This is a genomic window from Microbacterium elymi, from assembly GCF_021582895.2.
In the GTDB taxonomy this organism is placed as follows: Bacteria; Actinomycetota; Actinomycetes; order Actinomycetales; family Microbacteriaceae; genus Microbacterium; species Microbacterium humicola.
This window is the reverse complement of sequence record NZ_CP091139.2, coordinates 398875-456106: the sequence shown is the minus strand read 5'-3', so window position 1 is coordinate 456106 and position 57232 is coordinate 398875. Positions and strand designations below refer to the sequence as shown.

Sequence of the window (57232 nt, the reverse complement as noted above, 5' to 3'; positions counted from 1 at the left end):
TCTCGTCCAAGGCCGGCTGGGACATGTGGCCCGGCCCGTACGGGGATCTCGGCAGCCGCAAGTACATCCTCGCCAGCGCGGATCAGTCGTTGACCCGCATGGGACTGGAGTACGTCGACATCTTCTACTCGCACCGCGCCGACCCCGACACTCCGGTGGAGGAGACGATCGGGGCCCTGGACACGCTCGTGCGGCAGGGCAAGGCGCTGCACGTGGGCATCTCGTCGTACAGCGCGCAGCGCACGGCCGAGGCCAAGGCGGTCGCGCGGAGCCTGGGCACCCCGCTGGTGATCCACCAGCCGGCCTACTCGATCCTGAACCGCTGGGTCGAGGACGGGCTGACCGGCGTGCTGCGCCAGGAGGGGATGGGGGCGATCGCGTTCACCCCGCTCGCCCAGGGCCTGCTCACCGCGAAGTACCTCGCCGACGGCACGGCCGAACGCGCCCAGCAGCGCTCGTCGCTGCCGAACCGACGGCTCTCGGACGCGGCGCTGTCGGCGCTGCGGAGCCTGGACACCATCGCCTCCGAGCGGGGCCAGACACTGGCCCAGCTCGCCCTGCAGTGGGTGCTGCGCGAGGATGTCGTGGCTTCGGCGCTGATCGGGGCGTCCCGTCCCGCGCAAGCTGGACGAGAACCTGGCCGCGCTGAACGGTCCGGCGTTCGACACCGAGGAGCTGGAGCGGATCGACGCGGTCAGCGACGCGATCGACGTCGACCTCTGGGCGGAGTCGACCGCACTGTGAGCGAAGCCGTCGTCCTGGACCGCGTGCATGTGCGCGCCCCGGGGAAGATCAACGTCTTCTTCGAGGTGGGCGGCCCGGGTGCGGACGGCTATCACGAGGTCGCGTCGGCCTATCAGGCCGTCTCGGCGTACGAGGACGTCTGGGCCGAGGCATCCGACGAATTCACCGTCGAGGTCGACGGGAGCGTGGACGTGGACGCCGTTCCGCTCGACGAGAGCAACCTCGCGGTGCGGGCCGCCCGCCTGCTGGCCGCCGAGATCGGCTGGCCCGACGGCGTCCACCTGCGCATCCACAAGGGCGTCCCGGTCGCCGGCGGCATGGGCGGCGGGTCGGCGGATGCCGCAGCCGCCCTGCTCGCCTGCGACGCGCTGTGGGGGGCCGGCCTGCCCACCGGCGATCTGCTGGCGGTGGCATCCCGCCTCGGCGCGGACGTGCCGTTCGCGCTAATGGGCGGGACGGCGGTGGGCACCGGTCGCGGCGACCAGCTCAGCCCGGCCCTGGCGCGTGGTCGATTCGACTGGGTGCTGGTGACCAGCAGGCAGGGGATGTCGACCCCCGAGGTGTATGCCGAGCTGGACGAGTACCGCGCCAACCCCGCGCCGTACGTCCCGGCCGCGCCGGAACGGCCGGCGGTGTTCCCCCGGTGCTGCACGCGCTGCGGCAGGGGGATGCCCGGATGCTGGCGGCCACCTCGCACAACGACCTCACCCCGGCCGCGCTCCGCCTGCGACCCGAGCTGGACGACCTGATCAACCTGGGCCTGGCCGAGGGCGCGCTGACCGGTCTGGTGTCGGGTTCGGGACCCACCGTCGCGTTCCTCGCCGACGACGAGAAGTCCGCGATCGCTCTGCGTGTGGTCCTCAGCGCGGCCGGACACGAGACCCTGCACGTGCACGGCCCGGTTCCCGGCGCGCGCATCATGCCCTCCTGAGCCGCCGTCGAAGGGATCCGAATGGACGACGACCTGCGCACACGACACCACGACGGACCCGTCGACGACGCCGCCGCGGCGTCGCTGGAGCGGATCGGGCTCGAGCTGCGCCTCGTGCCGAATGCCCGGCCTGCGGTGGACGGCTGGCTGCACGCGGTCTCGCGCGGCTTCCTGGATCCCGAACCGGCCGACGAGCAGATCGCGGCGTCGATGGCGGCGGGCGGCTATCGCCGCCGGATCGGCGTCTTCGACCCGGGCAGCCCGCAGAGCGAGGTGCCGGTGGGCACGTTCGCATCCTGGGCGGCCGAGGTCTCGGTCCCCGGCGGCGTCGCAGTGCCGATGGCGGCGATCAGCGCGGTGACGGTCGCGCCCACGCATCAGCGGCGGGGGATCGCCCGCGCGATGATGGAGGGGAAGCTGCGTCATGCGGCATCCCTCGGCATCCCGCTGGCGGGCCTGACGGTCAGCGAGTCGACGATCTACGGACGCTACGGCTTCGCGCCCGCCGTCCCGGCCACCGAGTGGGTCATCGACACGAAGCGCGCCACCTGGGCGGGACCGGTCGCGCCCGGGCGGGTCGACGCCATCCCGCGCGATCTCGCGCGGCGCCTCGCACCCGTGGTCCACGAGCGCATCCGCGTGCATCGACCGGGCGAGATCGCCATCCCGCCGGGGCACTGGGACCGCTTCACCGGGACGAATCCGGACGCCGACAAGCCCGGCCGCATCCGCGCCGTGCAGTACGCGGACCCATCCGGCACCGTGCGCGGGGTGGCGCTGTACACCGCGACCGAGAACCACGACGACTTCACGAAGTCGCGCGTGCGGATCACCTCGCTGGTGGCCGAGGACGCCCAGGCGTATGCCGGGCTGTGGCGCTACTTCATCGAGCTTGCCCTGATCGCCACCGTGACGGCGAGCGAGCTGTCCACGGACGAGCCGCTGTGGTGGATGATCTCGGACCAGCGCGCCGCGACGATCACGCTCAACGACCATCACTACCTTCGCGTGCTCGACATTCCGGCCGCGCTGCAGGGTCGCCGCTACCACGCCGCCGGGGCGGTCGTGCTGGATGTGGCCGATCCGGTGGGAATCAGCGGCGGTCGGTGGCTGTTGGAGACCGATGCGGCCGGGATCGGTCGGGTCCGGCCGGACGATGGGCCGGACGCGAGCGACATCCCGGTGGTCCGGCTGGGGACGACCGAACTGTCGGCGGCCTACCTGGGTGCGGTCTCGCTGGCGACCCTGGCGGCCGCCGGCCGGGTGGAGACGACGGATGCCGCGGCGGCGGCGCGGGTGCTGTCCTGGCCCGAGGCGCCGCAGCTGAGCTTCTGGTACTGATCGGGGTAACGCTCGGGCCGGATGTCGGAGGGCTGGACTACCCTCGTAGGGCACCTGGATCCATGAGCGGCAAGAACGAGCGGCAGGAGAGCACCGTGAGAGCACGAGTCGGAGAGACCACCATCGCCGAAGCGGACGAGGCCGACCTGGTCCGGATCGAGGGGAACTGGTATTTCCCGCCGGCCGCCGTCGACAAGGCGCTGCTGCAGACCAGCGACACGCCGTACACCTGCCCGTGGAAGGGCGAGTGCCAGTACTACTCGGTGAAGATCGGCAACGAGATCCTCGCGGACCGGGCCTGGGCCTACCCCGAGCCGTACCCCGGCGCGATCGAGCGGGTCGGCCGGGACTTCGCCGGCTACATCGCGTTCGCGCCGGACGTCGAGGTCGGCGACTGAGCGTCGCGGACGGCGGACGGACCCGACCATGATCGAGTTCCGCGACGTCTCGAAACAGTTCCCGGACGGCACCCGTGCCGTGCGGGACTTCAGCCTGGTCATCCCCGCGCGCAAGACGACGGTGTTCGTCGGCTCCAGCGGCTGCGGCAAGACCACCCTGCTGCGCATGATCAACCGGATGGTCGACACCACCGCGGGCGCGATCGAGATCGACGGCGTCGACATCGCCACACGATCGGCGGTGGCGCTGCGCCGCAGCATCGGCTACGTCATGCAGAACTCCGGCCTGCTGCCGCATCTGAGCGTCGAGGACAACATCGCCACGGTCCCGGTGCTGCAGGGCATCAGGAAGAAGGATGCCCGCGCCCGCGCGCGCGCGCTGATGAGCACCGTGGGGCTGGACGAGCAGATGGCCCACCGTTACCCGAGCCAGCTCTCCGGCGGCCAGCAGCAGCGGGTGGGCGTCGCCCGGGGCCTGGCGGCCGACCCGAACATCCTCCTGATGGACGAGCCGTTCGGCGCCGTCGACCCGATCGTGCGCGCCGACCTGCAGGCAGGAGCTGATCCGGCTGCAGAGCGAGATCGGCAAGACCATCGTGTTCGTCACGCACGACATCGACGAGGCCTTCCTGCTCGGCGACCAGGTGGTGATCCTTCAGGTCGGAGCGCAGATCGCCCAGGTCGGCAGTCCGAGCGAGATCATCGAGAACCCGGCATCCGAGTTCGTCGCCAGCTTCATCGGCGCCGAACGCGGGACCCGTGCGCTGCACCTGAAGGAGACGACCCGCGGCACGGTCGTGGTCGACGCGCAGGGGCGCACCCAGGGGGCGCTGGTCGAGGGAGGTGCCGCCGGGTGAGCTGGATCGCCGACAACATCGGACTGATCCTCGAGCTGACCCTCGTGCACGTGCGGCAGAGCGTCATCCCGATCCTCCTCGGCTTCGTGGTCTCGGTGCCGCTGGGCTGGGTCGCCTGGCGGTACCGGCTGCTGCACGGACCGATCCTGGTGATCACCGGGCTGCTGTACACGATCCCGTCACTGGCGCTGCTGGCCCTGCTGCCGGTCATCCTCGGCACCAGCTACATCAGCGACGTCAACCTCATCGTCGCGCTCACCCTCTACGGGATCGCGCTGATGGTCCGGGCGGTGGCCGACGGCCTCGCATCGGTCGACCCGGACGTGCGCCTGGCCTCCGTGGCGATGGGCTACGGCCCGCTCCGGCGGTTCTGGGCGGTCGATCTGCCGCTGGCCGGCCCGGTGATCCTCGCCGGTCTGCGCGTGATGGCCTCCAGCACCATCGGGCTGGCGACGGTCGGGATCCTGGTCGGGGTGACCAATCTCGGCTACCTGTTCACCAACGGGCTCGAGCGGCGCATCCTGATCGAGGTCTTCTCCGGCATCGTGGCCGTCGTCGTCATCGCGGTCGTCATCGATGTGATCCTCGTGGTCGGCGGGCGCCTGCTCATGCCCTGGGCGCGGCGGACCCGTCGGCGCCGTTCCGCGTCGGCCCGGGCGCAGGAGGCGGTGGCATGAACTTCCTGATCGACGCGATCCGGTGGATCTTCTCCGGCGACCTGTCCGGGACCGATCCGGTGCCGGAGGCCATCGGCATCCACCTGCTGTACACCGTGGTCTCCGTGCTGGTCGCCGTCCTCATCGCCGTGCCGCTGGGCTGGCTGATCGGCCACACCGGGCGCGGGCGGGATGTCGCGGTGGCGATCTCGGGCGCCGCGCGTGCCGTTCCCTCCTTCGGGCTTTTCATCCTGCTCGTCCTGCTGCTGGGCGTCATCCACAAGCCCGAGGCGGCGATCGTGACATTCGTGATCCTCGGCATCCCGTCGATCCTGGCCGGCGCCTACTCCGGCTTCGAGGCCATCGACCGCTCGGTCATCGACGCGGGCCGGTCGATGGGGATGACGCCGTGGCAGGTGCTGTGGCGGATCGAGGTGCCGTTGGGGATGCCGCTGCTGGTCGCCGGCATCCGGTCCGCGGTGCTGCAGGTCGTGGCCACCGTCACGATCGCCTCGTATGTCGGCATCGGGGGACTCGGCCAGTACATCATCGCCGGGATCCCGCTGGCGAGCTGGACATGGTCCTGGGCGGGGCCATCCTCGTCGCCGCGCTCGCCCTCGTGCTGGACGGGCTGTTCGCCGTGCTCCAGCGGATCAGCGTGCCGCGCGGAGTGCGGGCCCGCCCGCGCCCGCGGCGGGCGTCCGAAGAGCCCGAACCAGTGCCGTCCCCGGCCACCTGACCACCGTCCCGAACACCCCCTCCCCGAGAGAAAGAGAAGCACCATGATCACCGCGAAGAAGACCCTCGCCGTGGCTGCCGCGATCGTCGGTGCCGCGCTGGCACTGGCCGGCTGCGCGTCCAGCAATCCGCTCAGTCCGTCCGACTCCGGATCGGCCGGCGGCGACTCCTCCACGATCGTCGTGGGCTCGCAGGCCTACGCCTCGAACGAGATCATCGCCGAGACCTACGCGCAGGCGCTCGAAGGCGCCGGCCTGAAGGTCGAGCGCAAGTTCAACATCGGCCAGCGCGATGCCTACATGCCGTCGATCGAGAAGGGCGAGATCCAGGTGTTCCCCGAGTACACCGGCAACCTGCTGCAGTTCCTCGACAAGAACGCCACCGCCACCGCGCCGGACGAGGTGTACGCCGCACTGCAGAAGGCGATGCCGGAGGGGCTGACGGTGCTCGATCAGGCGACCGCGACCGACCAGGACTCGTACACCGTGACCAAGGCCTTCGCCGACAAGTATCACCTGACGAGCATCGCCGACCTGGCCAATGTGAAGGAGAAGCTCACGCTCGGGGGCAACCCCGAACTGGCCGATCGCCCGTACGGGCCGAAGGGGCTGAAGAGCATCTACGGCATCGACATCGGGTTCACCGCGACCGGCGACACCACGGTCGAGGATCTCGTGGCCGGCACGGTCAACGTCGCCGACGTGTACACCTCCGACCCGCGGATCAAGACCGACGACCTGGTCGTGCTGAAGGACCCGAAGGGCATGATCCTCGCCTCCAATGTCGTCCCGGTGATCAGCAAGGACATCCAGGGCAAGGTCGCCGACACCCTCAACGCCGTCCAGGCCAAGCTCACCCCCGAGGCGCTGGTCGACATGAACGTGCAGAACACGGTCGACAAGAAGTCCGCCGCCGACATCGCGAAGGCGTTCCTGGCCGACAACGGTCTGAAGTAGGGCGCGCCCGGCATCGTCGTCGTCGCCGCGGGGGAACACATGCGGCGACGGCGGCGATGGGCGTGCGGCCGGTCAGACCGCCAGCGACCAGCCGAGGGAGAAGTCGAACGCCACGGCGACCATCAGGTACATCAGCCACAGCCCGGTCAGGGTGTGCCAGAGCCCCAGCGCGCGCTCGCCCCACGTCATCCCGATCGCGGCGAAGAAGTCCGACAGGTAGATCAGCGCCAGCCCGACGAACAGCAGGCCGACCGGCCAGTCCCCGGCGACGAAGAACACCACCAGGCCGACGACCGAGATGATGAAGAACGCGACGCACATGCCCGCGTTCGGGCGCGGGTCGTTTCCGCGGTAGCGGTTGTAGCCGATCGCGAACCAGTGGATGCCGTACGCCGAGAAGGCCAGAGCCGCCATGTACAGCGGCGGTTCCTTGAACACCTGGAACCAGGTGAGGCCGATGAACAGGATCAGCCCGGTCACGAATTGGCAGAAGCCGGGCAACCAGATGCCCCAGACGCCGGTGGCGCGATCGACCCGCTCGTCTCTTCGCGGCCATCCGAACAGCTCCTGCGGGCCGTAGATGAGGTAGCCGGTTCCGAGGCCGAAAAAGCCGAGGGCCAAGGGTGGGAACATCGACACTGCGAACTGCATGATGAACCTTCTTAGATCTTCGTGAGGTTCCCCTTGCCCTCATCGTGTCCTCACCCGGACCGAAGTTCAAGGACCCGCGGGCAGGGGTTGCGGGTTGTCGCACTCAGGCGTAAGCCTGGGAGCAGTGACGAACCCGTGCATGGAGGAAGTGCGCCATGACCAGTGAACAGGCAGCGACCGAGCGGAAGGTCGACGACCGGGAGCACCTCCAGATCGCCCCGCCGAAGACGTGGGCCGCCGGCATCCCCGGCATCCTGTACTCGGTGGGACCGGCCGCGAGGGACATGGGCGTCTCGCGTGCGGCGAAGCTGCTCACCTCGATGAACCACAAGGACGGCTTCGACTGCATGAGCTGTGCGTGGCCGGATCCCGACCATCGCAAGGTCGCGGAGTTCTGCGAGAACGGGGCGAAGGCCGTCACCTGGGAGGCGACGCCGGTCACCGTCCCGAGCGGGTTCTGGCGCGAGCATCCGATCTCGGTGCTGAAAGAGGAGTCCGAGTACTGGCTCGGGATGCAGGGCCGGCTGGTCGAGCCCGTCTACAAGGCCGCCGACAGCGACCGCTACGAGCCGGTCGGGTGGGACGAGGCGTTCCGGATCGTGTCCGAGAAGCTGCGCGGGCTCGACTCGCCGGACCAGGCCGCGTTCTACACGAGCGGGCGCACCTCGAACGAGGCCGCGTTCGCCTATCAGCTGTTCGCGCGGGCGTTCGGCACGAACAACCTGCCCGACTGCTCGAACATGTGCCATGAATCCACCGGTGCGGCCCTCGGCGAGACGATCGGAGTGGGCAAGTGCACGATCACCTACGACGACTTCGCCAAGGCCGACCTGATCATCATCATGGGCCAGAACCCCGGCACGAACCACCCGCGCATGCTGACCGCCCTGGAAGAGGCCAAGCAGGCCGGAGCGACCATCGTCGCGGTGAACCCGATGCCCGAAGCCGGGCTGATGCGGTACAAGAACCCGCAGAAGATCGGCGGATGGATCGGCAAGGGCACGGGGCTGGCCGACGACTACCTGCAGATCCGTCTCGCCGGCGACCAGGCGCTGATGCAGGCGGTCGCCAAGCGCGTGCTCCAGGCCGAAGAGGCCGAGCCCGGCACAGTGCTGGATCACGACTTCATCGACCGGTACTGCCACGGGTTCGACGAGTTCGCGCAGAGCCTGCGCAGCCTGGACGAGGTCGAGGTGCTGCGGGCGACCGGGCTCACCGCCGGCGAGATCGGCGGCCTGGCCGACCGGTACATCCGGGCCGACCGCGTGATCATCACCTGGGCGATGGGGCTGACGCAGCACAAGCGGGCCGTTGCCACCATCAAGGACATCATGAACCTGCTGCGCTGCGCGGGAACATCGGCAAGCCCGGTGCGGGTGCCTCGCCGATCCGCGGGCACAGCAACGTGCAGGGGGACCGCACGATGGGCATCTGGGAGAAGATGCCGCCGGCGTTCCTGGACAAGCTGCAAGAGGAGTTCGGCTTCGATCCGCCGCGCGAGAACGGCGTGGACAGCGTCGACGGCATCCGCGCCCTCGCCGACGGGCGGATAAAGGTGTGGGTGGCCCTGGGCGGCAACCTCGTCTCCGCGGTCTCCGACACGCATGCGGCCGAAGAGGCGATGCAGAAGGCCGAGCTGACGGTGCAGATCTCCACGAAGCTGAACCGGTCGCACGCCGTCGTCGGTCGCGAGGCGCTCATCCTTCCGACCATGGGGCGCACCGAGATCGACCGTCAGGCGTCGGGGGAGCAGTTCGTCTCGGTCGAGGACACGGTGTGCGCGGTGCATCCCTCCTGGGGCAAGGTCGAACCGGTCGCCCCGCACCTGCTGAGCGAGATCGCGATCATCAGCCGGCTGGCCCAGGCCACGCTCGGCCACACGGTGAACGTCGACTGGGCCGGCTTCGAGCACGACTACGACAGGATCCGCGAGCACATCTCGCACGTGGTCCCCGGCTGCGAGGACTACAACGCGAAGATCCGGCACGAGGGCGGTTTCGTGCTGCCGCACGGTCCGCGCGATTCGCGCACGTTCCCCACCGCCACCGGCAAGGCCATGTTCACCGTGAACCGGTTGGATGTCGTGGACTGCCCGCCCGGTCGGCCTGCTGCAGACCGTGCGCGCGCACGACCAGTTCAACACGACGATCTACAGCCTGAACGACCGGTACCGCGGAGTGAAGAAGGGACGGGACGTCATCTTCGTGAACCCGCTCGACATCGCCGAGCTCGGCCTGCGCGACGGCCAGCGGGTCGACGTGCACGGCGAGTTCAGCGACGGGGTCGACCGGGTCGTGCGCGCGTTCCGGCTCGTGTCCTATCCGACGGCGCGCGGCTGCGCGGCGGCCTACTTCCCCGAGGCGAACCCTCTGGTGCCGCTCGGCGCGACCGCCGAGGTCAGCAACACCCCGGCCTCGAAGTCGGTGGTGATCCGGATCGAGCCGGCCGCGCAGACGGCGGTGGTGGCCTGAGCGTCGACCCGACTCAGCCCTCGAGGCGCTCGGACAGCTCGAGCCAGCGCTCCTCGAGCGTCGCGCACTCGCCGGTGAGCGCGTCGCGCTGACCCTGCAGTCGGATCAGCGCGTCGTAGTCGTCGTGGGATGCTGCGAGCTGCTGGTCGAGTGCGGCGATCTCCTGCTGGAGCCGGTCGCAGCCGCCGGTCGATCGCGGACACCTCCTTCTCGGCGGTGCGGCGGTCGGCCCCGGCAAGGGCCGGAGCGGATGCCGGAGCGGATGCCGAAGCCGCGGCATCCGGTCTCGCCGGCGCCGCGGACCGGTGCGAGCGCTTGCGCGGCGCGCTGGTCGGTCCGCAGTCGCAGGTATTCGTCCACACCTCCGGGCAGATGCCGGAACCGACCGTCGAGGATGGCGTACTGCTGGTCGGTGACGCGTTCCACGAAGTAGCGGTCGTGCGAGACGACCAGGAGCGTCCCCGGCCACGAGTCCAGCAGCTCCTCCATCGCGGCGAGCATGTCGGTGTCCAGATCGTTGGTCGGCTCGTCCAGGATGAGCACGTTCGGCTGGCTCAGCAGCGACGAGGCAGGCCGAGCCGGCGCTTCTGGCCGCCGGACAGGTCCTTCACCGGAGTGGACAGCTTGCACGCTGGAAAAGCCCATCCGCTCCAGCAGCTGTCCGGGAGTGAGCTCGGTCGCCTTCGATCCGGCGCCGAACGTGTAGGTGGTCCGCAACCCTTCCAGCACCACCCGCACGGGCTTGTGCAGGTGCGGATCCAACTCGTCCATCCGCTGCGAGAGCGCCGCGACCTGCACGGTCTTGCCGCGCTTGACCCGACCGCCGGTGGGGATGACGGTGCCCTCGACCAGGCCGAGCAGGGTGGATTTGCCCGCGCCGTTCACACCCAGGATGCCGGTGCGCTCGCCGGGGGCGATGCGCCATTCCACCTGGTGCAGCACCTCGCGCTCGGCGCCGCTGTCGGGGTCGGGGTAGGCGACCGACGCGTCCAGCAGGTCGACGACGTCCTTGCCCAGACGCGAGACGGCGAGGGCACGCAGCGCCACCTCGTCCCGCAGCGGCGGGACGTCGGCGATCAGCTCGTTGGCCGCGTCGATCCGGAATTTCGGCTTGGAAGTGCGGGCGGGAGCGCCGCGGCGCAAGCCAGGCCAGCTCGCGACGCGCGAGGTTCTGCCGCCGCTGCTCGATCGCGGCCGCCTGCCGGTCGCGCTCGACGCGCTGCAGGATGTAGGCGGCATAGCCGCCCTCGAACGGCTCGACCAGCCGGTCGTGCACCTCCCAGGTCGCGGTGCACACCTCATCCAGGAACCAGCGGTCGTGAGTGACCACCAGCAGAGCGCCCGAGCCCGACGGCCAGCGGCGCTTGACGTGCCCGGCCAGCCAGGCGATGCCCTCGACATCGAGGTGGTTGGTGGGCTCGTCCAGGGCGATGACGTCCAGGTCCTGGGCCAGCAGCGCCGCCAACGCCACCCGGCGACGCTGGCCGCCGGACAACGAGCCGATCCGGCCCTGCCAGTCCAGATCGCCGAGCAGACCGGCGATGACGTCGCGGACGCGGGCGTCTCCGGCCCAGACGTGCTCGGGGATCTCGCCGACGACCGCGTGCGACACGGTGTCGTCGTCGTCCAGCGTGTCGTACTGCTCGAGTGCGCCGATGCGCACGCCGCCGCGGGTGGTGACCTGCCCGGAGTCGGGCTCGAGCCGGCCGGTGAGCATGGCCAGCAGGCTGGACTTGCCGTCGCCGTTGCGGCCCACGATGCCGATCCGGTCGCCCTCGTCGACGCCGAGGGTGACGGAATCGAACACGATCCGGGTGGGGTACTCGAGGTGCAGGGTCTGTGCCCCGAGAAGATGCGCCATATCCGTTCCAGGCTACGGCACGGGTTCGATGCCCACCCGCACGGTGTCGCCGAGATCGACGCCCTCGCTCTGCCGGCGGAACAGCGTCGCCTCGAACTCGTAGCGGATGCCGTCCATTCAGACGTCGCCCTCGCGCCGGGTGCCGCCGCACCGCCAGCAGGCCGTCCCCGGCGGACCTTCGATCATCGCGCCGCAGTCCGCGCACAGGCTCGGCAGCCAGCACGCCGCATCGCCGCCGACCGGCTCGGTCGACGCGTCCGGCGGCGGCCGCAGCATCCCGTCGTCGTGGTCCATGGCTTCATCCTGCCACCGCGTCACACGCGGCCGGACGATCCGGCGGCGCTGATACGTTCGGATCATGACCGCCGAGCAGCCCGCCTCCGCGCCGGCCGCCACGCACGTGGTCGCCCGCCCCCATGTCCTGTACGTGGGAACGCCGGCATACCTGATCGGCTCGGTCAACGCCGACGGCTCGGCCAATCTCGCCGCCGCGTCGTCGCACTGGGCGCTGGGCGACATGCTGTGCCTGGGGATCGAGGCCGACGGGCAGACCGCGCTGAACATGGCCGAGCGTCCGGACATCACCGTGAACTTCCCGTCGCCGGCGCTGTGGCCGGCGCTCGTGCGCCTGTCGCGGCTGACCGGGCGCGACCCGGTGCCGGCGGCCAAGGCCCAGCGCTATGCGTTCGCGCGCGACAAGTTCGCGGCCGCGCACCTGACACCCCAGTCGTCGGACCGGGTGGCGGCGCCGCGGGTGCAGGAGTGCCTGCTGCAGTTCGAGGCGGTCGTGCGCCGGATGACCCCGGGCCTGGACGGCGGATACTTCATGGTCGAGGCCGAGGTGGTGCGCGTGCACGCCGACCCCGCGATCGTGGACGGCGACGAGATCGACCCGCGGCTGTGGCATCCGCTGGTCTACGCGTTCCGCCACTTCTTCGATCGCGGTGACGAGGTCGGCTGGCTGCCCTCGAGCCGGCTCGCGCCGTACCCGCCGATCATCGACTGAGCCGGCTCAGACGTCGAAGCTGAGACTGAGCTTGCGCAGCAGAGCGGCCAGCCGCTCGCGGTCGGTGCGCGAGAGCCGGGACAGGAGCACGGCCTCGGCGTCCACCAGACGCGTGATCGCGGCATCCACGCGCGTCTTGCCGTCGTCGCTGAGCACCACCAGGATGCTGCGACCGTCGGCCGGATCGCCCTCGCGCCGCACGAGTCGACGCCCGACGAGGCGGTCGATGCGGTTGGTCATCGTGCCGGACGAGACCAGGGTCTGCTCGGCAGGCCTTCGGGGTCAGCCGGAACGGCTCGCCCGCGCGGCGCAGCGCCGACAGCACATCCCACTCCCACGGCTCGAGCTCGCTGCGGCGGAAGGCGTCGCGGCGGGCGCGATCCAGGTGCCGTGAGAGCCGATCGACCCGCGAGAGCACCTCCAGCGGAGAGAAGTCCAGGTCGGGACGCTGAGAGATCCACGCCTCGACGATCCGGTCGACTTCGTCGGTCTGCGCGGTCATCCTGCCATTATCGGCCAGGCGGCGCACCCGGCGCGATCTGGCAGACTTGACCCCGGTCGCAGTGCGGCCGGTCCGCCGTGGTGTAATGGCAGCACGACAGCCTTTGGAGCTGTTAAGTCCAGGTTCGAGTCCTGGCGGCGGAGCATGTCAGAGAACGCCGATCCTCGTCTTGCCGTCGTCATCCTCGCCGCAGGGCAGGGCACCCGGATGCGCTCCGCGGTCCCGAAGGTGCTGCACCGGATCGGCGGGCGTCCGCTGGTCGGCCACGTGCTGGACACCGCCCGCGCGCTGCACCCCGCCGACGTGCTCGTCGTGGTCCGGCACGAGCGCGACCTCGTCGCGCAGGCGGTGGCGGATGCCGCCCCGGGCACGCGCATCGTCGACCAGGACGCGGTTCCGGGCACCGGGCGCGCGGTCGAGGTCGCACTCGAGGCCCTGGGCGGGTTCGACGGGGACGTGCTGGTGCTGTCCGGGGACGTGCCGCTGCTGGATGCCGCGACCCTGACCGCGTTCGTCGCCGAGCATCGCGCGATCGGCGCTTCGGCGACGCTCATGTCGGCCGTCGTGGCCGACGCGCACGGGTACGGGCGGGTCATCCGCGATGCGGACGGCGCGGTCGAGCGCATCGTGGAGCAGAAGGACGCGAGCGCCGAGGAGGCCGCCGGCCGCGAGATCAACGCCGGCGTGTACGTGTTCCGCGCGGACGCACTGCGCACGCACCTGCCGCGGGTGGGCACCGACAACGCACAGGGCGAGAAGTACCTCACCGATGTCGCGGGACTGCTGCGTCGGGCCGGCGCCGTGGTGTCGGCATCCGTCGTGGACGACGTCACCGTCACCTACGGGGTGAACGACCGTGCCCAGCTGTCCGAGGTCGGGCGGCTGCTGAACGCGCGCACCGTGCGGCGGTGGCAGGCTGGAGGGCGTGACCGTGATGGACCCGGCCACCACCTGGATCGATGTGACGGCGACGCTCGCACCGGATGTGACACTGCTGCCGGGCACCCAGGTGCTCCGCGCCACGAGCGTGGAGGCCGGCGCCGTGATCGGGCCGGACACCAGCCTCGTCGACTGCGAGGTGGGGGAGCGGGCCACCGTGCGCCGCACCGACGCCACCCTCGCGGTGATCGGGGCCGACGCCACCGTCGGCCCGTTCGCCTATCTGCGTCCGGGCACCGTCCTGGCCGCGAACGGCAAGATCGGCACGTTCGTGGAGACGAAGAACTCCACCATCGGCGCCGGCAGCAAGGTGCCGCACCTCTCGTACATCGGCGACGCCACGATCGGCACGGGCGTCAACCTGGGCGCCGGCGCCATCACCGCGAACTACGACGACGTCGCCAAGCACCGCACCGAGATCGGCGATGAGGTCCACTCCGGCTCGCACAACGTCTTCGTCGCGCCGGTTAGGATCGGAGAAGGCGCGAAGACCGGGGCCGGTGCCGTCATCCGCAAGGATGTTCCTGCCGGAGCCCTGGCACTCAGCGTGGCACCCCAGCGCAACATCGAGGGGTGGGTCGAGAAGAACCGATCGGGCACGGCTGCGGCGGATGTCGCCGCCCGCGCACGGTCCGCACAGAAGGCGGGCGATGAGCCACAAGGACAAGAAGGTTGACCTCGATCGCGTCCGGGGCATAGCGCCGGGTCTGGTCGCCAAGACCAAGAAGCGGCTGGTGGTCGCCTCCGGCCGCTCCAATCCCGCCCTCGCCGCCGAAGTGGCAGCCGCGCTGGGCACCGAGCTGGTGCCCACCGAGTACCGGACGTTCGCCTCGGGGGAGATCCTCACCCGCTTCGAGGTGTCGATCCGAGGCTTGCGACGTGTTCCTAGTCCAGTCGTTCGGTCCGCCGGTGAACGAGTGGCTGATGGAGCTGCTGATCATGCTGGATGCTGCCAAGCGGGCCTCTGCGAAGCGCATCACCGTCGTCGCGCCGTACTATCCGTATTCGCGCCAGGACAAGAAGGGGCGCGGTCGCGAGCCGATCAGCGCCCGCCTGGTCGCCGACCTGCTCAAGACGGCGGGCGCGGACCGGGTGATGAGCGTGGACCTGCATGCCGCGCAGATCCAGGGCTTCTTCGACGGGCCGGTGGACCACCTGTTCGCCAAGCCGGTGCTGCTGGATCACTTCGTGCGCACGCTCAGCGAAGAGGACCGCGCGAAGCTCACGGTGGTCTCGCCGGACACCGGCCGGGTGCGCGTTGCCGACCAGTGGTCGGACAGCCTGGACGCGCCGCTGGCGATCATCCACAAGCGCCGCGACCCGAACGTGGCCAACCAGGTCACGGTCAACGAGATCGTCGGCCGCGTCCGCGGCCGCGTCTGCCTGCTCGTGGACGACATGATCGACACCGGCGGCACCATCCTGAAGGCCGCCCAGGCGCTGAAGGAGAACGGGGCCGAGCGGGTCATCGTCGCCGCCACGCATCCCGTGTTCAGCGACCCGGCGGTCCAGCGGCTGCAGGACGACGCGATCGACGAGGTCGTCGTGACCGACACGCTCCCGCTGCCGGCCGACAAGATGTTCCCCGGTTGCCTGGTCCTGCCGATCGCCCCGCTGCTGGCGCGGGCGATCCACGAGGTGTTCGTCGACGGCTCGGTGACGAGCATGTTCGACGGGGCGGCGTGATCCGCCCGTCGTGTTCACTTCGCTGACGGCGCTCTGGAACCGCGGCTTCGCGGTCCTGGGCAAGATCTCGATGTACCGCCTGGCGCTGTACGCGCTGGGCCTGCTCGCCGTCGTGGCGCTGCTGATGTCGCTGCTGGGGCTGGCCGGTCCCGCGCCGCTGGAGCTGCTGGCGACGGCCGTGGTCCTGGTCGTGGTGTGCGCGGCGGTGGATGCCGCATCCCAGCGTTTGCTGCGTCTGCCCTGGCGGGTCGAGTCCTCGCTGATCACCGCGGCGATCCTGCTGTTCGTGCCTGCGGCCCACGGTCGATCCGGTCGGTCTGGCCGGCATCGCGATCGCCGGGGCCGTGGCATCCGCCTCGAAGTACCTCCTCGCCTGGCGCGGCCGGCACGTGTTCAATCCCGCGGCGGTGGGGGCCACCGTCCTCACCCTGATCTCGGCGATCAGCGGGGTCTACGCGCTGGGGTGGTCCTCGTGGTGGGTCGGCTCGCCGGTGTTCGGCCCGCTCGTGCTCCTGCTGGGCGTGATCCTGCTGTGGCGCACCGAGAAGCTGCGGGTGATCGCCCTGTTCTGGGTGGTGGCGCTCGTGGTCGGCGTGGTCGCGGCCGCCGTGCAGTACCGGCAGCAGGGCGTGCCGGTGGACGTGTGGACGCTGGTGTGGCGACGCCTGTGGTCCTCGCCGCTGCTGTTCCTGGGCGCGTTCATGCTGTCCGAGCCGCTGACCCTGCCCCCGCGACGCTGGCAGCAACTGGTCGTGGCCGCGGTGGTCGGGGTGCTCGTGGGCTGGGCGCCGCTGTTCGGCACGTTCCCGGTGGGCCTCGGCCAGGAGCGGGCGCTGCTGGTGGGCAACCTCATCGCCTTCCTGTTCGCCGTCCGTGCCGCCGTGCGCCTCGTCTTCGAGGGCCGCGCGGCGATCACGCCCACGGTGGAGGAGCTGGTCTTCCACGCCGGCCGCGGCTTCTCGTTCACCGCGGGCCAGTTCCTCGAACTGGACGTGCCGCATCGCCGCCCGGACGCCCGCGGCACCCGTCGCGAGTTCAGCATCGCCTCGGCCCCCGAGGACCTGCCCACCGTGCGGATCGCGTTCCGGCGCGGATCGCAGTCGACGTACAAGAAGGCGCTGGCGGCGATCACGCCGGGCACGGCGCTGGCGGTCACCGGCGTGTGGGGCGACTTCGTGCTGCCGCGGCATCCCGACAGCCGCGTCCTGATGGTGGCGGCCGGCATCGGCGTGACCCCGTTCGTGTCGCAGCTGCGCCATCTGACGCTGACCGGCCGTGCCCGCGACATCATCGTGATCTACGTGGTCTCGGATGCCGCCGAGCTGGCGTTCCGCGACGATCTGGCCGCGACCGGGGTGCGCGTCATCGTCTTCAGCCGCGACGAGCCGGATCGGCTGCCGCCGCAGTGGGAGTGGGCGCGGGGCGTGCGGCTGACCGCCGACGTCCTGCAGCGCACCGTGACCGACCTGGGTGAGCGCCACGCGTACGTGTCCGGCCCGGCGGCGCTGATCGCCGACCTGGCGCCGGCGCTGGAGCGGGCGCGCTCGATCACGACCGACGCGTTCAGCGGCTACTGATCGGCGATCGCCGACGGATCGTCGGGGCGGGCGGGGATCCGCACCTCGAACGTGGTGTCGCCGGGGACGCTGTGCGCGGTGATGGTGCCGTGGTGGGCCGCCACGATGGCCCGCACGATCGACAGGCCCAGCCCCGTTCCGCCGGTCTTCCGGGCGCGGGACCGGTCTGCACGGGCGAACCGCTCGAACAGCTCCGAGGCCACCGACGGGTCGATGCCCGGACCGTCGTCATGCACGCGCAGCACGGCGTCGGCGCCGTCGCGGAGCACGGTGGTGGTCACCTCGCTGCCGGCGGGGGTGTGCGTGCGGGCATTGGCGAGCAGATTGGCCGCGACCTGGTGCAGACGTGCGGTGTCGCCGGCGACGATCACCGGATCCTCGGTCACCTCGACCCGCCAGTGATGGTCCGGACCGGCGGGGCGCGCGTCCCCGACCGCCTCGACGGCCAGCCGGGTCAGATCGACCGTGTCGAACACCAGCTCCTGTCCCTCGTCCAGGCGTGCCAGCAGCAGGAGATCCTCGACCAGGGCCGTCATCCGCAGGGACTGCGCCTGGATGCGCTCCAGCGCCTGCGAGGTGCCGTCGGTCAGGTCGGGGTCGCGCAGCGACAGCTCGGAGTAGCCGCGGATCGACGCGAGCGGGGTGCGCAACTCGTGGCTGGCGTCGGCGACGAAGCTGCGCATCCGCTCCTCGTTGTGCTGGCGGGCCTGCAGTGAGGTGCTGACGTGGTCCAGCAGCGTGTTCAGCGCCGCCCCGACGCGCCCGATCTCGGTGCGCTCGTCCACCTGGTCGGCCGGGACGCGCTCCGCGATCGACACATCGCCCTCGGCCATGGGCACGGACGCGACCCGGGTGGCGGTGTCGGCGACCGCACGCAGCGGACGCAGACCCCGCCGGATGACGACGGCGATCGCCGCGGCCAGGCAGCAGGCCACCCAGGGTGACCAGCAGGACGGTGGTCAGGATCTGCGCGATCGTCGCGTTGACCTCGCTCAGCGGAAGGCCGCCGGCGATCGCGTAGGCATTGCCGAGGGAGGTGCCGCGCAGACGGTAGGCGCCCAGCGCGTCGATCGACACGGTCGCGGTCTGCTCGTGCTGCAGCGAGACGGCGACCTGCTCCACCTGTCGTGCCGACAGCTGCCGCACGTCGCCGTCTTCGTCGACGTAGGCCCCGTCGGGCGGGCTGCCCGCGGGCTGGGCCACGAGGAGGAAGCCGGGCTGGGGGCGGGAGTTCTGCAGTGTCTCGTACGCCACCATCGAATTGCCGGTCAGCGACGGACGGGGGAGGTTGGGCGCGACCGCCGCGACCGAGTCCCGCACCTTGGTGTCCAGGTTCTGCTCGCAGGATGCCGCCCAGGATCGCACTGGTGCCCAGCGCCACGGCCGCCAGGATCAGCGCCACGATGCCGATGACCGTCGCCATCAGGCGGGTCTGCAGACTCATGTGGGCCCGCCGGGATGCGAGCGGAGCGGTCACTGGGGCGCTTTGATCATGTACCCGACGCCGCGCACCGTGTGGATCAGCGGCTCTTCGCCCTGGTCGATCTTCTTGCGCAGATACGAGATGTACAGCTCGACGACGCTGGAGCGGCCGCCGAAGTCGTAGTTCCACACGCGGTCCAGGATCTGGGCCTTCGAGACCACCCGGCGCTGGTTGCGCATGAGATAGCGCAGCAGCTCGAACTCGGTGGCCGTCAGTTCGATCTGTCGGCCGGAGCGCTCGACCTCGTGGCTGTCCTCGTTCAGGGACAGGTCGCCCACGCGCAGGATCGGCTCGGCCTCCACGTCCTGGGCGGTCCCCGAGCGCCGCATCAGCCCGCGCAGCCGCGCCACCACCTCTTCGAGGCTGAACGGCTTGGTGACGTAGTCGTCGCCGCCGGCGGTCAGGCCCGCGACCCGATCGCCGACCGAGTCCTTCGCCGTCAGGAACAGCACCGGGACGTTGTTGCCCGAATGACGCAGCCGCTCGAGCACGCTCATCCCGTCCAGGTCGGGCATCATGATGTCCAGCACCAGGGCGTCCGGCTGGTAGTCGCGGGCGGCCTGCAGCGCTTCGAATCCGGACGCCGCGGTGTGCACGTCCCACCCTTCCATCCGCAGCGCCATGGACAGCAGATCGGTGAGCATCTGCTCGTCGTCGACGACGAGGATGCGCGGGGCGGCGCCGTCCGCGCGGTGGAGGGAGGAACCGGCAGGCAGTCATGGTCATGTCTCGATTCTCGTCATCCCGCTGTGAGGGAGCTATGGCTCAGCCTATGGCGATCCTGTGAGTCTCGGAAGGGCCGCGGTCAGGATCTTCGCGGCAGCAGCAGGAACGCCAGCAGCGCATGAACAGCATCCCCAGGGTGGCTCCGGCGGTGTTGGCGACGATATCGCGCACATCCGGCACGCGCGACGACAGCAGCAGCGCCTGCGCCGACTCGATCGCGCCGCTGACCAGCAGTCCGACCACCGGCGCGGTCCACCAGCCGCGCACGCCGAACCACAGCACGGCGAGGACGCCCAGCGGCACGAACATCACCACGTTCGAGGCGAACTCGACCCGGTCGAACGTGATCCAGGCGGTGGAGGAGTGCTGCGCGAACCACTGCAGCAGGCGATCCAGCCCGTTCGCGATGTCGGCGCCGTACGGCCGCGCGCGCAGCGTCATCCAGCCGACCGCCCACAGGTAGCCGGCCGTCAGTGCGGTCAGCACGAGGCGGGCCGCGGTGCGCTGCACACGCAGGCCGGGAGAGACCCGCAGCTCGGTCAGTGCGTGTCCTCTGCCTCGATCTCGCTGCGGTCGCCCGACCACAGCGTGTGGAACGTGCCCTCCCGGTCGGTGCGGCGGTAGGTGTGCGCACCGAAGAAGTCGCGCTGCCCCTGGATCAGTGCGGCCGGCAGGCGGTCCGCGCGCAGGCCGTCGTAGTATGCCAGCGACGACGAGAAGGCGGGAGAGGGGATGCCGGATTGCGCCGCCGTCGCCACGATCCGGCGCCAGGCCGCCTGCGCCCGCTCCAGCGCCTCGACGAAGTAGGGCGCGGTCAGCAGCACCTGCAGATCGGGGGTCTGCGCATACGCCTCGGAGATGCGGTTCAGGAACTGGGCGCGGATGATGCACCCGCCGCGCCAGATCTCGGCGACCGCGCCCAGGTCGATGCTCCAGTCGTACTGCGCGGCACCGGCGCGGATCTCGTCGAACCCCTGCGAATAGGCGACGATCTTCGAGGCGAACAGCGCCAGGCGGACGTCCTCGATGAAGCCGGAGGCGTCCGTGACCGCAAGCGGCTCGGCAGGGCCGGGCAGCTGCGCGAGCCGCGGCGCGCTGGTCCGGGTGGCTGGACAGCGACCGGGCGAAGACCGCCTCGGCGATCCCCGACACCGGCACCCCGAGGTCGATCGCGGTCTGCACGGTCCAGCCGCCGGTGCCCTTCGCACCGGCCTGGTCGACGATGACATCCACCAGCGGGGCGGCCGTCGCGGCATCCGTCTGCCGGAGCACCTCGGAGGTGATCTCGATCAGGTACGAGTTCAGCTCGCCGGCGTTCCAGTCGGTGAACACGTCGGCGATCTCGGCGGGGCTCAGGCCGGTGCCGCGCCGGATGAGGTCGTATGCCTCGGCGATCAGCTGCATGTCGGCGTACTCGATGCCGTTGTGCACCATCTTCACGAAATGCCCGGCGCCGTCGTGGCCGACGTGCGTGACGCACGGCTCGCCCTCTGCGATCGCCGCGATGCCCTTCAGGATCGGGCCGAGGGTGACCCAGGACTCGTCCGACCCGCCGGGCATCAGCGACGGGCCCCGCAACGCCCCCTCTTCGCCGCCGGAGACGCCCATGCCGACGAAGTTGATGCCGGTGGCGCGCACCGCCTGCTCGCGGCGGATGGTGTCGGTGAACAGCGCGTTCCCGCCGTCGACGATGATGTCACCCGGCTCGAACACCTGCACCAGCTCGTCGATGACGGCATCCGTGGGTCGTCCCGCCTTGACCATGATCACCGCGGTGCGGGGCACCGTCAGCGACGCGGCGAACTGTGCGTAGGACGAACCGGCGACGAATCCGGCCTCGGGGTGGTCGGCGAGCAGCTCGTCGGTCTTGGCCTGCGTGCGGTTGTACACCGCCACCGTGTTGCCCTCGCGGCTGGCGAGGTTCCGGGCGAGGTTCGAGCCCATCACCGCCAGGCCGATCACGCCGATGTTGGCCGTGGGCTGGTCGCTCGACTCGGTCACGCGCACTCCTTGAGGAAGGGATCACAGGGATGATCCCAGCCTAGATCAGTGCTTGCGGTAGTTGTTCTGCCGGCCCAGGTGCCAGAACGACGCCACCAGGCTGACCGCCCCGATGAGCACGACCAGGCCGATGAATCCCAGGAGCATGTCCGAGGCGAGCTGTGCGTCCATGTGTTCCTCCTGGGGCGGGTCGAGTGCGCAGACGTCGTCCTCATGCTATCGGTCCGCCTGATAGACTTGGGACGCAACTTCGGCGAGGGATGCCGCACGTGCACCCGATGCGCGGCGAGTGGCATCCGTGATCGACGCGGTGAAGCAGGCCCTGCGGCTTTCCTCACGCGCATGCGTTCGAGTTGAACACAGACCCCGAAACATCAGGACCTGCCCCGCAGGTCTGCGAGGAGAGACACATGTCTGACGACACCAAGGTGCACGCCGAGCTGCGTGAGAACTTCGGCAAGGGCTTCGCGCGCCGTCTGCGCGCCGCCGGCAAGATCCCCGCCGTCATCTACGGCCACGGCACCGACCCGGTGCACGTCGCACTGCCGGGCCACCAGGTCTCGCTGCTGGTGCGTCGCGCCAACACGGTGCTCGAGCTCGATGTCAACGGCGCCCACCAGCTCACCCTGGTCAAGGACGTGCAGCGCGACCCGGTGCGCCAGATCATCGAGCACATCGACCTGCTCGTCGTGAAGAAGGGCGAGAAGGTGCAGGTCGAGGTCCCCGTGATCGTCGTCGGCGAATCCGCGCCGGGCACGATGGCCAACCTCGACACGACCACCCTGCGTCTCGAGGTGGAGGCGACCCACATCCCGGAGCACGTCGAGGTCAGCATCGAGGGCCGCGAAGAGGGCGAGCACCTCACCGCCGGCGACATCGCGCTGCCCAAGGGCGCGTCGCTCGTGGACGAGAAGGACCTGCTGATCATCGCGATCTCGGTGCCGGCCGCGGCATCCGTGCCCGAGGACGAGACCACCGAGGCGGAGGCCGCCGAGGTGGCGCCCGCCGAGGAGCCCGCCGCGGAGTGATCCATGCCGCAGACGTGGCTCGTGGTGGGCCTGGGTAATCCGGGACCGCAGTACGAGACGACCCGGCACAACGTCGGCCAGATGGTCGTCGACGAGCTGGCTGCTCGGCGCGGGGAGCGCTTCAGATCCCACAAGGCCGGTGCACGCGTGGTCGAGACGTGGCTGCGCCCCGGCGCGGACAAGGTCGTGCTGGCGAAGCTGAACAGCTATATGAACGTCTCCGGCGGCCCGGTCGCGAACCTGTCCCGGTTCTACGGCGTCGACCCGGCCCACGTGATCGTGGTGCACGACGAGCTCGACATCCCCTTCGATGCGATCCGGCTCAAGGTCGGCGGCGGGCACGGCGGCCACAACGGCGTACGCGACATCGCGAAGGCGCTGGGCACACCCGACTTCCCGCGAGTCCGGGTGGGCATCGGGCGCCCCCGGGCCGGCAGGACCCGGCCGACTGGGTGCTCGACCCGTTCAGCGCGGCAGACCGCGCCGCGCTCCCGCTCGTGCTCGGCGACGCGGCCGACGCGGTGGAGCTGCTCATCGACGAGGGACTGCTGCCCGCCCAGCAGAAGCACCATGCCCCGAGGACGTGAGACGCGGAGCATGTCGGCGGGAGAACGTAGACTCCTGGAGTGACAGTTCCCGGGATCGCGCGCGCCCTCGCGCAGGCCGAGACCGTGCGAGAGGCGCTGGCCGCGGCATCCGTGGACGCCGACCTCTCCCTCGTCGAAGGACTCGATGCCCCCGTGCTCGCGTCCCTCCTGGAGCGGCGGCGGCTCGCCGACAAACCGGCCGCCCTGCTGGTGATCACCCCGACCGGGCGCCGCGCGGACGCCGTCGGCCCCGCCCTCGAGGCGCTGCTGCCCGGTGCCACCGTGCTGCACTTCCCCGCATGGGAGACTCTGCCGCACGAGCGGCTCAGCCCCAGCGCCGAGACCGTCGGCCGCAGGCTGGAGGGCTTGCATCGGATCCGGGAATGGGATGCCGCCGACCCGCAGCTGCGGGGTCCGCTGATCGTCACCGCGTCGGTGCGCGCCGCCCTCCAGCCGCTCGCCGGCGGGCTGGTCGACGGCGAACCGCTCAGACTGTCGGTGGGCGGGCGCACCCACGAGCTCGCCGAGGTCAGCGCCCTGCTCGTGGAGCGGGCCTACCACCGGGTCGACATGGTCTCGCGCCGCGGCGAGTTCGCCGTTCGCGGCGGCATCCTCGATGTCTTCCCGCCGACCGCGGACCACCCGTACCGGATCGAGTTCTTCGGCGACGAGGTGGATCAGATCCGCGCCTTCTCGGTGGCCGACCAGCGCAGCCTTCCCGGCGAGGTGCGCGATGTGCGGCTGCTGCCCAGCCGCGAGCTGCTGCTCACCGACATGGTGCGGGAGCGCGCCCGCGCGCTGGCGGACCACTCGCCCGGTCTGCGCGGCATGCTGGAGAAGCTGTCCGAGGGGATCCCCGCCGAGGGGATGGAGTCGCTCACGCCGGCGCTGGTGGACCAGCTGGTGACCCTGGTGGACTATCTGCCGGCCGCCACGGCGGTGGCGCTGCTGGACCCGGAGCGCTCCGTCACCCGGGCGCTGACCCTCTCCGACACCAACCGCGAGTTCCTCGAGGCCGCGTGGAGCGCAGCCACCGCCGGCGGCGACGCGCCGATCGAGCTGGGCGCGGGCGACTTCGTGACCCTGCCCGCGCTGCGCGAGGCCGCTCGCGCCCGCGGCGGGGTCTGGTGGGCGCTGAGTGCCTTCGATTCGGGCGCCGTCGAAGCGGCGCGCATCGACGGCCGGCCCGTGCCCTCGTTCCAGGGGAACGTGGAGGGCGCGACCGATCACATCGGGCGCCTCCTGGCGGACGGCTACCGGGTGGTGGTCGCGGCATCCGGACCGGGCCTTGCCGATCGGGCCCGCGACGTCCTCGCCGAGCGCGGCTACGCGGCCCGCCGGGTCGACGAAGTGCTCGAGGCGCCCGAACCCGGGGTGGCCCATGTCGTGGTGGCGAGCCTGGAGCGCGGGTTCGAGGTGGACGACGCCAAGCTCGCGGTCCTGACCGAGACCGAGTTCTACGGGCGGACCATCAGCGGCGACAACCGGGTGGTCAAGAAGCTGGCCTCGCGTCGGCGCAACGTCGTCGATCCGCTTCAAGCTGAAGCCGGGCGACCACGTCGTGCACTCCACCCACGGCATCGGCCGGTTCGTCGAGCTCACCCAGCGCGAGGTGTCCACCGGCGGACGCAACGCGGTCAAGAGCATGCGGGAGTACCTCGTGCTGGAGTACGCGCCCAGCAGGCGGGGCTACCCCGGCGACAAGCTGTACGTTCCCACCGACCAGCTCGACCTGCTGTCCCGGTACGTCGGGGGAGAGGCCCCGGCGCTGTCGAAGATGGGCGGCAGCGACTGGGCGCAGGCGAAGGGCCGGGCGCGCCGGGCGGTGCGCGACATCGCGGTCGAGCTGGTCAAGCTCTATTCGGCGCGAATGGCGTCCAAGGGCCACGCGTTCGGGCCGGACACGCCCTGGCAGCGCGAGCTGGAGGAGGCGTTCCCCTTCGCCGAGACCCCGGACCAGCTGCAGACCATCGACGAGGTCAAGGCCGACATGGAGAAGCCGATCCCGATGGACCGGCTGCCGTCCGGAGACGTCGGCTTCGGCAAGACCGAGGTCGCCGTCCGGGCCGCCTTCAAGGCGATCCAGGACGGCAAGCAGGTCGCGATGCTGGTGCCCACCACGCTCCTGGTCAAGCAGCACCTCGAGACGTTCACCGAGCGGTTCGCCGGCTTCCCGGTGCAGGTGCGCGCACTGTCGCGGTTCCAGACCGACAAGCAGGCGCGCGAGATCGTCGCCGGCCTGGCCGACGGCACCATCGACATGGTCATCGGCACGCACCGCATCCTCACCGAGAAGGTGGTGTTCAAGGATGTCGGACTGCTCATCATCGACGAGGAGCAGCGGTTCGGCGTGGAGCACAAGGACTCGCTGAAGAAGCTGAAGACCAACGTCGACATCCTGGCGATGAGCGCCACGCCGATTCCGCGCACGCTGGAGATGGCGGTCACCGGGATCCGCGAGATGTCGACCCTGCAGACCCCGCCCGAGGACCGGCATCCGATCCTGTCCTACGTCGGCCCGCGCAACGACAAGCAGGTCGCCGCGGCGATCCGCCGCGAGCTGCTGCGCGAGGGGCAGGTCTTCTACGTGCACAACCGGGTGCAGTCCATCCAGCGCGTGGCCGCGCAGCTGGCCGAGCTCGTCCCCGAGGCGCGCATCGCCGTCGCGCACGGGCAGATGGGCGAGAACCAGCTGGAGCACGTCGTGGACGACTTCTGGGAGCGCCGCGCCGATGTCCTGGTCTCGACCACCATCATCGAGACCGGGCTGGACATCTCCAACGCGAACACGATGATCATCGACCGCGCCGACAAGTACGGGCTCAGCCAGCTGCGACCAGCTCGCGCGGCCGGGTGGGGCGCGGGCGCGAGCGCGGCTACGCGTACTTCATGTACGACGAGAACAAGCCGCTCTCCGAGACCGCCGCCGACCGGCTCGAGACCATCGCGGTGAACAACGACCTCGGCTCGGGCATGCAGGTCGCGCTGAAGGACCTCGAGATCCGCGGAGCGGGCAACCTGCTCGGTGCCGAGCAGGCGGGTCACATCGCCGGGGTCGGATTCGACCTGTACCTGCGGATGATCGGCGAGGCCGTGGCCGCGTTCCGCGGGGAGGAGACCGAGGGGCCGACCGAGCTGCGGCTCGAGCTTGCCCGTGGCCGCGCGCATCCCGGAGACGTTCATCGACAGCGAGCGGCTGCGGCTGGAGGCCTACCAGAAGCTGTCGGCCGCCGCATCCGCCACCGCCGCGGACGATGTGATCGATCGCGTCGTCGACGAGCTTGCGCGATCGCTACGGCGAGCCGCCCGCCGAGGTCGAGGGGCTCATCGCGGTGGCGCGCCTGCGGCGCCGCGCGGCCCAGGCCGGGCTGGCCGACGTGGTCACGATGGGACCGAACCTGCGCCTGGCGCCGGCGCATCTGCCCGACTCGATGCGGGTGCGGCTGATGCGGCTTGCATCCGAAGGCGAAGGTGGTCGCCGGCGGCGAGGCGCTCGTCGTGCCGCTGCCGACCGTCGACGGCGATCGGATGCCGGACGCCGAGCTGATCGCGTGGGCGCGTCAGCTGATCGACCAGCTGTGGCCGCAGGAAGTTCCGAGCGCGCATCGGGCGAACGCATAGCCGGCGCAGAACCGCAGCCGACGCTTCGCTGACTACGCTGACCTCGCGCGCCGCCGAGACGCGGCAGGGGACGAGCCGGAAGCGGGCGAGATGGATCGATGGTTCCTGAACCTCAACGTCATGAGCGGTCCGATCCCGGCCGCCGTCTGGGTGATCACGGCGATCGTCGGAATCGTCCTCCTCGTGCGCGATCACACCCGCAACTGGATCATCACGGCGCTGCCGGCCGTGCTCGGCGGTGCGGGTCTGGGTGTGGGCATCGTCTGGTGGTGCAATGCCAGCGATGCCTTCGGCGTCCCGCTCCCGCACGGCACCGGATGGTGGATGTCGCTGGCCGGCGGCGGGATCGGACTGGGGATCGCCAGCCTGTGGCGCACCCACTGGTGGCGCAAAGCGGTCGCCGGACTGCTGATCGTGCTCGCGCCGCTGTCGGCAGGCCTCGGCATCAACGCGGGGTTCGGGCTGACGCCGACCATCGCGGACGTGCTGGGCATCAACACGCTCCCGTCGGTGGGTGCGCTGCCGGCCCTGCCCGCACACCACGACGCCCACCCGGGTAGGCCGATCGACCTGACATGGCGGCCGCCGGCCGGCATGCCCGACAAGGGCCGCATCGGCACCCTGTCCGGGGCCGAGCGCATCCCGTCGACCGGCGGTTTCGCGCCGCGGGACGCCACGATCTACCTGCCGCCGGCGGCGCTCGTGCCCGACGCGCCCGCACTGCCCCTGGTCGTGATGATGAACGGCAAGCCGGGCCGCCCCAACCCGTCGTACGTCCGCACCGCGCTGGACACACTGGCCGCGCGCCATCACGGGCTGGCGCCGATCGTGATCATCGCCGACCAGCTGGGCAGTCCCAGTCGGCAGCCGGCCTGCTCGCCGTACTCGGTCTTCGGGAACGTGTCGCGGTACTTCAACACCGACATCATCCGGTATGCCCGCAGCCATCTGAACGTCCTGACGAGTCCGAAGGACTGGACGATCGCCGGCTACTCCGACGGCGGGGCCTGCGCGCTGAAGTGGGCGGCGCAGTATCCGAAGATCTGGGGCAACATGATCTCCCTGTCCGGCGACCTCTTCCCGGGCGCGTCCGAGCCCCGGACGTCGCTGGCCCAGGGGTTCCGCGGGAATCAGGTCCGCGACCTCGCACAGCGCCCCTCGGTGTTCGTCGCGGAGAACAGGCTTCAGTTCGCCGGACACCACGCCTTCTTCACCGCGGGGGCACTGGACCCGCGATTCTCGGGCTATGCCGTGCAGAACGCCGAGCTGCTGCGCCGCGCCGGCTTCACGGTCTCGCTCCAGGAGATCGCCGGCGCGACGCATGTGGGGACGGCGCTCAGCGGTGGACTGCTGGCCGCGTTCGGTCAGCTGTACCCGGTGCTCGGTCTGGCGCCGTCACGGTGATGCGCGTCCTGGGGCGCTACCTGACGCGGCATCCGTTCTCGGTCGCGCTGGCCGTGACCGTGATGGTCAGCGGCTGGCTGTTCTCGCTGCCGCGCACCGGGGCGACCCGCTGGCTGTCCGCCGGCCCGGCGACCACGGGCGAGGAGCACCTGTGGTGGACACCGGTGACGGCCCTGCTCGTGCCCAGCTCGCTGCTGGAAGCCGTGCTGACGGCAGCCATGGCGCTGACCGTGATGGCCTACGTCGAGCGCGTGATCGGCACGACGCGCGCGGTCCTGGGCTTCTTCGGCCTGGGAATCGTGGCGATCCTGGCGGGCATCGGCATCCACCTGCTGACGATCTGGCTGGGCACGCCGCTGCTGGTGCTGGCACGGCCGGAACTGACCCTCGATCCGGCGATCGGCGTGTTCGCGGTGGTGATGCTGGGCAGCGCGTCGGCGCCGACGCTGTTCCGGCGTCGGATCCGGGTCATCGGCTTCGCGACGGTGCTCACGTTCGCCCTGTACGGCGGCGATCAGGACAGCTTCTACCGCGTGCTCGCCGCGGTGCTGGGTCTGGCGCTGGGCGCCCTGCTGGAGCGGGGAGCGCGTCTGGCGGTTCCGCGGCCGCCGACGATGCCGCCTCGCTGGCGGCGGATGTCCTACGCGGAGGTGCGCATGCTGGTGGCCGCCGTCGTGGCCGTCACCGGGGTCGGGCCGCTGATCGTCCTGCTGAGCCACACGGTGGCCGGCCCCCTCTCCCTGCTCGTCTCCGGCTTCGCGCAGGTCGACCGGGGCGAGGCGTTCGAGCGCTTGCGCGACGTATTTCGACAACGGATGCGACGCCGGCACGGTGCACGGCCTGGCGCGCGGGGTCGGCGCGGTGCTGCTGAGCCTCGTGCCGGTCGCCCTCAGCCTGGCGGCCGCGTGGGGCCTGCGTGCCGGCCGTCGCGCCGGGTGGTTCGCCGCGCTCGCGATGAGCGCGGTCAGTCTGGTCGCCACCGGAGCGGCCGTGGGGATCCTCAGCCTGCTCAACCCCGCCGGGCTGGAGCGGGTGGGCGAGCGGTTCGCTCTGGCGGCGGGGCTTGCCGTCGGCGTGCCGTTCGCCGTCGTCGTCGCTCTCGTGCTGACCCGGCACCGGTTCGCTGTGCGCAGCGGCCGCCGGCCCGCTCGACGGTTCTGGGTGACGATCAGCGCATCCTTCGCCGGTGTCCTCCTCGTCTGGGGGGTCGTCGCGGCGGTCAGCGGGACGCTCGGGCTCGGGCTCGGGCTGTGGACCACGTTCGGCCGCTTCCTGGCCGTCCTTTTGCCGGCCGGGCTGGCACGCGGCCTTCCCCGTCCCGGGCCGCACGCTCCCGGCGTCATGTCCCTCATCGACCAATGGGCGGGGGTGGCGTTCTGGGCGGTGGTGATCGTCGCGCTCCTCGTCCTGCTGCACGCCGCCCACCACGGGGACGACGGCGACAGCATCCGGTTCCGCAAGCTGCTGCATGCACCCGGCGGCGGGACCCTCGGGTTCCTGGGCACCTGGCAGGACGTCCGGCACTGGGTGGCTGCCGACCGGGACGGTGCGGTGGCCTACCGGCTGATCGGCGAGGTGGCGCTGACGGTCGCCGATCCGGTGTGCGCCCCCGGTCGGGAGGGCGAGATCGTCGACGGCTTCCTCCGGTTCTGCGATCGGCGCGGCTGGACGCCGATCTTCTACAGCATCCACGACACCACGCTCGCCGTGCTGCACGCCCGCGGCTGGCAGAGCGTGGCCATCGGCGAAGAGACGATCGTGCGCCTGCCCGGTCTGGACTTCTCCGGCGGGCGCTGGAAGCGGGTGCGCCAGGCTCTGGCCAAGGCGGATCGGGCCGGGATCGGCGCGGTCTGGACGCGCTGGGAGGACATCCCGCCCGAGATGGCGGCTCAGATCGAGGTGCTCAGCGAGCATTGGGTCGCCGAGAAGGCGCTTCCCGAGCTCGGCTTCACGCTCGGCGGCCTCGCGGAGCTGAAGGATCCGGATGTGGCGCTTGCTGGCCGTCGACGCGTCCGGCGACCTGCAGGCGATCACCAGCTGGCTGCCGAACTGGCGGGACGGGATGCTGGTGGGCTGGACGCTGGACTTCATGCGCCGCGGCGACGAGGCGATGGCCGAGATCATGGTCTATCTGATCGCCACCGCCGCGCTGCGCATGCGCGATGAGGGCGTGGAGTCGATGAGCCTGTCCGGCGCGCCGTTCGCCCGTCGTGCGTCCTCGACCGGGAACAGTCCGCCCGCGGCGTCACTGGTGTCACGTCTGCTGGCCTGGCTGGCCGATGTTCTCGAGCCGGTCTACGGCTTCCGCTCGCTGTTCGCGTTCAAGATGAAGTTCCATCCCGAGCTGGACAGCATCCACATGGCGTACGCGGATGTCGCGAGCCTGCCGACGGCGGGTCGGGCGATCACGCGCGCCTACCTGCCGGCGGCATCACCACGGCAGACGCTCGCGCTGATGCGGATGCTGTCGGAGCGATCCCGCTGAGCTCAGATGACGCCCTGGGCCAGCATCGCTACGGCCACGCGCTCGAAGCCGGCGCAGTTGGCGCCGACCACGTAGTCGCCCTCGTGGCCGTAGCGGCGGGCCGCCCCGAACGAGGCCGCGTGCACGTCGCGCATGATCCCGCGCAAGCCGATGCTCGCTGTCGGCGAAGCTCCAGCGCTCGCGTCCGGCGTTCTGGGTCATCTCCAGCGCCGAGGTCGCCACGCCGCCGGCGTTGACCGCCTTGCCCGGTCCGAACAGCACGCCGGCGGACTGGAACGCCTCGACCGCCTCGGGCGTGGACGGCATGTTCGCGCCCTCGGCGACCGCCCGTACGCCCCCGTCGATCAGAGCCCGCGCGTCGGCGTCGTCGATCTCGTTCTGCGTGGCGGACGGAATGGCCACCTCGACCGGCACGGACCACGGATTCGCGCCCTCGATGAACCGGGCACCGGGTCGCCGGGCGGCGTACTCCGAGATGCGGGCCCGCTCGACCTCCTTCACCTGGCGCAGCAGGTCGACGTCGATGCCGTCGTCGTCGACGATGCAAGCCGGAGGAGTCGGAGGCCGTCACCGGCAGCGCGCCGAGCTGACGCGCCTTGTCGATCGCGTAGATGGCGACATTCCCGGACCCGGACACGCCCACCCGCTTGCCCTCGAGCGTCTCGCCGTGCACGGCCAGCATCTCCTGCACGAAGAACACGGCGCCGTAGCCGGTCGCCTCGGTGCGCACCTCGGCGCCGCCCCACGACGTCCCCTTGCCGGTGAGCACACCGGACTCGTGCCGATTCACCAGGCGCCGGTACTGGCCGAACAGGTAGCCGATCTCGCGGCCGCCCACACCGATGTCGCCGGCGGGCACGTCGGTCTGCTCGCCGATGTGGCGGTACAGCTCGGTCATGAACGCCTGGCAGAAGCGCATCACCTCGGCGTCGCTGCGGTCACGGGGATCGAAGTCGCTGCCGCCCTTCGCACCGCCGATGCCCTGGCCGGTCAGCGCGTTCTTGAAGATCTGCTCGAAGCCGAGGAACTTGATGATCGACAGATTCACCGAGGGATGGAACCGCAGGCCGCCCTTGTACGGGCCCAGTGCGGAGTTGAACTGGATGCGGTACCCGCGGTTCACGTGCAGCCCGCCGTCGTCATCGGTCCACGGGACGCGGAACATGATCTGGCGCTCGGGCTCGACGAGGCGTTCGACGATCCCCGCGTCCGCGAACTCCGGGTGCCGCTCCAGCACGGGCCCGATCGAGTCGAGCACCTCGTGCACCGCCTGCAGGAACTCGGGTTCATGCGGATTGCGGTCCTGTACGGTCTCGAAGACGCTGCGGACGGGCGAGGGCAGAGCGGTGAGAGTCGTTGTCACGGATGAGGCTTTCTGGCCGGATGCGGGGGGAACGCGCGCGCACGCGAACCTTCATACTCTACCGACGCTACGCTGGCGGCCAGGCGACCGCACGTAACAAGCCCGACCTCGCAAGGGAGCGCGCATGCTGTTCGAACATCTCGGAGCCGAGCCGCAGATCGACCCCACGGCGGTGATCGCGCCGACCGCGGTCATCAGCGGGGACGTGACCATCGGCCCGGACTGCCAGATCCTGCACGGAGCAGTGATCACCTCGGAGGGCGGGCCGATCACGCTCGGCGCCAGCGTGATCGTGATGGAGAACGCGCTGGTCCGCGCCAGCGCGACCAACCCGGTGCACATCGGCGCGCACACCCTGGTGGGACCGATGTGCAGCATCTCGGGCGCCACGATCGGCTCGGAGGTGTTCCTGGCCACCGGCACCCGGATCTTCAACGGCGCGCACATCGACACCGGATGCGAGGTCCGGATCAACGCGGTGGTGCACCTGCGCACGCACCTGCCGGAGGGCACCATCGTGCCGATCGGCTGGGTGGCGGTGGGCGACCCGGTGCAGATCCTGCCCCCGGCCGAGCACGAGCGGATCTGGCAGGAGCAGCAGGAACTCGACTTCCCCGGCTACGTGTTCGGGTTGGATCGGGAGACCCCCGACCTTCTCGTCCAGCTCACCGAGCGGTACGGTCGCAGCCTGTCCCGGCACGCGGACGACCGACGCCTGGACGGCTGATCGGCGCGGGCAGCGCCGCCGCATGTCGGTAGCATGGTGCGCGGTGTGCCGGGAAGTCTGGTCGGCGGTCGTCGCGGATGCGGCGGCCCGACCCACGGAGGTGCCATGACCCTGCTGCGCTCTGCACGCTTCCCCGCCGTCCTGCTGCCTGGCGGCGATCTGCGGGCTCGTGCTGGCCAACTCCCCAGCCGCATCCGGCGCGTTCGCCGTGCAGCACCTGCACGTCGGCATCCCGGGGACGCCGTTCCTGCTCGACGTCGGCGAGCTGATCGCCGACGGGCTGCTGGCGGTGTTCTTCTTCACCGTCGCCGTCGAGCTGCAGTACGAGCTCACCAGCGGTGAGCTGGGCTCGGCGCGCAAGGCCGTGCTGCCGGCGATCGCGGCCGCCGGCGGGGTGGTCGCGCCGATCGCCGTGTATCTCGCGGTGGCCGCGCCGGCCGGCCTGGCCGCGGGGTGGCCGGTGCCGACCGCCACGGACATCGCCTTCGCCCTCGGCGTGCTGGCCGTGTTCGGCCGCGGGCTGCCGCCGACCGTCCGGGTGTTCCTGCTGGCGCTGGCGATCCTCGACGACATCATCGGAATCGTCTTCATCGCGGTGCTGTTCGCGCACGGGGTGAATCTGTGGCTGCTCGTGCTGTCGGTCGTCCTGGTCGTCGTGTTCGGTGTGCTGAGCCGACGGCTGGGCGGTCCTGGGGGTCGCGCCATCGTCGCGGCGATGATCGTGCTCGCGGTGGCCGCCTGGGCCGCCATGCTCGCGTCCGGCGTGCACGCGACGATCGCCGGCGTCCTCCTCGGGCTGGCGATCGCGCAGAGGCCCGGGCTGCGTGCGCGCTACACGCTGGAGCCGTGGGTGAACGGCGTCATCCTGCCGCTGTTCGCGCTGTCGGCCGCGCTCGTGGCGATCCCGGCGATCGGCGGCGACGGGCTGTCGCCGGTGTTCTGGGGCATCGTCGTCGCACTGCCGGTCGGCAAGCTGGTCGGCATCACGGGGGCGGGATGGATCGCGCAGCGCGGGCTGCGGGTGCCGCGGGCGGCACGCCTGCCGTTCGGCGACCTGCTGGCCGCGGGAGCCCTGGGAGGCATCGGATTCACCGTCTCGCTCTGCTGGCCAATCTCGCGTTCGCGGGGGACGCGCTGCGCGACGAGGCCGTGCTCGGCGTGCTGTGCGGATCGGGCGTCTCGCTCGTGCTGGCGGTGATCGTCGTATCGTGGCGTGCACGCCACCACAGCAGGATCGGAGCGAGCGCATGAGGCAGGAGCTGGTGCGGGTTGAGCACGATGCCGAGATCCGCGGGGCGCGGCTGGCGTGGTCGGTGGAGGGCGAGGGACCCACGGTGGTGTGGGGGCACGGCGTCACCCACGACCGATGGACGATGGTGGATGCCGGTGTCTACGACTTCGCGCCGATCGTGGCGGCCGGGTTCCGTCTGGTGCGCCTGGACTGGCGCGGACACGGCGTGTCCGGCGGCGGAGCCGATCCGGACGAATACACATGGTCGTCCCTCGGCGCGGACCTGCTGGCGCTGCTCGAGCTGATCGACCCCGACGAGCCGGTCGCGGCGATCGGCTGCTCGATGGGCACCGGCGCGATTCTGCACGCCGCCGTCCGGGCACCCGAGCGGTTCCGCCGACTCGTGCTGACGGCGCCCCCGACGGCGTGGGATACGCGCGCCGCGCAGGCCGAGCTGTACCGCCGGCTGGTCCCGATGGTGGCCTCCGGGGGGCGGACGGCACTCGATCGCGCGATGGCGATGGCGCCGCCCACCGGCATCTTCGCCGAGCTGGACGCCCCGCTGCCGGTGGCCGTGGGCGACCGGGTGCTGCCCGCGGTGCTCGAAGGGCTGCCCGCAGCGACCTCCCCGATCCGGATGCGCTTGCGCGGTCTGGCGATCCCCACGCTCGTGCTCAGCTGGGCGGATGACCCGGGGCATCCGGTCTCGACCGGGCGTGGATTGCACGATCTGATCCCCGGCTCGCGGTTCGGGGTGTCCGCTCCTCTGGCCGAGGTGCGCGGATGGGGCGCCCGGGCGGCGTCCTTCCTGCGGGAGGACGCGTGAGTGACATGACGCCGGAGCGGGGCGAGCCGCTGCGGGCGGCGGCCGAGGTGATGCACGAGGTGCGGGACAAGTGCGTGTGGACCCAGCAGATCACGCACCGCGACCTCGTGCCGTATCTGGTCGAGGAGAGTGCGGAGCTGATCGACGCCGTCGAGACCGGGTCGCGCGCAGACCTGCGCGAGGAGCTGGGCGACCTGCTCTGGCAGGTGCTGTTCCACGCCGAGATCGCCTCGCGCGACCCGGATGACCCGTTCGACATCGACGACGTGGCACGCGGGCTCGGCGAGAAGATGGTGCGCCGGCATCCGCACGTCTTCGGCGACGCCGTGGCGCGCACGCCGGATGAGGTGCTGGTGCTGTGGAACGCGGCCAAGGCCGAGGAGAAGCGCACACGCACGAGCGTGCTGGACGGGGTCAGTGAGCGGATGCCGTCGCTCGCGCTCGCGCAGAAGCTGCTGGGCAGGGCTTCGCCCGTCGCAGCGCCCTCGCCTCGCGCGGGGGGTCCGAGCCGCAGCCCCAGTCCGAAGAGGACCTCGGCGACGCCCTGCTGGCACTCGTGGCCGACGCGCGGGAGCGCGGGTGGGATGCCGAGCGGGCGCTCCGCGAGCGCCTGCGGCGCCTGCAGTCGGAGGTCCGCACCGCCGAGGCGGCGGCCGCGGTCCCGGGCGGACGGAGCGGTGCCCGGGATCTGGAAAGCTAGAGTCGTGCCCACCGTCACTCCGCCGCGCGGGATGCGCGACTTCCTCCCCGCCGACAAGGCTCGCCGCGAGCGCGTGCTCGCCGTCATCCGGGAGCGGTACCGCGCGCACGGTTTCGATGAGATCGAGACCCCGGTGATGGAGGAGTACGGCCGGCTGCACGCCGGCATCGGCGGCGACAACGAGAAGCTCGCCTACAACGTGCTGCGCCGGGGGCTGGACGCCGACGCGATCCGCGCCGCCGCCGACGAGCCGGCCGCGCTCGCCGTCGGAAGGCTGGCCGACCTGGGGCTGCGGTACGACCTGACCGTGCCGCTGGCGCGGTTCTACGCCACCCACCGGGCCGAGCTGCCGACGGTCTTCCGCTCGATCCAGATCGCGCCGGTCTGGCGCGCGGAGCGGCCGCAGAAGGGCCGGTACCGGCAGTTCGTGCAGTGCGACATCGACATCATCGGCGATGCGTCGGCGCGCGCCGAAGCAGAACTCGCCGTGGCGACCCTCGACACGCTGGACGCCCTGGGACTGGCCGGCGGCAGCATCCGGATCAACGACCGTCGCGTGCTGGACTGGATGCTGGAGACGTTCGGGTTCGCCCCCGAACAGCGCTCGGGCGTGCTGATCACCATCGACAAGCTGGACAAGATCGGTCCGGCCGGGGTCGCCGCCGAACTGCGCGAGCGCGGCGCCGACACGGCCGCGGTGGATGCCTTCGAGGCGTTCCTGCTCCGGCCGCAGGCGCTGCAGACCCCGCCGTACGGCGAGCAGCAGATCCGCGGCGCGCTGCCCGACGGCGCCCCCGACGACGTCGTCGCACACCTGGCGGGGATCGGGACCGCGGTCGCCGCGGCGCGGCCGGCCGGCGAGGCCATCCCGCTCGTGTTCGACCCGTTCCTCGTGCGCGGCATGGGCTACTACACCGGGACGATCCTCGAGCTGGCCCACCCGTCGGTGTCGTACTCGCTCGGCGGCGGCGGGCGCTACGACGGCATGATCGGCCGGTTTCTGGGGCAGGACGTGCCCGCGGTCGGCTTCTCCATCGGCTTCGAGCGGATCGTGGATCTGGTGGCGCCCGAGGAGGATGCCGCGGCCCGATCGGTCGTGCTCGTGCACGACAAGGACGTGCCCGTGGCCGAACTGGCCGCACTGAAGGCGCGGTTCGTGGCCGAGGGGATCCGGGTCCGGCTGGAGACCCGTACCAAGAACCTGAAGGCGCTGCTGGAGCGGGCCGCCGCCGACGGCTACACCCGGTTCGCGACGGTCGCGGCCGGCCAGGACGAGCCGGAGCTCAAGCCGCTGGGATGAGTCGCGCCCGGGGATGGACGCTGCTCAGCCCTGCTGAGCGGCCCACTCCGCCACGCGCGCGACACTCTCGGCTTCGGACAGATCCTCCACCCGGGTCATCAGCGACCAGCGCACGCCGAACGGATCGCGGATGCTGGCGTACCGATCGCCGGAGACGAACGTGGACGGCGCCTCCCGGACCGTCGCGCCGGCCGCCGCCGCCCGCGCAACGACGGCATCCACGTCCGCGACGTACAGCCCGATCGAATGGCAGCTGCCGTTCCCGTCGGGTGCCGGCACGAGATCGTACGCCGGCGACGGCTCCCCGATCTGCAGCAGCCCAGCCCGAAGTCCAGGCCGGCGTGGGCGACCACGCCGTCGAACTCGGTGACATCGGTCACCCGGGCGCCGAGCACGTCGCGGTAGAACTCCAGCGCACCTCGCGCATTGCGGATGGCCAGGAACGGGGTGATGCTGGTCGCCGTGTGCGGCCGGCCGTCCGGAGGTCGAGGCGGCCGACCTGGTGGCCTGGTTCTGGGTGCCGGAGTGGGATCTGCCGCCCGGCGCCGCATCGACGCAGGAGGTGCTCGCCTACCCGGCGGCCAATCTGGTGGTCAGCCCGGACGACGTCCGGCTGTGGGGCGCCGCCACCCGCCGCACCGAACGGGTCCTCACCGGCACGGCCTGGGCGGTGGGCGCGCTGCTCGGCCGGCGGCGCTGGAGGCCCTCGCTGCGGAGCCCGTGCGCCTGGTCGACGGCTCCATCGCGGTCGCGGCTCCGGAACTGGTGGCGCGCATCCGCGCCGTCATGCCGGGTGGGGCGGCCGCAGCATCCGCTCGCCTGGGTGCCTGGCTGAACGAACAGGTGGGCGCCCGCACAAGTGAGGCGCGGCTGGCGGGTGCGCGAGCATCCGGACGAGCCGCTGGCCGGGATCGCCGCGGAACTCGGCTACGCCGATCAGGCGCACCTGGCCAGCGACTTCCGCAGGGTGCTCGGGTTCACGGCCTCGCGCTACCGATGCGATCGGTCCCCGAGCTGAGGATCGCGCCTCGGTGACCCGGCGCTTCTCGCGCACGTACACCTCGCGGCGCACGTGGGCGACCACGTCGCCTTCGGCGTCGGTGATGTCGGTCTCGAACCACTCCAGCACCTTGGCGCCGCCGTGCGCCCGCTCACGCAGTTCGGCGATCTTGGCCGGCGGCACCTCGAACCGGGCGGTGAGCACGCCGCGGCCGGGCTTTCGGAACTCGATCTCGCCCTTCGTGTCCCAGACCACGTAGTCGCGGCCGATCTGGTGCATCACGAGCATGAAGAAGTACGGGTCGGTCATCGCCGACATCGATCCGCCGAACGCGGTCTTCACGTAGTTGCGGGTGATCGGGTTCACGTGCAGCTCGACCGTGGCGCTGGTCCAGTCATCCGCGAACCGGCGCACGCGGATGCCGCTGCACAGGTTGGGGATCCACAGGCTCATGATCAGGGCGAGGCGTCGCGGGGTCATGGTCGCCAGTGTGCCGGATCCGCCGGCCGCTCGCACTTCGTGCGTGCGCGGTTGTTCTAGCTGTAATAGAATAATGCGGTGCTCATCCGCATCGACCCCGCCAGCGACGCGGCTCTGTTCGATCAGGTCGCCGCGTCCGTGCGCGCAGAGATCGCCGCCGGCCGGCTGCGCGCCGGCGACCGGCTCCCCGCCGCGCGCGAGGTCGCGGCATCCCTCCGGGTCAACGTGCACACGGTGCTGCGCGCCTACCAGCTGCTGCGCGACGAGGGGCTGGTCGACATCCGGCGCGGGCGCGGCGTGCTGGTCACCGATGCCGCCGCGCCGCTGGCCGAACTCGCCGACGACATCCGCGCCCTCGTGGTCCGGGGCGTCGCCCTCGGACTGTCGCCGACCACCCTTGCCGCCCTCGTGAAGGAGACCCGCCTATGACCCCCGAGATCCGCCGCGCCCGCCGTGCCTTCATCTGGGTGGGGGTGGTGCTGCCCGCGGTGATCACGGTGCTGTCCACCCTGGTGGTCCTGATCTGGCTGCCCAGCTGCCCGACCCGGCGGCCACGCACTGGTCGGGCGGAGCGGCGCCGGACGGCTTCGGCCCGGCATGGACGTACCCGGCGATCGGATTCGGCGTTCCGGCGGTCGCCATCGTGCTGATCGCGGTGCTGGTGCTCCTCTCGCACCGGATTCCGCCCCGCTCCCCGGACGGGCCGCAGTGGTCGCCGACCGCGCGCTTCCTCGGCGCCCTGAGCCTGGGCCTGTCCGGCATGATGTCGGTGACCACGCTGGTGAGCGTCGGCGTGCAGCGCGGGCTCGCCGATGCCGCCGACGCGCCCGACATCACGCCGTGGGTCTTCGCCGGACTCGGTCTCATGCTCGCCCTCGGTGTGCTCGGCTGGTTCCTGCAGCCCGCCGTCCCCGCGGGCCCGGCGGGCGCGGACACGGATGCCGCACCCCTGCCGCTGGCCGGAGACGAGCGGGCCGTGTGGTACGGGAGCGTGGCGATGGCCCGCAGCGGGCAGATCGTCCTCGGCATCGCCCTCGTCCTGATGCTGATCGGCACGGCCGCCGTCGTGGCCATCGGCGATCCGCGCGCGATGTGGATCATGATCGGCACGACGCTCCTGCTGATCGTGGCCGCCGCGGCCGGCGTGGCGTTCCGGGTGCGCGTGTCGGCGGAGGGGCTTGCGCGTGCGCTCGGTCCTCGGCTGGCCGACCACCCGCATCCGGCTGGAGAGCATCGAGAAGGCCGAGGTCGTCACCGTCTCGCCGTTCGCCGAGTTCGGCGGATGGGGCTGGCGGATCGCCGTCGACGGGCGCCGGGGCATCGTGCTGCGCACCGGCCAGGCGCTGCAGGTGGTCCACGGCGGGGGCCGGGTGTTCGTGGTCACCGTCGACGATGCCGCCACCGCCGCTGGGCTGCTGAACGCGCTGCGCGAGCGAGCGGCATCCGCCCCCGGCCGCCCGCAGCCGCCGATGGGGTGACAGACACCGCTGGTTCGGGAGAGGATCGGAGCATGGCTCTGCATCTGAACACCGTGCTGGAACCGCACGGACCGGCGACCGCGATCGAACTGACCGACGAGCAGGTCGAGGAGCTCGGCGGCGGCCGGCGTGCCGCCGTGCGGGTCACCATCGGCGGGCGCACGGCCCTGCTCCGACTCGGCGTGATGGGCGGGCACAACCTGATCGGCATGTCGAAGGCCGCGCGGGCCGAGCTCGGCGTCGAGATCGGCCAGACGGTGGATGCGGTCATCGAACTGGACACCGCGGACCGCGTCGTCGAGGTGCCCGACGACCTCGCCGCGGCGCTGGATGCCGACCCCGCGCTGCGCGCCGGCTTCGATGCCCTGGCCTTCACCCACCGCAAGGAGCACGTGCGCTCGGTCGTCGAGGCCAAGCAGCAGGCCACCCGCGAGCGCCGCATCGCCGCGGTGGTCGAGAAGGTGCGCGCCAGCCTGGGGTGACCTGCACCGCCTCGCTAGACTCGACCTCGGACCGACGATGCTCCGAGATTGCACCTCCCATCATGCAAGGAGTCCCTGTGGCACTTATCGAGGCTGTGAACGCGCGCGAGATCCTGGATTCGCGCGGAAACCCGACCGTCGAGGTGGAGGTGCTGCTGGACGACGGCATCGTCCAGCGCGCGGCCGTCCCGTCCGGCGCCTCCACCGGCGCGTTCGAGGCGTACGAGCTGCGTGACGGCGACAAGGGCCGGTACGGCGGCAAGGGCGTGCGCAAGGCCGTCGCCGCGGTGATCGACGAGCTCGGCCCCGCGGTGGAGGGCACCGAGGCCAGCGAGCAGCGCATCGTCGATGAGATCCTCATCTCGACCGACGGCACCGAGAACAAGTCGCGCACCGGCGCCAACGCCATCCTCGGCGTGAGCCTGGCCGTGGCCAAGGCCGCCGCCGACAGTGCCGATCTGCCGCTGTTCCGCTACCTGGGCGGCCCGAACGCGCACGTGCTGCCCGGTGCCGCTGTTCAACGTCATCAACGGCGGCGCGCACGCCGACAACGGCATCGACATGCAGGAGTTCTTCCTCGCCCCGATCGGCGCCGCCGACTTCTCCGAGGCGCTGCGCTGGGGCACCGAAACCTACCACGTCCTGAAGGGCGAGCTGAAGGCGGCCGGGTTCGCCACCGGCCTCGGCGACGAGGGCGGCTTCGCCCCCGACCTGCCCAACAACCGCGAGGGCCTCGACTTCCTGATCACGGCCATCGAGAAGGCCGGCTTCACGCCCGGGCGAGATATCGCGCTGGGGCTGGATGCCGCGGCCACCGAGTTCTACGACAACGGGGTGTACCGCCTCGACCAGAAGGACTGGACCGGCCCGGAGCTGATCGACTACTACGCCGATCTGGTGGACGCCTACCCGATCGTCACGATCGAGGACGCCCTGGCCGAGGACGCGTGGGACGACTGGAAGCTGCTCACCGACCGGCTCGGCGGGAAGACGCAAGCTGGTCGGCGACGACCTGTTCGTCACCAACCCCGAGCGCCTGGCGAAGGGCATCGGCCTGGGGGTGGCCAACTCACTGCTGGTGAAGGTGAACCAGATCGGCACGCTCTCCGAGACCCTTGATGCCGTCGACCTGGCCCATCGCTCCGGATACACGGCGATGTTCTCGCACCGGTCCGGCGAGACCGAGGACACCACCATCGCCGATCTCGTGGTCGCCGTCAACGCGGGTCAGATCAAGTCCGGCGCGCCCGCCCGCAGCGAGCGTGTGGCGAAATACAATCAGCTTCTGCGCATCGAGGAAGAGCTGGGCGATGCGGCGGAGTTCATCGGCCGCGCAACCTTCCCGCGCTTCACCAGCTGACGGCGACGCGAACGAGAGGGGGAGTCGTGGCCAAGAGACCCGCCCCCCTCTCCTCTGCTTCCCGCCCGGCGCCGGCACGGGAAGAGACGGCCGCCGCACGGCGCCGCGTCGACGTGCGCGGCTGGATGGCGGGATCCCGCCTGTCCGGCTTCACCGTGATCATGCTCGGACTGGTGGTGCTCGCCGTATTCGTGCTCGTGCCGACGATCAGCACCGCGGTCGGCCAGCGCCAGCAGATCGCCGCCCTGCGCGAGTCGGTCCAGCTCACCAAGGACGAGGTCGCCGACCTGCAGCGCCAGCGTGAGCGGTACAAGGACCCGGCCTACATCACCGCGCAGGCGCGGGAGCGGCTGTACTACGTCAAGCCGGGCGAGGTGGTCTACCTCGTCGACGACGATCTGCCCACCTCCGACATCCCACGCGAGAAGGCGCCGGTCAGCGACGCCGTCGAAGCGACCGACACCGATTGGATGTCGCAGCTGGTGCGCTCGGTCGCGCAGGCCGGATTGGCGCGGACCGCCGTCGGGCCGCAGGACTCGCACTGAGGCGGCATCCCCATCAGCGCCGTCTCCATCAGCGCCGTCCCGATCAGCGCCGTCCCGATCAGCGCCGTCCCGATCAGCGCCGTCCCGATCAGCGCCGTCCCAGCGGGCGCCGATAGCCTGGGAGACGTGACGACCCCGCCCTTCGCCGCCGTGACCGACACCGATCTCGCCGTGCTCCGCGCTCAGCTCGGTCGTCCCGCGCGCGGCGTGGTCGGGGTGGCGGCCCGGTGCGTGTGCGGCAACCCCACGGTGGTGGCCACCGCGCCGCGACTGCCGGACGGGACTCCGTTCCCGACGTTCTACTACCTCACCCACCCGGCCGCCACGGCCGCGATGTCGCGACTGGAGGCCGAGCACAAGATGCCCGAGCTGGCCGAACTGCTCGCCGACGACGAGGTCGCCGACGCCTACCGCCTGGCGCACGCCGCGTACCTGGCGGATCGCGCCGCGTACGGCGAGGTGCCCGAGATCGACGGCGTGTCGGCCGGCGGCATGCCCACCCGGGTCAAGTGCCTGCACGCGCTGGCCGGTCACGCTCTCGCGGCCGGACCGGGTGTCAACCCGATCGGGGATGCGGCGCTGGCCCGCTCCGGCTGGTCGCCCGAGCGCTGCGCCTGCGCGCAAGCCGGGGCCTCTGCTGTCGTCCGCAGCGGGCCGTGCGGGGGACCGAGGGTGAAACGTCTGCTGATCGTCGTGCTGGCGGGCGCGTTCGTCGTGTTCGCGGGCACCGCCGCGGCCGTCCCGGCCCCGGAGCCGAGCGAGACACCAGAGCCCACGATCCGCTCGCAGGAGTACTGGCTGACCGACTACGGCATCGAGCGCGCGTGGAAGACCACGCGCGGGGCGGGGAGCGGATCGCCATCATCGACACCGGTGTCGGGCATGGCCCGCAACTCGACCCGGCCGTCGTGGACGGCACCGATGTCTCGGGTGCGGGCAGCGCCGACGGACGCACCGCCGTGGGCGCGGTGGATCCGAACCACGGCAGCTGGGTGGCCTCGCTGGCGGCCGCGCGTGACGACGGCGATGAGGACGCGATGATCGGCGTCGCGCCCGAGGCGGATCTGCTGTCGATCTCGGTCGGCTTCGGCGCGAGCTCACAGGTCCCGTTCGCCGAACAGGTCGCCAAGGCGATGCGGTGGGCGGTCGATCACGGGGCCGACGTCATCAACCTGTCGTTCACCACCAACACCCTGGACTGGGATCGCAGCTGGGACGACGCGTTCGAGTACGCGTTCGACCACGATGTGGTCGTCGTCGTGGCCGCCGGCAACCGCGGCAACGGGACGACGCGGGTGGGCGCCCCCGCCACGATCCCGGGAGTGCTCACCGTCGCCGGCGTGGACCCGTCCGGCCACGCCAGTGTCGAGGCATCCACTCAGGGCATCACGATCGGCGTGTCCGCGGCCAGCGAGGGCCTGCTCGGCGTGTCGGCGGACGGGCAGCTGGTGACGTGGAAGGGCACCAGCGGGGCCGCGCCCATCGTCGCCGGGGTCGTCGCGCTCGTGCGCGCCGCGCATCCGGGCCTGGATGCCGCGAACGTGATCGAGCGGATCATCAAGACCGCGAGCCGCCCGCCGGGGGTGACGAGCCTGCCCAGCCCGCTCTACGGATTCGGGCTGGTGGATGCCGCGGCCGCGGTCGCCGCCAGCGTCCCCCAGGTGGCGGAGAACCCGATGGGCGACCTCAAGGACTGGATCCGGGTGTACCGCCGCGCCCCCGTCGCCGACCAGCCGCAAGCCCAGCGAGACGCCGGTCGCGGTCACTCCGCTTCCGCGTGCGGATGCGGTCACGCGCGCCGTCTCACCGCTGGTGCCCAGCCGGGAACGGGTTCTGTACGGAAGCGTCCCGCTGATCGCGCTGACGCTGCCCGCTATACTTGTAGCGCTCGGCGTCACCGCAGCTGCCCGACGCATCCGTTCGGCGCGCGCCACTCGCACGCCCCGCCGCTGATCCTCTAGGAGTTCTCCACACCGTGAACACCGCCGTGACCTCTGTCCCCCGGATCCTCATCGTCGGCGGGGGGTACGCCGGCTTCTACACCGCCTGGAAGCTCGAGAAGCACCTCCGCAAGGGCGAGGCAGAGGTCACGATGGTCGACCCGCTGCCGTATCTGACGTACCAGCCGTTCCTGCCCGAGGTGGCCGCCGGCTCGATCGAGCCACGCGAGGCCGTCGTCGCCCACCGCCGCCACCTGGAGCACACCACGGTGATCACGGCCTCGGTGACCGGAATCGACCACGCGAGCAAGACCGCCACCATCACCGGGCCGGACGGCCAGACCTGGGAGCACGCGTACGACCAGATCGTCGTCACCGCCGGTGCGGTCTCACGCACCTTCCCGATCCCGGGCATCGCCGACAACGCGATCGGCCTGAAGTCGATCGAAGAGGCCGTCTACGTGCGCGACCGGCTGATGTCGAACTTCGACCGTGCCGCCGCGATGCCGGCCGGCCCCGAGCGCGATCGACTGCTGACGGTCATCGTCGTGGGCGGCGGATTCGCCGGCATCGAGGCGTTCGGCGAGCTTGCGCTCGCTGGCCTCCGGTCTGCTCGAGTACTACCCGCAGCTCTCCTTCGACGACACCCACTTCCACCTGATCGAGGCGATGGGCCGGATCATGCCCGAGGTGTCGCTGAAGACCAGCGAGTGGGTGCTGAAGGACCTCGCCAAGCGCGGCGCATACGTGCACCTGGACACCCAGGTGACCAGCGCGATCGACGGCAACGTCGAGCTGTCCACCGGCGAGACTCTGCCGTCGGACCTCATCGTGTGGACGGCCGGCGTGATGGCCAACCCCGTCGTCGTGCGCGGCGGCGACCTGCCGGTCGAGGAGCGCGGGCGCATCCGCACCCGCGCCGACCTGCGCGTGGGCACGCCCGAGGAGGCAGTCGAGGGCGCCTGGGCCGCCGGCGACGTGGCCGCTGTGCCCGACCTCAGCGGAGGCGGAGTAGGCGGGTACTGCGTGCCCAACGCGCAGCATGCCGTGCGGCAGGCCAAGCTCATGGCCAAGAACATCGTCGCGGTGCTGCGCGGCGAGGTTCCGAAGGAGTACTTCCACAAGAACCTCGGCGCAGTCGCCGGCCTCGGGCTGTACGACGGCGTCTTCCAGTCCGGCAACTTCGCCCTGAAGGGGTTCGTCGCCTGGGTCGCGCACCGCGGCTACCACGGTCTGGCCATGCCGACCTGGGAGCGCAAGTGGCGGGTCCTGTGGGGCTGGTGGAACAACCTGTGGCTCGGTCGAGACCTCGTGAGCCTGCAGGCGCTGCAGACCCCGCGCGCCGGATTCGAGAAGTTCGCGGCCCGTCCGCGTCCGCCGCAGCCGGCCGAGGCCGCACCGGCGAAGGACTCCGCTCCGAAGAAGGACGCTGCGCCGAAGAAGGATGCCGCCGCCAAGAAGGCCTCGGCTTCGGCCTGAGCGCTCCGCGCTCCAGACCCCCGTGCCGGTGACCGGTGCGGGGGTCTCGTGCATTCGGCGTGCGCCGGAGCGCGCTGCGTGCCCGGTAGCCTGAGCACGCGCCCCCGTAGCCCAATCGGCAGAGGCAGGCGACTTAAAATCGCCGCAGTCTGGGTTCGAGTCCCAGCGGGGGCACTTCTGCAACCGTTTCTTCCGGTGTGCCCGGCCAGCGCTGTCGAGAGCGCTGGGTCTTAGCGGGATGTCACCCATCCGATTCCGCCATCGCTTCGAAGCAGTCATTGTGGGCCGAATTCGGCACACAGAAGTCGATCAGAAGGAGTCTGACGATGAAGATGAAGAAGGCCGCTATTCTGCTCGTGCCGGCGCTGGGCTTGGGGAGTGCGCTCTTGGCGGCGGCCCCGGCCATGGCTGCCGATTCGGACAGTTGGTCGTATCAGGCCGAACTGGGCGAGATGAACAACAGCAATGCGACCGGAACGGTGATGATCACCGGAACCGGGGACAAGGCGACCGTGACGATGAAGGTCAGTGGCCTCGCCGAGACGTTCGACGGCGATCCGTATCCGCACGTTCAGCACATCCACATCGGTGGGCAGGGGACGTGTCCCGCGCCCTCGGCTGACAAGAACGGCGACGACGTCGTCGATACGGTCGAGGGACAGCCGGCTTACGGGATGATCGGAACGACGCTGTCGACCAGCGGCGCCACCGACAAGTCGGCGGCCACGGACCTGAAGGTCGCGGGCCAGGGTGACAGCTACACCTACGACCGCACCTTCACGATGAATGCCGACACGGTCGCCGCGCTCCAGGCGGGGACCGCCGTTGTGGTCGTCCACGGCCTCGATCCGAGCACGCTGAGCGAGAAGGCACAGGGTGAGAAGAGCAACCTCGTTCCCACGCTTCCACTGGCGGCGACCTCGCCTGCACTGTGTGGTGCCCTGCAGGACACCCAGATGGGCGCCATGCCCAAGGGTGGCGCACAGACCGGCGGTGGAGGAACATCTGCCGGGGCGAACCTCGGCCTGGTGGGTATCGGAGGCGGACTGCTGCTGGCAGCGGGGGAGCCTTCTACGTGCGGCGCAGGATGATCCGGGAACAGTGACGTGCGTCTGATCCCCGACGATCGCCGCCGTGGCCGCCTTGTGGCGGCCACGGTGGCGATTCTGCTCGCGGCAGGAGGCACCGTCGTGATCGGGGCGGGGATCTGGGGAAACCCGCCCCCGCCGCGCCCTTCGGCGATTGCGGAGTCTCCGGCACACCAGCCGACACCCTCGGTGACGCCCACGGCGGCGCCGGCTCCCGTTCCGGCACCGATCACGGGTCCCATCCTGGCCAAGTCGCACCCGACACGCCTCACGATTCCGGCGATCGGCGTCGACTCCTCCTTGATGACCCTCGGCCAGAACCAGGACGGCAGCGTGCAGGTCCCGCCGCTGGGAACATCGCAGCCCGCCGGGTGGTACAAGGGGTCACCGACGCCCGGTGAGCTGGGCCCGGCAGTCATCCTCGGGCACGTTGATGCACCGAGCGGGCGATCCGTGTTCTATCGGCTCGGCGACATCCGTCGCGGCGACCACATCTCCGTCACGCGAGCGGACGGAACCGTGGCCGTCTTCACCGCCCAGCGGGTCTCCGAATATCCCAAGGATGCCTTCCCCACGCTGCAGGTCTACGGGAACACCGATCGCGCCGAACTGCGACTGATCACGTGCGGTGGCGACTTCAACCACAGCATCGGCCACTACGTGGACAACATCGTCGTCTATGCCCGACTGACATCCAGTCATATCGCGTGATCTTGGCATCCATTCTGCGGAAGGCTCCGAATCTCTGACTGAGCGGCATCCGTCGCAGAAATTGGAGAGAACCATGCGCACGTCACCCAACCGTCTGATCGCCGTGATCTTCGGTGCCGTCTACCTGCTCGTCGGGCTTCTGGGTTTCGCTGTCACCGGCGGAGTCGGGTTCCTGGCCACCAAGGGCGGGATGCTGCTGGGCATCTTCATGGTGAACCCGCTGCACAACGTGGCCCATCTGCTGATCGGCGCGGCGCTCGTCATCTTCGGCCTCGTCTCGGTGAAGGCCGCCAAAGTGACCAACACCGTGATCGGCGCGGCGTACCTGCTGCTGGGGATCGTCGGGTTCTTCCTGGTCGGCACGGCGGCCAACATCCTCGCGCTGAACACGTTCGACCACTTCCTGCATCTGGCGAGCGCGATCCTGCTGCTGGCAGTCGGGCTCGGAGCCGAACGCGACAGCGGCCGCCCGGTGGTCGCCTGAACGCATGCGGGCATTTTCATCCACGTGGCCGGCGCTCTTCGCCTGGGGCGCCGGCCTTGTCCACATCGCTCTCGGAGCCTCGATCGTCGCGGGCAGTGCTCCCGCGCCGGCGATCGTCGTCGTGGTACTGCTTCTGCTCCTGGGAGCAGGGGAGCTGGTGTGGGGCGCGGCGAGCCTTCGTGCGGGGCGCATCGTCGTGCCCCGGACGAAGGTGGCCGGTGCGGTCGGAGGCATCGCGCTGGCGGCCGCCGCGCTCGCCGTCGGCTGCGCGCCCGTCGCCGTCGCGGCAGCTCTCGTGCTCGCAACGGCCGCGGCGTGCGTCTCCGCACGGAGGAAGGACCCGGCACCGGGACGCTCCAGGTCATGGACCACGACGGTCGGCACGGTTGCCGGTGCCATCCTCGTGGCGGCGCTGGTGACTCCCGCGCTGTCTACGGCTGACACCGCGGCGCACAGCGGTCAGCTTCCTGCCGGATCCCACGATCCGCACGCCGGCCACTGAATCTGTCATCTCGCGGAGGACGGCGACTTCCGGAGGTGCATCAGCGCTCTCAGGCGGTCGGGATCGTAAGGATCGGCTTGCGTCGTAGGCTCTCCGGTGGGCGATCCGCCGGCGCGCTCCACGGTGACGGCGATGACGTCGCCGGGTTGCATGCCATCGTTCAGGAGGGCCGAGGTGGTGGTGCCGGTGGCGTCGAACGTGCCGGCGGGGATCGGGGCCTCATCGCGGATGTACCAGAGTTCGAACGTCTTGCCGTCGGTGAGCTTGCGGCAGCTCGCCGGTGACCAGAACCGCCTCTCCGGCCGACGCTGACCAGTGCAGGGTGGCTGGACCGCCGCCATCGACATCGGCGGTCGCCTGCTGCGCGTCGGGAGCGGCCTCGATGCGGTTCAGCGCGACCACGGCCGCCGGCTGATTCGCCTGTTGCGAAACGATCACGGTCGCGGTGCCGATGCCGGCCAGAAGGACGAGGGATGCCGCGAGTGCGAACCACCTGCGGCGACGTCCCCGCCGCCGGTGTCCCGGCGCGGCTCGCACCGTGCTGGTCACTGCGACCGCCGGTGACGGGGCTCGTCGGCTCGTCCTCTGCGATCCCCTGCGGTACGTCGTCGATGCGGGCGAGGATGACCTCCCGCAGCGCGGGGGAGGTGCGACCTCATCGCCGACCTCGGCGAGCCCCGCGGCGGCCTCGGCGTCTTCATCCGCCTGTGCGGCCCACTCCGGGTGCTCGGCCAGGGCCGCGCGATAAGCGCGCAAGTCGTCGGCGCTCAACGCGCCGAGAGCGGCGCCGGCCGAGAGCTTGCGCGAACTCTTCTTCGGTCACCGTGTCACCCCCATCTCCACTCGAAGTCGTGTCAATCCATCTCGCATGCGGGTCTTCACCGTTCCCAGCGGAGATCCCGTCAGGGCCGCGATCTCGCTCTGCGAATATCCCCCGTAGTACGCCAGCGTGATCGCCTCGCGCTGGTTGTCCGGCAGCTGCCCGCAGCGCACTCGCCACGCGCTGCGACTCGATCCGCAGCTCGACCTGCTCGGCGACCCCGGCGGGCGCCGAGGCGAGGTCGCGGAACCCCGCCCGGATGTCGCGGTCGCTGCTGGCTTGCGACGAGCGCACCCGGTCGATCGCCCTGCGGTGAGCGATGGTGAGCAGCCACGACCGCCCGTGCCCCTTGTTCGGAGCGAACCGTCCTGCGGATTGCCAGACCTCCAGGAACACCTCCTGGAGCACCTCTTCGCTCTGAGCGCGGTCGACGAGCACCCGCAGGATGAGCCCGAAGACGCGTGCGGAGAGCATGTCGTACAGTTCGGCGAAGGCGGCGCGGTCACCGTCAGCCGCGCGGCGGATGAGGTTCCCGGCGACGTCGACGGGCTCGGCGCCGTCTTCCGGCAAGTCCATTCCGTCGATCACCATATCCACCAGCATGCCGCACGCCCTCCCGCAGCCGTGCACCGGCTACCCGAAGGTGAACGAATAGACGTCCACGCCCGCCGGCACCTGCACCTCGAGCGTCGCGTCAGATCGGTCACCTGCGGTCACGACGGCGTATGAGCGCGGCACGCCCGAGACGTCGACATCCCGCCAGGATCCGCCGTCCTGCCGCACCTTCACCGTCCCGGTGCCGCCGAGCACCATCCGCACGGTGCCTGCGTGGTACCGCAACCGCATGCGACCGGTTCCCTCCGTCGGGGTCGCGGATTGCGATCCGATGGTCCAGCTCCCGTCGAGCGCGAACGTGTCGGCAGGCTGCGTGCCGGGCAGGTGGAACGTCGAGGCGCCGTCCGGATAGGCGGAACCGGCGAAGTTGCGCTGCTGGAGAACCCGAGGAACGTCTCTGGCGTGGTGGATCCTGCTTTCGGAGTCAGGTCGGCGACCTCCGTGGGTGCAGGAAGCGTCACTGCGGGGTTCGCGTCGGTCAGGCATGCCCGGATCATCTGCTCGGTCTGCGCGTAGTCGCCTTCGCCGAAGCCGATGTGCCGAACAGCCCCGGTCGCATCGATCAGGTAGTCCGCCGGCCAGTACCGGTTGCGGTAGTTGGTCCACGTCGCGAGGTTGTCGTCGAGGGCGACGGGGTAGGTGATGCCGAAGCCCTTCGCCCCGGCGGCGACGTTGCCGGCATCCTTCTCGAACGCGTACTCCGGCGAGTGCACGCCGATTACCTCCAGTCCCAGGTCCCGGTACGCCTCGTCCCAGGCGACGACGTGCGGGATGCTGCGCTGGCAGTTGATGCACGCGTACGCCCAGAAGTCGACGAGCACGACCTTCCCGCGCTCGTCGGCGAGGTCGACGGTTGCCCCGTCCGGGGTGTTCAGCCACCCCGTGATCCCCTTCAATGATGGGGCGGTGCCACACGATTGCAGATGGTCGGCGTTCGCGGTGCACTTGGAGAGGTCCTTGTTCTCATCGTTCACCAACCCGCCCAGCTCGAGCGCGCGCTGCGCACCGGGGTTGTCGGTGAGCGATCGCTGCAGTTGGGCGGTGTAGTCGGGCACCAGCCGCTCGAGCGACTGTGGCAGGTTGAACGCCAACCCGGCGGCGAGCGCGATCATTGCGATGCCGGCGGCGATGCGCAAGCCCGTGCTCGTGCGAGCGGAACGCGCGGATGCGTTCGGTGAGCCCCCGTCCGGCGAGGGCGAACACGAGAAGCGGCACCGCAACGCCGACGGCGAAGGATGCGGTGAGCAGCACGGTGCCCCAGCCGATGCGGCCGGTGGACCCGGCGACGATGATCGCCGCGAGTACGGGACCCGCGCACGGCACGAACACTGCACCGAGCGCGAGGCCGACGCCGTAGCCCCGGCCGGTGTTCGCGACATCCTTGCGCCGCGCGAGGCGCTGGAATGGTCGTTCGATGAGCTGCTCGACCCGCGGAACGATCAGGCCCACGCCGATCACGACGAGCACTCCGATCCCCACCCAGCGGATGACGTCCTGCGGCAGGTGCAGCAGCCCGAGGATCAGCGAACCGGCGAGCGTCACAAGCGTGAAGCTCGTGACCAGGCCCAGGATGACGAAGTACGGGCGTGACCGCGGTGCCGGCGCCGGGTCGTCCTCGAACCGTGCCGATTGGGCGCCGCCGGTCAGGAAGATGACCGGCAGCACGGGCAGGATGCACGGCGAGATCCCGGTGATCAGGCCCCCGAGCAGTCCGATGATGATCAGTTCCATCTGCGCTCCTTCGTCTGGCGCTTGTTCGGCGCCGACGCCCGGACGGTTTGCCCCGTGCCCGTTCCAATCCGTTCGGCGACCGGCCGCGAACAGGTGAAGGATGCCGGAGCACTGCTCTGGGCAGGCACTCGAGGAGGACGAGATGTTCCGTAAGAAGATGTACCTGGCCGTTCCGCTGGTGATCGGCGCGGCCGTGGCGCTCAGCGGCTGCGCGATGAACTCAGGAAGCGACACGCCGAGCGCAGACCAGCCATCGGCCTCGCAGCCGGCCGCGTCCCAGCCCTCGGCGATGGACCCCGCAGCCGATCTCGTCGGACCCGGGTGCGCCGGCTACGCGTCGAAGGTGCCCGACGGCGCCGGGTCGATCCAGGGGATGTCGCAGGATCCCGTCGCGGTCGCGGCATCCAACAATCCGCTGCTGACGACCCTCGTCGCAGCGGTCAGCGGCAAGCTGAACCCGAAGGTGAATCTCGTCGACACACTCAACGGCTCCGAGTTCACCGTGTTCGCGCCTGTCGACGACGCGTTCGCGAAGATCCCCGCCGCAACCATCGACAGCCTGAAGACCGATGACGCCACGCTGACGAAGATCCTCACCTACCATGTGGTGCCCGGCCAGATCCCGCCGTCGAGCATCGACGGCTCACACAAGACCGTCGAGGGTCAGGACGTCACCGTGACCGGCAGTGGCGACGACATGATGGTCGGCGACGCGAAGGTCATCTGCGGGGGCGTGCATACCGCGAACGCCACCGTCTACCTGATCGATTCGGTGCTGATGCCTCCCGCGAAGTAACGCCGGGCCCGGAAGGGCTATGCGGCACTGAGTCGGTGGCCCGCTCGCAGACACGCGCGTCCGCGAGCGGGTCACATCTGCGTATGACACCGGTCGCAACCGGTCGTCGATGGAGGCCGACTGCGAGGACAGCTCCTCGCCCCAACCTTCAGATTTCCTCAAGAAGCGCATCTGTCCCCCAAATGGGGGACACGGATCGGATACAGTAAGATCCGCTCGACGCGCTGGGGACGCGGCGGCGAAGGCACCGAGAACCGCCGGGCAGACGACTGGGGAGTGGCCCGGCGGGGTGTCGGGGATCGCCGACGCGACGAGCGTCAACGTGGGTGGGTGCCGCGAGTGTTCGGATGAAGAACGAGACCTCGCGGCACCCACCGGAGCTGAAGGCGCAGGCGACGCGGCACCGTCTGGGGAACGGGCGCTCATCGAGCTGGGGACTCGACGCGTCGCGAGCGCTCATCAGCTGCCTCCATGGTAGTTCGCGGCCGCTGGGCACGGGCTGTGATTCCCGCGCGACCTATACTGATACGCGTCGTCGACGCGAAGGAGCCCGAACCGATGAGCCTCGACCTGCTGGCCCCGTCACGACCCCGATCGCGACGGCTAGGCGCCGATTCCGGCGCCTACTGGCAGGGGATGACGGATGCTGTGGCCGGCCTGTCCGGGCCGCTGGCCGCGATCAGCACCGACGCGCTGCGGTACAACGCACTGGACATGGTCGTGCGCGCCGGCGGCGTGCCGATCCGGGTGGCCAGCAAGTCGGTGCGGGTGCGCGAGGTGATCGATGCGACGCTGGCCGTCCCCGGCTATCAGGGCATCCTCGCGTTCACGCTGCCTGAGGCGCTGTGGCTGGTTGAGACCGGGCACACCGACGTGGTGGTCGGCTATCCGACCGCCGACCGCGCGGCGCTGGCCCGGCTCGCTGCCGATCCGGTCGCGGCGGCGCACATCACGCTCATGGTCGACTCGATCGACCAGCTCGACCTCGTCGACGCGATCGCGGCCCCGGGTGCGCGGGAGCGCATCCGGCTGTGCATCGACGCCGACGCGTCCTGGCGCGCCCCCGGGCTCGGCCACATCGGGGTCCGGCGGTCGCCGGTGCACGACGTGGCCGAGGTGGCCTCCCTCGCGCAGGAGATCGTGGCGCGCGACGGCTTCGCACTGGTCGGCCTGATGATGTACGAGGCGCAGATCGCCGGTCAGCCCGACAAGGAGGGCGCCTCCGATCCCGTGATCCGCTGGATGCAGCGTCGCTCGGGGAGGAGCTGCTCGTCCGTCGGGGCGCGATCGTCGCGCGGCTGCGCGACATCGCGCCGCTGGAGTTCGTCAACGGCGGCGGCACCGGCTCCCTCGAGCTGACCGCATCCGATCAGTCCGTCACCGAGATCACCGCCGGCAGCGGCCTGCTGGCCGGGCACCTGTTCGACCGGTACCGCGGATTCGCGCTCGCGCCGGCGGCGGCATTCGCGCTCGAGGTGGTGCGCAAGCCCGCCGCCGACATCGTCACCGTGCTCGGCGGCGGATGGATCGCCTCCGGCCCGCCGGTGGCCTCCCGGCAGCCCCTGCCGGTCTGGCCGGCCGGACTGCACACGCTCGGGCGCGAGGGGGCCGGCGAGGTGCAGACACCGCTGCAGGGCGAGAACGCAGGCGGCCTACGGGTGGGTGACCGGGTGTGGTTCCGGCATTCCAAGAGCGGAGAGCTCGCCGAGCGCGTGGACGCGTACCAGCTGATCGAGGGGGACCGGATCGTGGGCGCCGTGCCCACGTACCGCGGCGAGGGAAGGGCCTTCCTGTGACGCGACCCGGCGGCGAGTGGCGCAACTGGGGGCGTTCCGTGCACGTCCGGCCGCAGCGGGTCGAGCTGCCCGGCAGCAGCGACGCCGTCCGCCGCGCGATCCAGGCAGCCTCCCGGCGCGGGCTCGCCGTGAAGGCGGTCGGATCCGGTCACAGCTTCTCCGGCATCGCGGTCGCGCCCGGCGTCCTGCTGGACCTGCGCGATCTGACCGGTGTGGTGCGGGTCGACCGGGAGCGGCAGCGGGTCACGCTGCGCGCCGGAACGCCGCTGCACGCGATCCCGACGCTGCTGGAGCCGTACGGGCTGGCGATGGCCAACCTCGGCGACATCGACAGGCAGACCATCGCCGGCGCGATCTCCACGGGCACCCACGGCACGGGCGTGCGCTTCGGGGGACTGTCCACGCAGGTCGTCGGCGCGGTGCTGGCGACCGCGGACGGCGAGCTGCTCACGGTCGACGAGCAGCAGAACACCGAACTCCTGCCCGCGGTGGCGCTCGGCCTGGGCGCGCTCGGCGTCCTGGTCGAGGTCACCCTCCAGTGCGTGCCCGCGTTCGTCCTGCACGCGGTCGACCAGCCCGGCCGCCTGGACGAGACGCTCGCCGGGCTCGAGCAGCGTGCGTGGGAGAGCGACCACTTCGAGTTCTACTGGTTCCCGCACACGGACGTGGGGCTGACGAAGACCAACACCCGGCTGCCCGGCGACGCACCGCGGCATCCGCTGCCCGCCGTCGGCCGCTGGATCGACGAGGAGCTGCTGTCCAACGCCGTGTACGGCGCGGTCTGCGCGGGCGCCGCGGTGATCCCGGCCATCACCCCGCCCTTCTCCCGCCTGGCCGTGCGGCTCACCGGCAACCGGGAGTACACCGAGCGATCCGATCGGGTGTTCACCCAGCACCGCGGCGTGCGGTTCCGCGAGATGGAGTACGCCCTTCCGCTGGAGCAGCTGCGTCCGGCCTTCGACGCGCTGCGCGCGCTCATCGACGAGCGCGGCTGGCGGATCTCGTTCCCGGTGGAGGTGCGGGTGGCCGCTGCCGACGAGCTGTGGATGTCGACCGCGCACGGACGCACCACCGCCTACATCGCCGTGCACCGCTACTGGCGGGAGAACCCGACGGCGTACTTCGAGGCCGTCGAGCAGATCATGTGGGAGCGGGGCGGCCGGCCGCACTGGGGCAAGATGCACACGCTGAATGCGGCACGGCTGCGCGAGCGCTACCCGAGGTTCGACGACTTCGTGGCTCTGCGCGACCGCCTCGATCCGGAGCGGATGTTCCAGAACCCATATCTGCAGCGTGTGCTCGGTGAGTAACGCCTGGGAGAACGGGCCTCGCACACGGCGGGTCGGCGGCGCGCGTTTAGGATGAGAAAGATCGAACGGAGCCGCGCGCAATGGAATGGTTGATCCCGGTACTCATCGTGGTCGCAGTGATCCTGATCGTCGGGATCTATCTGTGGGCGACGTACAACTCTCTCGTCCAGCTGAACGTTCGCGTCGATGAGGCGTGGAGCGACATCACGGTCCAGCTGAAGCGACGTGCAGACCTTCTGCCGAACCTGATCGAGGCGGTGAAGGGGTACGCCGCGCACGAGAAGGCGGTGTTCGAGAACGTCACCCAGGCGCGCGCCGAGACGCTCAACGCGGGCGGCCCGGCCGCGGCGGGGGTCGCCGAAGGACACATGCAGCAGGCGCTGAAGTCGCTGTTCGCCGTCGCCGAGGCCTACCCGCAGCTGCAGGCGAGCCAGAACTTCCTCCAGCTCGCAGCAGAACATCGTCGACACCGAGGACAAGATCCAGGCCTCTCGCCGCTTCTACAACGGCGGCGTGCGCGAGCTGAACACCAAGGTCAAGGTGTTCCCGAACAACCTGTTCGCGCGCAACCTGGGCTTCCACGAGCGCGAGTTCTTCGAGGTCGTGGACGGTGCGGCGATCGCCGAGCCGCCGCGCGTCCAGTTCTGATGCGAGACGGGGCAATGCGGCGCAAGCCGCGTTGACGCGTCGCGGATCCACGTTGAGCGAGCGAAGCGAGTCGAAACGCAGGAGCGCTGAGCGTTGTACACCGCGATCGCGCGCAACAAGCGCAACACGTGGTTCATCCTGATCGGATTCGTGCGCTGCTGGGCGCCCTGGGCGCGCTCGCGGGCTGGCTCGCCGGCAACAACTGGTGGATCACCGCGTTCGTCCTGGTCGGCGCCGGCGGGTACGCGACGGTGCAGTACTTCAGCGCCGATCGTGAGGCGCTCGCGCTGTCCGGCGCGTTCGAGGTCGACAAGCAGTCCGCGCCCCGGTATCACCGCCTGGTCGAGAACCTCTGCATCGCCACGGGGACGCCGATGCCGCGCCTGTACGTCGTCGAGGATGCCGCACCCAACGCGTTCGCCACCGGCCGCGACCCGGACAAGGCGGCGATCACCGTCACCACCGGACTGTTCGAGATCATGACCGATCGCGAACTGGAGGGGGTGCTCGGCCACGAGCTGGGCCACATCCGCAACTACGACATCCGCGTGTCGATGCTGGTCTTCGGCCTCGTCGTGGCCGTGGGCCTGGTCGCCGACATCATGCTGCGGATGACGTTCTTCGGCGGCGGCCGCAGGTCCGGCAACGGGGGACAGGCGCAAGCTGATCTTCCTGATCTTCGGCATCGTCGCCGCGATCGTCGCGCCGCTGCTGGCCGGAATCGTCCAGGCCGCCATCTCGCGCCAGCGCGAGTACCTGGCCGACGCCACGAGCGCCATGACCACCCGCGATCCGGAGGCGCTGGCATCCGCTCTGGGCAAGCTGGCCACGCAGGGCCGGCCGCTGCAGAAGGCCAACACGTCCATGGCGCATCTGTGGATCGCCGACCCGCTGCGGCCGAACGCCCTGGCGCGGCTGTTCTCCACCCACCCACCGCTGGCCGACCGGATCGAGCGGTTGCACCGGATCGGCGGCTCGTTCTAGCGGACCGCCAGCTGCATCTCGGCGCCGTCGAAGACGATCTCGCCGCGCAGCGCCCAGTCGTCGGCGCGATAGGTGAACGCGGCGGAGTGCCCCTCCGCATCCGTGCCGTGCGCGGTGGCCACGATCACGCCGCCGGTCGCGGCGAACGTGCCGGCCGCAGGCATCGAGTGTCAGTGTCGGCCGGGTC

The 57232-nt window shown here is 70.8% G+C and carries 41 protein-coding genes, 2 tRNA genes and 23 pseudogenes (1 of these 66 cut by a window edge); 45 read left to right on the top strand and 21 right to left on the bottom strand.

The window, feature by feature from the left end:
• The 9 genes and pseudogenes from L2X98_RS02540 to L2X98_RS02505 form a co-directional block, all read left to right on the top strand.
• Nucleotides 1-744 (top strand): annotated as a pseudogene (locus tag L2X98_RS02540) (aldo/keto reductase) (it extends 325 nt beyond the left edge of the window).
• On the top strand, nt 741-1493 hold the full coding sequence (locus L2X98_RS22055) for a GHMP family kinase ATP-binding protein (protein ID WP_435526241.1): 753 nt from the start codon (nt 741-743) through the stop codon (nt 1491-1493). The pseudogene L2X98_RS02540 and the gene L2X98_RS22055 overlap by 4 nt, the downstream one beginning before the upstream one ends.
• A complete protein-coding gene (locus L2X98_RS19830) occupies nt 1421-1675 on the top strand; it encodes a hypothetical protein (protein WP_354002893.1) in 255 nt (84 codons plus the stop codon). The genes L2X98_RS22055 and L2X98_RS19830 overlap by 73 nt, the downstream gene beginning before the upstream one ends.
• 21 nt (nt 1676-1696) lie before the next feature.
• Nucleotides 1697-3016, top strand: coding sequence for a GNAT family N-acetyltransferase (locus L2X98_RS02530; protein WP_259612215.1), 1320 nt, complete (start codon nt 1697-1699; stop codon nt 3014-3016).
• A 62-nt stretch (nt 3017-3078) separates the two neighbouring features.
• On the top strand, nt 3079-3414 hold the full coding sequence (locus tag L2X98_RS02525; protein WP_494337238.1) for a DUF427 domain-containing protein: 336 nt from the start codon (nt 3079-3081) through the stop codon (nt 3412-3414).
• A 28-nt stretch (nt 3415-3442) separates the two neighbouring features.
• Nucleotides 3443-4271 (top strand): annotated as a pseudogene (locus L2X98_RS02520) (ABC transporter ATP-binding protein).
• Nucleotides 4268-4948: an ABC transporter permease gene (locus tag L2X98_RS02515; protein WP_259612214.1), complete on the top strand. Its 681-nt coding sequence runs from the start codon at nt 4268-4270 to the stop codon at nt 4946-4948. The pseudogene L2X98_RS02520 and the gene L2X98_RS02515 overlap by 4 nt, the downstream one beginning before the upstream one ends.
• A pseudogene (locus L2X98_RS02510) lies at nt 4945-5424 on the top strand (ABC transporter permease); the annotation flags it as partial. The gene L2X98_RS02515 and the pseudogene L2X98_RS02510, both read left to right, overlap by 4 nt.
• Nucleotides 5425-5709: 285 nt before the next feature.
• Nucleotides 5710-6621, top strand: coding sequence for an ABC transporter substrate-binding protein (locus L2X98_RS02505; RefSeq protein ID WP_259612213.1), 912 nt, complete (start codon nt 5710-5712; stop codon nt 6619-6621).
• Between the two features lie 72 nt (nt 6622-6693).
• Here L2X98_RS02505 and L2X98_RS02500 read toward each other — a convergent pair whose 3' ends face one another.
• A complete protein-coding gene (locus L2X98_RS02500; RefSeq protein WP_259612212.1) occupies nt 6694-7272 on the bottom strand; it encodes a hypothetical protein in 579 nt (192 codons plus the stop codon).
• A 155-nt stretch (nt 7273-7427) separates the two neighbouring features.
• Between L2X98_RS02500 and L2X98_RS02495 the strand changes: the two are divergent.
• A pseudogene (locus L2X98_RS02495) lies at nt 7428-9743 on the top strand (FdhF/YdeP family oxidoreductase).
• Between the two features lie 13 nt (nt 9744-9756).
• Here L2X98_RS02495 and L2X98_RS22050 read toward each other — a convergent pair.
• Both L2X98_RS22050 and L2X98_RS02485 read right to left on the bottom strand, forming a co-directional pair.
• Nucleotides 9757-11604, bottom strand: a pseudogene (locus L2X98_RS22050) (ABC-F family ATP-binding cassette domain-containing protein).
• Between the two features lie 117 nt (nt 11605-11721).
• The gene (locus tag L2X98_RS02485; RefSeq protein ID WP_259612211.1) at nt 11722-11898 is read right to left on the bottom strand and encodes a hypothetical protein; all 177 of its coding nucleotides are present in this window, start codon (nt 11896-11898) and stop codon (nt 11722-11724) included.
• 64 nt (nt 11899-11962) lie between these two features.
• Between L2X98_RS02485 and L2X98_RS02480 the strand changes: the two genes are divergently transcribed.
• Nucleotides 11963-12610 (top strand): flavin reductase family protein, encoded by a 648-nt coding sequence (locus L2X98_RS02480; protein WP_259612210.1) that lies wholly within the window; start codon nt 11963-11965, stop codon nt 12608-12610.
• 6 nt (nt 12611-12616) lie between these two features.
• Here L2X98_RS02480 and L2X98_RS02475 read toward each other — a convergent pair.
• Nucleotides 12617-13112: pseudogene (locus L2X98_RS02475) on the bottom strand (MarR family winged helix-turn-helix transcriptional regulator).
• Nucleotides 13113-13183: 71 nt separating this feature from the next.
• On the opposite strand from L2X98_RS02475, the gene L2X98_RS02470 reads away from it, so the two are divergent.
• The 4 genes and pseudogenes from L2X98_RS02470 to L2X98_RS02455 all read left to right on the top strand — a co-directional run bounded on the left by L2X98_RS02470 (nt 13184) and on the right by L2X98_RS02455 (nt 17314).
• Nucleotides 13184-13255: transfer RNA gene (locus L2X98_RS02470), tRNA-Gln, on the top strand.
• Between the two features lies 1 nt (nt 13256).
• A pseudogene (glmU, locus tag L2X98_RS02465) lies at nt 13257-14727 on the top strand (bifunctional UDP-N-acetylglucosamine diphosphorylase/glucosamine-1-phosphate N-acetyltransferase GlmU).
• Nucleotides 14702-15737 (top strand): annotated as a pseudogene (locus L2X98_RS02460) (ribose-phosphate diphosphokinase). The pseudogenes glmU and L2X98_RS02460 overlap by 26 nt, the downstream one beginning before the upstream one ends.
• 344 nt (nt 15738-16081) lie before the next feature.
• Nucleotides 16082-17314 (top strand): FAD-dependent oxidoreductase, encoded by a 1233-nt coding sequence (locus L2X98_RS02455; protein ID WP_354002892.1) that lies wholly within the window; start codon nt 16082-16084, stop codon nt 17312-17314.
• Here L2X98_RS02455 and L2X98_RS19810 read toward each other — a convergent pair.
• The 5 genes and pseudogenes from L2X98_RS19810 to L2X98_RS02430 form a co-directional block, all read right to left on the bottom strand.
• On the bottom strand, nt 17308-18249 hold the full coding sequence (locus tag L2X98_RS19810) for a sensor histidine kinase (protein WP_354002891.1): 942 nt from the start codon (nt 18247-18249) through the stop codon (nt 17308-17310). The genes L2X98_RS02455 and L2X98_RS19810 overlap by 7 nt on opposite strands.
• A gap of 538 nt (nt 18250-18787) precedes the next feature.
• Nucleotides 18788-19513 carry a response regulator transcription factor gene (locus L2X98_RS02445; RefSeq protein ID WP_259613161.1) on the bottom strand — a complete coding sequence of 242 codons (726 nt, stop codon included), beginning with the start codon at nt 19511-19513 and terminating at the stop codon, nt 18788-18790.
• A 49-nt stretch (nt 19514-19562) separates the two neighbouring features.
• The gene (locus L2X98_RS02440) at nt 19563-20009 is read right to left on the bottom strand and encodes a VanZ family protein (protein WP_259613160.1); all 447 of its coding nucleotides are present in this window, start codon (nt 20007-20009) and stop codon (nt 19563-19565) included.
• A gap of 53 nt (nt 20010-20062) precedes the next feature.
• Nucleotides 20063-21467, bottom strand: a pseudogene (gene gnd, locus L2X98_RS02435) (NADP-dependent phosphogluconate dehydrogenase).
• Nucleotides 21468-21569: 102 nt separating this feature from the next.
• Entirely contained in the window at nt 21570-21695 is a 126-nt protein-coding gene (locus L2X98_RS02430) for a hypothetical protein (RefSeq protein WP_259612209.1), read from the bottom strand.
• A gap of 239 nt (nt 21696-21934) precedes the next feature.
• Here L2X98_RS02430 and L2X98_RS02425 point away from each other — a divergent pair, with 239 nt between their 5' ends.
• The 4 genes and pseudogenes from L2X98_RS02425 (at nt 21935) to L2X98_RS02410 (ending at nt 28164) form a co-directional block, all read left to right on the top strand.
• Nucleotides 21935-22552 (top strand): 50S ribosomal protein L25/general stress protein Ctc, encoded by a 618-nt coding sequence (locus L2X98_RS02425; RefSeq protein ID WP_259612208.1) that lies wholly within the window; start codon nt 21935-21937, stop codon nt 22550-22552.
• Nucleotides 22553-22555: 3 nt separating this feature from the next.
• Nucleotides 22556-23139, top strand: a pseudogene (gene pth / locus L2X98_RS02420) (aminoacyl-tRNA hydrolase).
• Between the two features lie 39 nt (nt 23140-23178).
• A pseudogene (mfd, locus tag L2X98_RS02415) lies at nt 23179-26760 on the top strand (transcription-repair coupling factor).
• Between the two features lie 90 nt (nt 26761-26850).
• Nucleotides 26851-28164, top strand: coding sequence for an alpha/beta hydrolase (locus tag L2X98_RS02410; protein WP_259612207.1), 1314 nt, complete (start codon nt 26851-26853; stop codon nt 28162-28164).
• 16 nt (nt 28165-28180) lie between these two features.
• Here L2X98_RS02410 and L2X98_RS02405 read toward each other — a convergent pair whose 3' ends face one another.
• Both L2X98_RS02405 and L2X98_RS02400 read right to left on the bottom strand, forming a co-directional pair.
• Nucleotides 28181-28384: a hypothetical protein gene (locus L2X98_RS02405; protein ID WP_259612206.1), complete on the bottom strand. Its 204-nt coding sequence runs from the start codon at nt 28382-28384 to the stop codon at nt 28181-28183.
• A gap of 18 nt (nt 28385-28402) precedes the next feature.
• A complete protein-coding gene (locus L2X98_RS02400; RefSeq protein WP_259612205.1) occupies nt 28403-28657 on the bottom strand; it encodes a hypothetical protein in 255 nt (84 codons plus the stop codon).
• A gap of 461 nt (nt 28658-29118) precedes the next feature.
• Between L2X98_RS02400 and L2X98_RS19805 the strand changes: the two are divergent.
• Both L2X98_RS19805 and L2X98_RS02390 read left to right on the top strand, forming a co-directional pair.
• Nucleotides 29119-30150: pseudogene (locus L2X98_RS19805) on the top strand (phosphatidylglycerol lysyltransferase domain-containing protein); the annotation flags it as partial.
• Nucleotides 30149-30649 carry a DUF2156 domain-containing protein gene (locus tag L2X98_RS02390; protein ID WP_259612204.1) on the top strand — a complete coding sequence of 167 codons (501 nt, stop codon included), beginning with the start codon at nt 30149-30151 and terminating at the stop codon, nt 30647-30649. The pseudogene L2X98_RS19805 and the gene L2X98_RS02390, both read left to right, overlap by 2 nt.
• A gap of 2 nt (nt 30650-30651) precedes the next feature.
• Here the strand turns inward: L2X98_RS02390 and gdhA are convergent.
• Nucleotides 30652-31991, bottom strand: a pseudogene (gene gdhA / locus L2X98_RS02385) (NADP-specific glutamate dehydrogenase).
• Nucleotides 31992-32136: 145 nt separating this feature from the next.
• Here gdhA and L2X98_RS02380 point away from each other — a divergent pair.
• From L2X98_RS02380 to hisS, 5 genes and pseudogenes are all read left to right on the top strand, one after another.
• Nucleotides 32137-32739 carry a gamma carbonic anhydrase family protein gene (locus tag L2X98_RS02380; RefSeq protein ID WP_259612203.1) on the top strand — a complete coding sequence of 201 codons (603 nt, stop codon included), beginning with the start codon at nt 32137-32139 and terminating at the stop codon, nt 32737-32739.
• Between the two features lie 169 nt (nt 32740-32908).
• A complete protein-coding gene (locus L2X98_RS02375) occupies nt 32909-33937 on the top strand; it encodes a Na+/H+ antiporter NhaA (protein WP_259612202.1) in 1029 nt (342 codons plus the stop codon).
• Nucleotides 33938-33986: 49 nt separating this feature from the next.
• A complete protein-coding gene (locus L2X98_RS02370) occupies nt 33987-34796 on the top strand; it encodes an alpha/beta fold hydrolase (protein ID WP_259612201.1) in 810 nt (269 codons plus the stop codon).
• Nucleotides 34754-35053, top strand: a pseudogene (locus L2X98_RS02365) (MazG nucleotide pyrophosphohydrolase domain-containing protein); the annotation flags it as partial. The gene L2X98_RS02370 and the pseudogene L2X98_RS02365, both read left to right, overlap by 43 nt.
• A 474-nt stretch (nt 35054-35527) precedes the next feature.
• Complete coding sequence (hisS, locus tag L2X98_RS02360) at nt 35528-36796, top strand: histidine--tRNA ligase (RefSeq protein ID WP_259613159.1); 1269 nt, start codon at nt 35528-35530, stop codon at nt 36794-36796.
• Between the two features lie 24 nt (nt 36797-36820).
• Here the strand turns inward: hisS and L2X98_RS02355 are convergent.
• Nucleotides 36821-37347, bottom strand: a pseudogene (locus L2X98_RS02355) (VOC family protein).
• Between L2X98_RS02355 and L2X98_RS02350 the strand changes: the two are divergent.
• Nucleotides 37299-37631 carry a DUF6597 domain-containing transcriptional factor gene (locus L2X98_RS02350; RefSeq protein ID WP_259612200.1) on the top strand — a complete coding sequence of 111 codons (333 nt, stop codon included), beginning with the start codon at nt 37299-37301 and terminating at the stop codon, nt 37629-37631. The pseudogene L2X98_RS02355 and the gene L2X98_RS02350 sit on opposite strands and share 49 nt — an antisense overlap.
• On the opposite strand, the gene L2X98_RS22045 is transcribed toward L2X98_RS02350, so the two are convergent.
• The gene (locus L2X98_RS22045; RefSeq protein WP_435526240.1) at nt 37581-38276 is read right to left on the bottom strand and encodes a PaaI family thioesterase; all 696 of its coding nucleotides are present in this window, start codon (nt 38274-38276) and stop codon (nt 37581-37583) included. The genes L2X98_RS02350 and L2X98_RS22045 overlap by 51 nt on opposite strands.
• A gap of 78 nt (nt 38277-38354) precedes the next feature.
• On the opposite strand from L2X98_RS22045, the gene L2X98_RS02335 reads away from it, so the two are divergent.
• The 13 genes and pseudogenes from L2X98_RS02335 (at nt 38355) to L2X98_RS02275 (ending at nt 48345) form a co-directional block, all read left to right on the top strand.
• A complete protein-coding gene (locus L2X98_RS02335) occupies nt 38355-38705 on the top strand; it encodes a GntR family transcriptional regulator (protein ID WP_259612199.1) in 351 nt (116 codons plus the stop codon).
• On the top strand, nt 38702-38926 hold the full coding sequence (locus L2X98_RS02330) for a hypothetical protein (RefSeq protein ID WP_259612198.1): 225 nt from the start codon (nt 38702-38704) through the stop codon (nt 38924-38926). The genes L2X98_RS02335 and L2X98_RS02330 overlap by 4 nt, the downstream gene beginning before the upstream one ends.
• Entirely contained in the window at nt 38920-40236 is a 1317-nt protein-coding gene (locus tag L2X98_RS02325; protein WP_259612197.1) for a YdeI/OmpD-associated family protein, read from the top strand. Before L2X98_RS02330 ends, L2X98_RS02325 begins: the two co-directional genes overlap by 7 nt.
• A gap of 77 nt (nt 40237-40313) precedes the next feature.
• Nucleotides 40314-41596: pseudogene (gene eno, locus L2X98_RS02320) on the top strand (phosphopyruvate hydratase).
• 26 nt (nt 41597-41622) lie between these two features.
• On the top strand, nt 41623-42141 hold the full coding sequence (locus L2X98_RS02315) for an FtsB family cell division protein (RefSeq protein ID WP_259612196.1): 519 nt from the start codon (nt 41623-41625) through the stop codon (nt 42139-42141).
• Nucleotides 42142-42267: 126 nt separating this feature from the next.
• Nucleotides 42268-42774, top strand: a pseudogene (locus L2X98_RS02310) (DUF501 domain-containing protein); the annotation flags it as partial.
• Nucleotides 42775-43049: 275 nt separating this feature from the next.
• On the top strand, nt 43050-44102 hold the full coding sequence (locus L2X98_RS02305) for a S8 family peptidase (RefSeq protein WP_354002890.1): 1053 nt from the start codon (nt 43050-43052) through the stop codon (nt 44100-44102).
• A gap of 26 nt (nt 44103-44128) precedes the next feature.
• A pseudogene (locus tag L2X98_RS02300) lies at nt 44129-45560 on the top strand (NAD(P)/FAD-dependent oxidoreductase).
• Between the two features lie 100 nt (nt 45561-45660).
• A tRNA-Leu gene (locus tag L2X98_RS02295) sits at nt 45661-45734 on the top strand.
• 152 nt (nt 45735-45886) lie between these two features.
• Entirely contained in the window at nt 45887-46651 is a 765-nt protein-coding gene (locus L2X98_RS02290) for a hypothetical protein (protein ID WP_259612195.1), read from the top strand.
• A gap of 66 nt (nt 46652-46717) precedes the next feature.
• Nucleotides 46718-47359, top strand: a complete 642-nt coding sequence (locus tag L2X98_RS02285; RefSeq protein ID WP_259612194.1) for a class F sortase — start codon at nt 46718-46720, stop codon at nt 47357-47359.
• 73 nt (nt 47360-47432) lie between these two features.
• Nucleotides 47433-47843 carry a DUF4383 domain-containing protein gene (locus tag L2X98_RS02280; protein WP_259612193.1) on the top strand — a complete coding sequence of 137 codons (411 nt, stop codon included), beginning with the start codon at nt 47433-47435 and terminating at the stop codon, nt 47841-47843.
• Nucleotides 47844-47847: 4 nt separating this feature from the next.
• A complete protein-coding gene (locus L2X98_RS02275) occupies nt 47848-48345 on the top strand; it encodes a hypothetical protein (RefSeq protein WP_259612192.1) in 498 nt (165 codons plus the stop codon).
• Between the two features lie 5 nt (nt 48346-48350).
• On the opposite strand, the gene L2X98_RS19800 is transcribed toward L2X98_RS02275, so the two are convergent.
• The 6 genes and pseudogenes from L2X98_RS19800 to L2X98_RS02250 all read right to left on the bottom strand — a co-directional run bounded on the left by L2X98_RS19800 (nt 48351) and on the right by L2X98_RS02250 (nt 51511).
• The gene (locus L2X98_RS19800; protein WP_354002981.1) at nt 48351-48557 is read right to left on the bottom strand and encodes a hypothetical protein; all 207 of its coding nucleotides are present in this window, start codon (nt 48555-48557) and stop codon (nt 48351-48353) included.
• Between the two features lie 7 nt (nt 48558-48564).
• Nucleotides 48565-48894, bottom strand: a complete 330-nt coding sequence (locus L2X98_RS19795) for a hypothetical protein (protein ID WP_354003094.1) — start codon at nt 48892-48894, stop codon at nt 48565-48567.
• A gap of 270 nt (nt 48895-49164) precedes the next feature.
• Nucleotides 49165-49768, bottom strand: a pseudogene (gene sigK / locus L2X98_RS02265) (ECF RNA polymerase sigma factor SigK).
• 30 nt (nt 49769-49798) lie between these two features.
• On the bottom strand, nt 49799-50266 hold the full coding sequence (locus L2X98_RS02260) for a hypothetical protein (protein ID WP_259613158.1): 468 nt from the start codon (nt 50264-50266) through the stop codon (nt 49799-49801).
• A 95-nt stretch (nt 50267-50361) separates the two neighbouring features.
• Nucleotides 50362-50754, bottom strand: a pseudogene (locus L2X98_RS19790) (redoxin family protein); the annotation flags it as partial.
• Entirely contained in the window at nt 50744-51511 is a 768-nt protein-coding gene (locus tag L2X98_RS02250; protein WP_259612190.1) for a cytochrome c biogenesis CcdA family protein, read from the bottom strand. The pseudogene L2X98_RS19790 and the gene L2X98_RS02250, both read right to left, overlap by 11 nt.
• A 142-nt stretch (nt 51512-51653) precedes the next feature.
• Here L2X98_RS02250 and L2X98_RS02245 point away from each other — a divergent pair, with 142 nt between their 5' ends.
• From L2X98_RS02245 to L2X98_RS02225, 5 genes and pseudogenes are all read left to right on the top strand, one after another.
• The gene (locus tag L2X98_RS02245; protein WP_259612189.1) at nt 51654-52307 is read left to right on the top strand and encodes a fasciclin domain-containing protein; all 654 of its coding nucleotides are present in this window, start codon (nt 51654-51656) and stop codon (nt 52305-52307) included.
• A 558-nt stretch (nt 52308-52865) separates the two neighbouring features.
• Nucleotides 52866-54103, top strand: a pseudogene (locus L2X98_RS02240) (alanine racemase).
• On the top strand, nt 54100-55413 hold the full coding sequence (locus tag L2X98_RS02235) for a D-arabinono-1,4-lactone oxidase (protein ID WP_259612188.1): 1314 nt from the start codon (nt 54100-54102) through the stop codon (nt 55411-55413). Before L2X98_RS02240 ends, L2X98_RS02235 begins: the two are co-directional and overlap by 4 nt.
• A gap of 80 nt (nt 55414-55493) precedes the next feature.
• Nucleotides 55494-56061, top strand: a pseudogene (locus L2X98_RS02230) (LemA family protein).
• A 93-nt stretch (nt 56062-56154) separates the two neighbouring features.
• A pseudogene (locus tag L2X98_RS02225) lies at nt 56155-57045 on the top strand (M48 family metallopeptidase).
• Here the strand turns inward: L2X98_RS02225 and L2X98_RS02220 are convergent.
• On the bottom strand, nt 57042-57209 hold the full coding sequence (locus tag L2X98_RS02220; RefSeq protein ID WP_259612187.1) for a hypothetical protein: 168 nt from the start codon (nt 57207-57209) through the stop codon (nt 57042-57044). The pseudogene L2X98_RS02225 and the gene L2X98_RS02220 overlap by 4 nt on opposite strands.
• Between the last annotated feature and the right edge of the window lie 23 nt (nt 57210-57232).

Bases quoted from the DNA above. Each gene is read 5' to 3' on its own strand.
- L2X98_RS02430 (WP_259612209.1), bottom strand. From the start codon at position 21,695: ATGGACGCACAGCTCGCCTCGGACATGCTCCTGGGATTCATCGGCCTG.
- L2X98_RS02525 (WP_494337238.1), top strand. From the start codon at position 3,079: ATGAGCGGCAAGAACGAGCGGCAGGAGAGCACCGTGAGAGCACGAGTC.
- L2X98_RS02280 (WP_259612193.1), top strand. From the start codon at position 47,433: ATGCGCACGTCACCCAACCGTCTGATCGCCGTGATCTTCGGTGCCGTC.
- L2X98_RS02425 (WP_259612208.1), top strand. From the start codon at position 21,935: ATGTCTGACGACACCAAGGTGCACGCCGAGCTGCGTGAGAACTTCGGC.
- L2X98_RS02330 (WP_259612198.1), top strand. From the start codon at position 38,702: ATGACCCCCGAGATCCGCCGCGCCCGCCGTGCCTTCATCTGGGTGGGG.
- hisS (WP_259613159.1), top strand. From the start codon at position 35,528: ATGCGCGACTTCCTCCCCGCCGACAAGGCTCGCCGCGAGCGCGTGCTC.
- L2X98_RS02290 (WP_259612195.1), top strand. From the start codon at position 45,887: ATGAAGATGAAGAAGGCCGCTATTCTGCTCGTGCCGGCGCTGGGCTTG.
- L2X98_RS02500 (WP_259612212.1), bottom strand. From the start codon at position 7,272: ATGCAGTTCGCAGTGTCGATGTTCCCACCCTTGGCCCTCGGCTTTTTC.
- L2X98_RS02505 (WP_259612213.1), top strand. From the start codon at position 5,710: ATGATCACCGCGAAGAAGACCCTCGCCGTGGCTGCCGCGATCGTCGGT.
- L2X98_RS02220 (WP_259612187.1), bottom strand. From the start codon at position 57,209: ATGCCTGCGGCCGGCACGTTCGCCGCGACCGGCGGCGTGATCGTGGCC.
- L2X98_RS02370 (WP_259612201.1), top strand. From the start codon at position 33,987: ATGAGGCAGGAGCTGGTGCGGGTTGAGCACGATGCCGAGATCCGCGGG.
- L2X98_RS02390 (WP_259612204.1), top strand. From the start codon at position 30,149: ATGTGGCGCTTGCTGGCCGTCGACGCGTCCGGCGACCTGCAGGCGATC.
- L2X98_RS22045 (WP_435526240.1), bottom strand. From the start codon at position 38,276: ATGACCCCGCGACGCCTCGCCCTGATCATGAGCCTGTGGATCCCCAAC.
- L2X98_RS02405 (WP_259612206.1), bottom strand. From the start codon at position 28,384: ATGGCTGCCGTCAGCACGGCTTCCAGCAGCGAGCTGGGCACGAGCAGG.
- L2X98_RS02485 (WP_259612211.1), bottom strand. From the start codon at position 11,898: ATGGACCACGACGACGGGATGCTGCGGCCGCCGCCGGACGCGTCGACC.
- L2X98_RS02260 (WP_259613158.1), bottom strand. From the start codon at position 50,266: ATGCCTGACCGACGCGAACCCCGCAGTGACGCTTCCTGCACCCACGGA.
- L2X98_RS02480 (WP_259612210.1), top strand. From the start codon at position 11,963: ATGACCGCCGAGCAGCCCGCCTCCGCGCCGGCCGCCACGCACGTGGTC.
- L2X98_RS02380 (WP_259612203.1), top strand. From the start codon at position 32,137: ATGCTGTTCGAACATCTCGGAGCCGAGCCGCAGATCGACCCCACGGCG.
- L2X98_RS02250 (WP_259612190.1), bottom strand. From the start codon at position 51,511: ATGGAACTGATCATCATCGGACTGCTCGGGGGCCTGATCACCGGGATC.
- L2X98_RS02245 (WP_259612189.1), top strand. From the start codon at position 51,654: ATGTTCCGTAAGAAGATGTACCTGGCCGTTCCGCTGGTGATCGGCGCG.
- L2X98_RS02275 (WP_259612192.1), top strand. From the start codon at position 47,848: ATGCGGGCATTTTCATCCACGTGGCCGGCGCTCTTCGCCTGGGGCGCC.
- L2X98_RS19830 (WP_354002893.1), top strand. From the start codon at position 1,421: ATGCTGGCGGCCACCTCGCACAACGACCTCACCCCGGCCGCGCTCCGC.
- L2X98_RS02410 (WP_259612207.1), top strand. From the start codon at position 26,851: ATGGATCGATGGTTCCTGAACCTCAACGTCATGAGCGGTCCGATCCCG.
- L2X98_RS02530 (WP_259612215.1), top strand. From the start codon at position 1,697: ATGGACGACGACCTGCGCACACGACACCACGACGGACCCGTCGACGAC.